The 57671-nt window shown below is 56.7% G+C and carries 51 protein-coding genes (1 of these 51 running past the window's edge); 24 read left to right on the plus strand and 27 right to left on the minus strand.

Features of this window, described 5'->3' with window-relative positions; genetic code table 11:
• Positions 1–63: 63 nt before the first annotated feature.
• The 4 genes from HX884_RS05390 to HX884_RS05405 all read right to left on the minus strand — a co-directional run bounded on the left by HX884_RS05390 (position 64) and on the right by HX884_RS05405 (position 2556).
• On the minus strand, positions 64–963 hold the full coding sequence (locus HX884_RS05390) for a Dyp-type peroxidase (RefSeq protein WP_013098206.1): 900 nt from the start codon (positions 961–963) through the stop codon (positions 64–66).
• A gap of 92 nt (positions 964–1055) precedes the next feature.
• Entirely contained in the window at positions 1056–1631 is a 576-nt protein-coding gene (locus HX884_RS05395) for an RpoE-regulated lipoprotein (protein ID WP_178327804.1), read from the minus strand.
• 63 nt (positions 1632–1694) lie between these two features.
• Positions 1695–2144, minus strand: a complete 450-nt coding sequence (locus tag HX884_RS05400) for a DUF2919 domain-containing protein (RefSeq protein WP_014832841.1) — start codon at positions 2142–2144, stop codon at positions 1695–1697.
• Positions 2131–2556, minus strand: coding sequence for a GNAT family acetyltransferase (locus HX884_RS05405; RefSeq protein ID WP_178327805.1), 426 nt, complete (start codon positions 2554–2556; stop codon positions 2131–2133). Before HX884_RS05405 ends, HX884_RS05400 begins: the two co-directional genes overlap by 14 nt.
• A 212-nt stretch (positions 2557–2768) precedes the next feature.
• On the opposite strand from HX884_RS05405, the gene amiA reads away from it, so the two are divergent.
• Positions 2769–3644, plus strand: coding sequence for an N-acetylmuramoyl-L-alanine amidase AmiA (gene amiA / locus HX884_RS05410; protein ID WP_178327806.1), 876 nt, complete (start codon positions 2769–2771; stop codon positions 3642–3644).
• Positions 3644–4543, plus strand: coding sequence for an oxygen-dependent coproporphyrinogen oxidase (gene hemF / locus HX884_RS05415; protein WP_038420320.1), 900 nt, complete (start codon positions 3644–3646; stop codon positions 4541–4543). Before amiA ends, hemF begins: the two co-directional genes overlap by 1 nt.
• A gap of 79 nt (positions 4544–4622) precedes the next feature.
• On the opposite strand, the gene maeB is transcribed toward hemF, so the two are convergent.
• Entirely contained in the window at positions 4623–6902 is a 2280-nt protein-coding gene (gene maeB, locus HX884_RS05420; RefSeq protein ID WP_062729957.1) for an NADP-dependent oxaloacetate-decarboxylating malate dehydrogenase, read from the minus strand.
• Positions 6903–7148: 246 nt separating this feature from the next.
• Here maeB and tal point away from each other — a divergent pair, with 246 nt between their 5' ends.
• Both tal and tkt read left to right on the plus strand, forming a co-directional pair.
• A complete protein-coding gene (tal, locus tag HX884_RS05425; protein ID WP_178327807.1) occupies positions 7149–8099 on the plus strand; it encodes a transaldolase in 951 nt (316 codons plus the stop codon).
• Positions 8100–8118: 19 nt separating this feature from the next.
• Positions 8119–10107 (plus strand): transketolase, encoded by a 1989-nt coding sequence (gene tkt / locus HX884_RS05430; protein WP_178327808.1) that lies wholly within the window; start codon positions 8119–8121, stop codon positions 10105–10107.
• A 42-nt stretch (positions 10108–10149) separates the two neighbouring features.
• Here tkt and HX884_RS05435 read toward each other — a convergent pair whose 3' ends face one another.
• From HX884_RS05435 to aegA, 3 genes are all read right to left on the minus strand, one after another.
• Positions 10150–11193 carry a DUF1176 domain-containing protein gene (locus HX884_RS05435; RefSeq protein ID WP_178327809.1) on the minus strand — a complete coding sequence of 348 codons (1044 nt, stop codon included), beginning with the start codon at positions 11191–11193 and terminating at the stop codon, positions 10150–10152.
• Between the two features lie 105 nt (positions 11194–11298).
• Entirely contained in the window at positions 11299–11892 is a 594-nt protein-coding gene (nudK, locus tag HX884_RS05440; protein ID WP_023620399.1) for a GDP-mannose pyrophosphatase NudK, read from the minus strand.
• A 67-nt stretch (positions 11893–11959) separates the two neighbouring features.
• Positions 11960–13936, minus strand: a complete 1977-nt coding sequence (aegA, locus tag HX884_RS05445) for a formate-dependent uric acid utilization protein AegA (protein ID WP_178327810.1) — start codon at positions 13934–13936, stop codon at positions 11960–11962.
• A gap of 152 nt (positions 13937–14088) precedes the next feature.
• On the opposite strand from aegA, the gene narQ reads away from it, so the two are divergent.
• Positions 14089–15777 (plus strand): nitrate/nitrite two-component system sensor histidine kinase NarQ, encoded by a 1689-nt coding sequence (narQ, locus tag HX884_RS05450; RefSeq protein WP_178327811.1) that lies wholly within the window; start codon positions 14089–14091, stop codon positions 15775–15777.
• A 146-nt stretch (positions 15778–15923) separates the two neighbouring features.
• Entirely contained in the window at positions 15924–19037 is a 3114-nt protein-coding gene (acrD, locus tag HX884_RS05455) for a multidrug efflux RND transporter permease AcrD (RefSeq protein WP_178327812.1), read from the plus strand.
• Positions 19038–19146: 109 nt separating this feature from the next.
• On the opposite strand, the gene ypfM is transcribed toward acrD, so the two are convergent.
• The gene (gene ypfM, locus HX884_RS05460; RefSeq protein WP_015572204.1) at positions 19147–19206 is read right to left on the minus strand and encodes a protein YpfM; all 60 of its coding nucleotides are present in this window, start codon (positions 19204–19206) and stop codon (positions 19147–19149) included.
• Positions 19207–19593: 387 nt separating this feature from the next.
• Between ypfM and HX884_RS05465 the strand changes: the two genes are divergently transcribed.
• From HX884_RS05465 to HX884_RS05475, 3 genes are read left to right on the plus strand one after another with little or no spacing between them, the layout of a single operon-like run.
• Positions 19594–19944: an ArsC family reductase gene (locus tag HX884_RS05465; RefSeq protein ID WP_178327813.1), complete on the plus strand. Its 351-nt coding sequence runs from the start codon at positions 19594–19596 to the stop codon at positions 19942–19944.
• A 10-nt stretch (positions 19945–19954) separates the two neighbouring features.
• Positions 19955–21082: a succinyl-diaminopimelate desuccinylase gene (gene dapE, locus HX884_RS05470; protein WP_058651783.1), complete on the plus strand. Its 1128-nt coding sequence runs from the start codon at positions 19955–19957 to the stop codon at positions 21080–21082.
• Between the two features lie 24 nt (positions 21083–21106).
• Positions 21107–21301, plus strand: coding sequence for a YpfN family protein (locus tag HX884_RS05475; RefSeq protein ID WP_178327814.1), 195 nt, complete (start codon positions 21107–21109; stop codon positions 21299–21301).
• A 91-nt stretch (positions 21302–21392) separates the two neighbouring features.
• Here the strand turns inward: HX884_RS05475 and ypfH are convergent, their stop codons facing one another.
• The 6 genes from ypfH to dapA form a co-directional block, all read right to left on the minus strand.
• Complete coding sequence (gene ypfH, locus HX884_RS05480; RefSeq protein WP_178327815.1) at positions 21393–22088, minus strand: esterase; 696 nt, start codon at positions 22086–22088, stop codon at positions 21393–21395.
• Between the two features lie 73 nt (positions 22089–22161).
• Positions 22162–24135 carry a tRNA(Met) cytidine acetyltransferase TmcA gene (locus tag HX884_RS05485; RefSeq protein ID WP_178327816.1) on the minus strand — a complete coding sequence of 658 codons (1974 nt, stop codon included), beginning with the start codon at positions 24133–24135 and terminating at the stop codon, positions 22162–22164.
• Positions 24135–25004 carry a neutral zinc metallopeptidase gene (locus HX884_RS05490; RefSeq protein WP_029882266.1) on the minus strand — a complete coding sequence of 290 codons (870 nt, stop codon included), beginning with the start codon at positions 25002–25004 and terminating at the stop codon, positions 24135–24137. Before HX884_RS05490 ends, HX884_RS05485 begins: the two co-directional genes overlap by 1 nt.
• A gap of 119 nt (positions 25005–25123) precedes the next feature.
• Positions 25124–25837, minus strand: coding sequence for a phosphoribosylaminoimidazolesuccinocarboxamide synthase (purC, locus tag HX884_RS05495; protein WP_008501631.1), 714 nt, complete (start codon positions 25835–25837; stop codon positions 25124–25126).
• A gap of 109 nt (positions 25838–25946) precedes the next feature.
• Positions 25947–26981: an outer membrane protein assembly factor BamC gene (gene bamC, locus HX884_RS05500; protein ID WP_013098226.1), complete on the minus strand. Its 1035-nt coding sequence runs from the start codon at positions 26979–26981 to the stop codon at positions 25947–25949.
• 16 nt (positions 26982–26997) lie between these two features.
• Positions 26998–27876 (minus strand): 4-hydroxy-tetrahydrodipicolinate synthase, encoded by an 879-nt coding sequence (dapA, locus tag HX884_RS05505; protein ID WP_178327817.1) that lies wholly within the window; start codon positions 27874–27876, stop codon positions 26998–27000.
• A gap of 145 nt (positions 27877–28021) precedes the next feature.
• On the opposite strand from dapA, the gene HX884_RS05510 reads away from it, so the two are divergent.
• Both HX884_RS05510 and bcp read left to right on the plus strand, forming a co-directional pair.
• The gene (locus HX884_RS05510; protein ID WP_013098228.1) at positions 28022–28591 is read left to right on the plus strand and encodes a glycine cleavage system transcriptional repressor; all 570 of its coding nucleotides are present in this window, start codon (positions 28022–28024) and stop codon (positions 28589–28591) included.
• The gene (gene bcp, locus HX884_RS05515; protein ID WP_013098229.1) at positions 28591–29061 is read left to right on the plus strand and encodes a thioredoxin-dependent thiol peroxidase; all 471 of its coding nucleotides are present in this window, start codon (positions 28591–28593) and stop codon (positions 29059–29061) included. Before HX884_RS05510 ends, bcp begins: the two co-directional genes overlap by 1 nt.
• A 128-nt stretch (positions 29062–29189) precedes the next feature.
• Here the strand turns inward: bcp and HX884_RS05520 are convergent, their stop codons facing one another.
• Positions 29190–30254 carry an AI-2E family transporter gene (locus tag HX884_RS05520; RefSeq protein ID WP_013098230.1) on the minus strand — a complete coding sequence of 355 codons (1065 nt, stop codon included), beginning with the start codon at positions 30252–30254 and terminating at the stop codon, positions 29190–29192.
• A gap of 221 nt (positions 30255–30475) precedes the next feature.
• Here HX884_RS05520 and bepA point away from each other — a divergent pair, with 221 nt between their 5' ends.
• Positions 30476–31939 (plus strand): beta-barrel assembly-enhancing protease, encoded by a 1464-nt coding sequence (bepA, locus tag HX884_RS05525; protein ID WP_013098231.1) that lies wholly within the window; start codon positions 30476–30478, stop codon positions 31937–31939.
• A 13-nt stretch (positions 31940–31952) separates the two neighbouring features.
• Positions 31953–32309, plus strand: coding sequence for an arsenate reductase (glutaredoxin) (arsC, locus tag HX884_RS05530; protein WP_023620395.1), 357 nt, complete (start codon positions 31953–31955; stop codon positions 32307–32309).
• On the opposite strand, the gene HX884_RS05535 is transcribed toward arsC, so the two are convergent.
• A complete protein-coding gene (locus HX884_RS05535; protein ID WP_178327818.1) occupies positions 32306–33130 on the minus strand; it encodes an XRE family transcriptional regulator in 825 nt (274 codons plus the stop codon). The genes arsC and HX884_RS05535 overlap by 4 nt on opposite strands.
• Before the next feature lie 147 nt (positions 33131–33277).
• Between HX884_RS05535 and HX884_RS05540 the strand changes: the two genes are divergently transcribed.
• From HX884_RS05540 to HX884_RS05550, 3 genes are read left to right on the plus strand one after another with little or no spacing between them, the layout of a single operon-like run.
• Complete coding sequence (locus HX884_RS05540; RefSeq protein WP_178327819.1) at positions 33278–34597, plus strand: PTS sugar transporter subunit IIC; 1320 nt, start codon at positions 33278–33280, stop codon at positions 34595–34597.
• Between the two features lie 3 nt (positions 34598–34600).
• Entirely contained in the window at positions 34601–35554 is a 954-nt protein-coding gene (locus HX884_RS05545) for a N(4)-(beta-N-acetylglucosaminyl)-L-asparaginase (protein WP_178327820.1), read from the plus strand.
• Between the two features lie 2 nt (positions 35555–35556).
• Positions 35557–36978, plus strand: coding sequence for a M17 family metallopeptidase (locus tag HX884_RS05550; protein ID WP_178327821.1), 1422 nt, complete (start codon positions 35557–35559; stop codon positions 36976–36978).
• Between the two features lie 76 nt (positions 36979–37054).
• On the opposite strand, the gene HX884_RS05555 is transcribed toward HX884_RS05550, so the two are convergent.
• From HX884_RS05555 to bglK, 5 genes are all read right to left on the minus strand, one after another.
• Positions 37055–37756: a DnaA inactivator Hda gene (locus HX884_RS05555; RefSeq protein WP_211944493.1), complete on the minus strand. Its 702-nt coding sequence runs from the start codon at positions 37754–37756 to the stop codon at positions 37055–37057.
• A gap of 95 nt (positions 37757–37851) precedes the next feature.
• Positions 37852–39141 carry a uracil permease gene (gene uraA / locus HX884_RS05560; RefSeq protein WP_013098238.1) on the minus strand — a complete coding sequence of 430 codons (1290 nt, stop codon included), beginning with the start codon at positions 39139–39141 and terminating at the stop codon, positions 37852–37854.
• 86 nt (positions 39142–39227) lie between these two features.
• On the minus strand, positions 39228–39854 hold the full coding sequence (upp, locus tag HX884_RS05565; protein WP_003860560.1) for a uracil phosphoribosyltransferase: 627 nt from the start codon (positions 39852–39854) through the stop codon (positions 39228–39230).
• Positions 39855–40081: 227 nt separating this feature from the next.
• Positions 40082–41512 (minus strand): 6-phospho-beta-glucosidase, encoded by a 1431-nt coding sequence (locus HX884_RS05570; protein ID WP_047352197.1) that lies wholly within the window; start codon positions 41510–41512, stop codon positions 40082–40084.
• A 10-nt stretch (positions 41513–41522) separates the two neighbouring features.
• Positions 41523–42416 carry a beta-glucoside kinase BglK gene (gene bglK, locus HX884_RS05575; protein ID WP_178327822.1) on the minus strand — a complete coding sequence of 298 codons (894 nt, stop codon included), beginning with the start codon at positions 42414–42416 and terminating at the stop codon, positions 41523–41525.
• Positions 42417–42663: 247 nt separating this feature from the next.
• Here bglK and purM point away from each other — a divergent pair, with 247 nt between their 5' ends.
• From purM to ppx, 4 genes are all read left to right on the plus strand, one after another.
• Positions 42664–43701, plus strand: a complete 1038-nt coding sequence (gene purM / locus HX884_RS05580; protein WP_178327823.1) for a phosphoribosylformylglycinamidine cyclo-ligase — start codon at positions 42664–42666, stop codon at positions 43699–43701.
• A complete protein-coding gene (purN, locus tag HX884_RS05585; protein WP_020689985.1) occupies positions 43698–44339 on the plus strand; it encodes a phosphoribosylglycinamide formyltransferase in 642 nt (213 codons plus the stop codon). The genes purM and purN overlap by 4 nt, the downstream gene beginning before the upstream one ends.
• A 206-nt stretch (positions 44340–44545) precedes the next feature.
• Positions 44546–46606 carry a polyphosphate kinase 1 gene (ppk1, locus tag HX884_RS05590; RefSeq protein WP_013098243.1) on the plus strand — a complete coding sequence of 687 codons (2061 nt, stop codon included), beginning with the start codon at positions 44546–44548 and terminating at the stop codon, positions 46604–46606.
• Between the two features lie 3 nt (positions 46607–46609).
• Positions 46610–48148 carry an exopolyphosphatase gene (gene ppx / locus HX884_RS05595; RefSeq protein ID WP_014832869.1) on the plus strand — a complete coding sequence of 513 codons (1539 nt, stop codon included), beginning with the start codon at positions 46610–46612 and terminating at the stop codon, positions 48146–48148.
• 4 nt (positions 48149–48152) lie between these two features.
• Here ppx and HX884_RS05600 read toward each other — a convergent pair whose 3' ends face one another.
• Positions 48153–50393, minus strand: coding sequence for an EAL domain-containing protein (locus tag HX884_RS05600; RefSeq protein ID WP_178327824.1), 2241 nt, complete (start codon positions 50391–50393; stop codon positions 48153–48155).
• A 369-nt stretch (positions 50394–50762) separates the two neighbouring features.
• Here HX884_RS05600 and HX884_RS05605 point away from each other — a divergent pair, with 369 nt between their 5' ends.
• On the plus strand, positions 50763–50933 hold the full coding sequence (locus HX884_RS05605) for a YfgG family protein (protein ID WP_028027964.1): 171 nt from the start codon (positions 50763–50765) through the stop codon (positions 50931–50933).
• Here HX884_RS05605 and HX884_RS05610 read toward each other — a convergent pair.
• On the minus strand, positions 50930–51820 hold the full coding sequence (locus HX884_RS05610) for a LysR family transcriptional regulator (RefSeq protein WP_047352201.1): 891 nt from the start codon (positions 51818–51820) through the stop codon (positions 50930–50932). The two genes, HX884_RS05605 and HX884_RS05610, sit on opposite strands and share 4 nt — an antisense overlap.
• Before the next feature lie 97 nt (positions 51821–51917).
• On the opposite strand from HX884_RS05610, the gene HX884_RS05615 reads away from it, so the two are divergent.
• From HX884_RS05615 to HX884_RS05625, 3 genes are read left to right on the plus strand one after another with little or no spacing between them, the layout of a single operon-like run.
• Positions 51918–53147: an MFS transporter gene (locus tag HX884_RS05615; protein WP_178327825.1), complete on the plus strand. Its 1230-nt coding sequence runs from the start codon at positions 51918–51920 to the stop codon at positions 53145–53147.
• 49 nt (positions 53148–53196) lie between these two features.
• Entirely contained in the window at positions 53197–53661 is a 465-nt protein-coding gene (locus HX884_RS05620) for a DUF6130 family protein (protein ID WP_014832874.1), read from the plus strand.
• 11 nt (positions 53662–53672) lie between these two features.
• Positions 53673–54416: an alpha/beta fold hydrolase gene (locus tag HX884_RS05625; RefSeq protein WP_047023246.1), complete on the plus strand. Its 744-nt coding sequence runs from the start codon at positions 53673–53675 to the stop codon at positions 54414–54416.
• A gap of 89 nt (positions 54417–54505) precedes the next feature.
• Here the strand turns inward: HX884_RS05625 and iolB are convergent, their stop codons facing one another.
• The 3 genes in view from iolB to iolC are tightly spaced (at most 11 nt apart) and all read right to left on the minus strand, a layout consistent with a single transcriptional unit that may run on beyond the window.
• Positions 54506–55330, minus strand: coding sequence for a 5-deoxy-glucuronate isomerase (iolB, locus tag HX884_RS05630; RefSeq protein ID WP_178327826.1), 825 nt, complete (start codon positions 55328–55330; stop codon positions 54506–54508).
• 9 nt (positions 55331–55339) lie between these two features.
• On the minus strand, positions 55340–56230 hold the full coding sequence (gene iolE / locus HX884_RS05635; protein ID WP_178327827.1) for a myo-inosose-2 dehydratase: 891 nt from the start codon (positions 56228–56230) through the stop codon (positions 55340–55342).
• A gap of 11 nt (positions 56231–56241) precedes the next feature.
• A protein-coding gene (gene iolC, locus HX884_RS05640) for a 5-dehydro-2-deoxygluconokinase (protein WP_062729945.1) crosses the window boundary here: on the minus strand, positions 56242–57671 show its 3' portion. 475 nt of this gene lie beyond the right edge of the window; 1430 of the gene's 1905 nt are visible here — the last part of the coding sequence; its start codon lies beyond the right edge, outside the window; the stop codon is at positions 56242–56244.

Raw genomic sequence — 57671 nt, forward strand, 5'->3', positions numbered from 1 at the left:
ACTTCATCGTGCTTTTCATTTTTCTGGGGAACCCTCAGCCCAAAGGGAGAGGGAGGAAGGGAATTACAGCGCCAGCAGACGCTCAATGGATGGTGCGAAGTAGTAGCCGCCGGTGACCGGTTTGGTGAAGCGCAGCATGGCGTCACGCTTGCCGTCGGTATCGCCGAACATGCTCAGCAGCTGTTGCTCAATATTGTACAGACGCGCGCAGTAGGCGCAGAAATAAAGGCCATGGGTTCCGCTTGCGGTGCCATACGGCAGGCTCTGGCGAACAATCTTCAGCCCTTTACCGTCTTCCTTGAGGTCAACGCGGCTCAGGTGAGAGGTCACCGGGCGTACATCGCCGTCGATCTCTTCGTTGGCCTCTTTGGTACGGCCAATCATCATCTCCTGGTCCTGAACACTCATGCGGTTAAGCTGCTTAAGGTTATGCTCCCAGCGCTGAACAAATACGTAGCTGCCGCCGGCATCCACGCCATCCTTGATGACCGCCACTTCACGGCGCGTCTCTTCACCTGCCGGGTTTTCCGTCCCGTCGACAAAGCCGCTCAGGTCGCGCTCTTCCACCCAGCGGAAACCGTGGACTTCTTCCTGAACGTCAATGCTGTCACCAAACGCCGCTACCGCCGCCTGAGCAACGGAGAAGTTCACGTCGTGGCGCAGAGAGAGAATATGGATCAACACGTCGTACTGGGTTGCCGGTGCCAGGCCTTTGCCGTAAGGGATAAAGTCTTTGAGCTCTTCCGCCCCTTCGCCACCGCTCAGCTGACGCCAGACGTTATTGCCAAAGGCCACCACAGCGCCCAGATGGGCATCCGGGAATTTGGCCTGGAAGGTGGCCAGTTTATCCACAAAGACTTTGCTGGCCGCACGCAGGGCATCCACATCCCCTTTCACATTGGCTTCAATCCAAATCGCCGCGCGGCAATGTTCTGGCAAAATGCCACTCTGAACCTGAGACATCGCTCCTCCTGAAATAAAGATGCCACGACAACGTGGCATTGATGGCGGGTATTATACCCGGATTTCAGCGAGACGGATTGTTCAGGCGCAAATTACTGCTGCCAGATAATTTTGCTCACTTTCCAGTTTTTCAGCGTATCGTCAGACGGCATTAAGCCTTCAGGACCGCTCCAGGTTCCGGTAAAGAGATAGCTGATGTGCTGGCTGTCCGGTGCTTTACATTGCACCGCCACGCCATCGTCTGAAGGCGCGCTGGCGCAATTGCCGAAAGCCTGTTTATAGAGATCGCTAAACGGCGTACCAACCTTTACGCCGCTCGCCGTCGGGATAGCATCGTCCAGCACGGCAATACGGTTTACCGTGCCTTTATCGCCGTTAATCACCAGCGCCAGTTTGTCTCCTTTCAGCGCTTCGAAGTAACGCACGATAGTGCCGTTTTCAGTTTTCATGCCGCTGCGCAGACGATAGTCGCTGCTCAGGGCCGCCTGAAGCGCGTCCTGATCCAGCGCCGTCGCGGCGGTAATGTTGCCCACGCCCTGCTCGGTCACTTCCAGCGAAGAGCCAAACCAGTTCCACGGATAAGCGGCCGACCAGTTAATGGAGGAGAGCGTTGAACAGCTGGTTAACGCCAGCGGGAGAGCGCATAAAAGTAAACGCAGCGATTTCATTGAAACGTCCTTACGTGTTAAATCAACGCTTGTTGGAGTGCAGCATCGGCAAAAAGTGCCGCGTCAATCTGACTCATGCGTAAAACAGGCGCGTAAGCGGGGGTTAGTCAGCAGCCACAGCAGCGCCACGATATCGGCCACCACCAGCGCAATGCCGATGCCCGTAAGCGGTTCACCGTACCACCAGAGCACAGGCTGCCAGCAGAGCAGCGCAATCTGGGCCAGGATCAGCAGCCAGCGAAGCGCACGCCAAAGCCGTGGGATCGCCTGTCGTCGGCCGCTGCACAAAAACGTCACCACCGCCGGTACGCCCGGTAACAGGCCGAGCCAAAAGGCGTCGTGATCGGGATAAAAGAGCGTCAGTAATGTATCGCCCTGCCCGCGGGACGCGGCGGCCATGACAAACAGCACCCAGGTGCGGGCCTGCAGCAGCAGTACGCACCAGAATAAGAAAGGCAGCCTGACACGCCCCTGCGCGTCGTAATCTGCCGGGTGGATCTCAATACTCTTCATCTTCGATCAGACGCTTACCTAAGCTCAGCACGTCAGCGTGTTCATAGCCCAGACGTTCATACATGCCCAGCACCACGTCGTTATCTTCGCGCACCATGATCTGAATTTTCGGGCAACCGCGAGCGATCAGTTTTTTATCAAGACGATTGAGCAGCGCATTGGCAATGCCGCGCCCCCGGTATTCCGGGTGAACGCCCAGATAATAAGCAGAGCCGCGATGGCCGTCGTAACCGCCCATCACCGTGCCCACCACTTCGCCGTTCACTTCCGCCACCAGAAACAGACTGACGTCGTGATTCAGCTTACGCTCAATGTCCATCTCTGGATCGTTCCACGGACGCAGCAAATCGCAGCGCTCCCAAAGGGTGATCACCTCTTCGAAATCTTCCTGGCGAAAAACGCGTATCTCCATGGTATTAACCGCCTTTTCGGGTTTAAAAACAGTGATTATGGCGCGAACAGGGCATTTAGCCAATAACCGGGGAAAATCTCGCCAAAATTTGGCATAATGTCACTTTGTCACGTATTGAAATGAAAAGTAAAACAATTCTCAATAAGGACTGTCGTAACGCTAAACGCGATACGATATAACACCAGGACCGCAATTTTTACTATTCAGGCCGCATGAGCACATTCAAACCATTAAAAGCACTCACATCGCGTCGTCAGGTTCTCAAGGCGGGGCTGGCGGCCTTAACGTTAACGGGCATCGCACAGCAGGTTCAGGCAAAAGAAGAGAGCACGCTTAAAACCAGTAACGGACACAGCAAACCCAAAGCCAAAAAACCAGGCGCGAAGCGTCTGGTCATGCTCGACCCGGGTCACGGCGGCATTGATACCGGCGCCATTGGCAAAAACGGGTCAAAAGAAAAACACGTCGTGCTGGCAATTGCAAAAAATGTGCGATCGATTTTACGCAGCAACGGCATTGACGCCCGCCTGACGCGCACGGGCGACACCTTTATTCCGCTGTATGACCGCGTGGAAATTGCCCATAAGCATGGTGCCGATCTCTTTATGTCCATTCACGCGGATGGCTTTACAAACCCTTCCGCTGCGGGCGCGTCGGTATTTGCCCTCTCCAATCGCGGCGCCAGTAGCGCCATGGCGAAATATCTCTCCGACCGTGAAAACCGTGCGGATGAAGTCGCCGGGAAGAAGGCCACCGATAAAGATCACCTGTTACAGCAGGTGCTGTTCGACCTCGTGCAGACCGATACCATCAAAAACAGTCTGACGCTGGGCTCGCATATCCTCAAACGGATTAAGCCGGTGCACCGTCTGCACAGCAAGAGCACGGAGCAGGCCGCGTTCGTGGTGCTGAAATCACCGTCGATTCCGTCCGTGCTGGTGGAGACCTCTTTCATTACTAACCCGGAAGAAGAGCGTCTGCTTGGTACCGCGGCGTTTCGTCAGAAGATCGCCAATGCCATCGCTTCCGGCATCATCAGTTACTTTAACTGGTTCGATAATCAAAAAGCGCACTCCAGGAAACGTTAATGAAACCGAATGCAAAGCGGGTAAAAACCTTCCTGCTGCAGTTGCAGGATGAGATTTGCCAGAAACTGGCCGCTGCAGACGGCGGTAATTTTCAGGAAGATAACTGGCAGCGCGAGGCCGGCGGTGGCGGGCGTAGCCGTGTGTTGCGAAACGGCGGGATCTTTGAACAGGCAGGCGTCAATTTTTCCCACGTTTACGGGGAAGCCATGCCCGCTTCTGCAACGGCGCATCGTCCTGAACTGGCAGGCCGCAGCTTCCAGGCGATGGGCGTTTCGCTGGTGGTACACCCGCACAACCCGTTTGTGCCAACCAGCCACGCCAACGTGCGTTTTTTCATTGCGGAAAAACCGGGGGCCGATCCGGTCTGGTGGTTTGGGGGCGGTTTCGACATGACCCCCTACTACGGCTTTGAAGAGGATGCCGTGCACTGGCATACGACCGCACGCGATCTCTGCCTGCCGTTTGGCGAAGACGTTTACCCGAAATACAAAAAGTGGTGCGACGACTACTTTTACCTCAAACACCGCGACGAACAGCGCGGTATTGGCGGGCTGTTCTTTGACGATCTGAACACGCCTGATTTTGATACCGCGTTCAGCTTTATGCGTGCGGTGGGCGAAGGCTATACCGACGCTTATCTGCCCATTGTTGAACGGCGTAAAAACACCGACTACGGCGTGCGCGAACGCGAGTTCCAGCTTTACCGTCGCGGGCGCTACGTGGAGTTTAACCTGGTGTGGGATCGCGGGACGCTGTTTGGCCTGCAAACCGGCGGGCGCACGGAGTCGATTCTGATGTCAATGCCGCCGCTGGTGCGCTGGGAGTACTGCTACGAGCCAAAAGAAGGCAGCCCGGAGGCTGCCCTGAGTGAGTTTATTAAGGTTCGGGACTGGGTTTAACTGCCGGATGGCGCTGCGCTTATCCGTCCTGGTCAACCCGTAGGTCGGGTAAGCGAACGCGCCACCCGACAAACATCACTTACAGCGGCTGCGTCTGCGCCTCAACCACCGCCAGCGCCACCATATTCACGATACGGCGTACAGAGGCAATCGGCGTTAACACATGCACCGGTTTTGCCACCCCCATCAGCACCGGCCCCACGGTCACCCCTTCAGAGCTCGAGACGCGCAGCAGGTTGTAGCTGATACGCGCCGCTTCCACGTTTGGCATAATCAGGATATTCGCTGAGCCTTTCAGCGGGCTGTCTGGCATACGTTCATTGCGGATGCTCTCCACCAGCGCGGCGTCGCCGTGCATCTCACCGTCAATCATCAGCTCCGGTGCGCGCTCGCGAACCAGCTCCAGCGTCTGTCGCATTTTGCAGGCCGCCGCAGATTTAGAGGAGCCGAAGTTAGAGTGCGACAGCAGTGCCACCTTCGGTTCGATACCAAAGCGACGCACGGTTTCAGCCGCCATCACGGTGATCTCCGCCAGCTCGTCCGGGGTTGGATCGTCGTTGACGTAGGTATCGGCGATAAAGGTGTTACCGCTTGGCAGCAGCAGCGCGTTCATCGCACCGGCCGTGTGCACCCCGTCGCGATAGCCGAAGATCTCCTGCACCACGCTGAAGTGCTCGTGGTAATCACCGATGGTGCCGCAGATCAGCGCATCCGCCTCGCCGCGATGAACCATGATTGCGCCAATCACCGTGGTGTTGCTGATCACTGCCCGCTGCGCCTGCTCCTGAGTGATCCCGCGACGTTTCATGATCGCGTAGTATTCGCTCCAGTACTCTTTAAAGCGCGGGTCGGATTCATTGTTAACGATCTCAAAATCAATACCCGGTTTGATCTGCAGGCCCAGCTTCTGGATACGCATCTCGATAACGCTCGGGCGGCCAATCAGGATCGGCTTCGCCAGCCCTAAGGTGATCAGCTCCTGCGTGGCATGGAGCACGCGCGCCTCTTCCCCTTCCGCCAGCACCACCCGCTTCGCGTCGGCACGAGCCTGAGAGAAAATCGGCTTCATAAACAGGTTAGTTTTGTAGACAAACTCGGTGAGCTTATCCACGTAAGCATCGAAATCGGTTATCGGGCGCGTCGCCACGCCGGAGTCCATTGCCGCTTTCGCAACCGCTGGCGCGATTTTGACAATCAGACGCGGGTCGAACGGTTTTGGAATGATGTAGTCCGGGCCAAAGCTCAGATCCTGATCGCCATAGGCTGAAGCAACCACTTCGCTCTGCTCGGCGTGTGCCAGTTCCGCAATGGCGTGCACCGCCGCGAGCTTCATCTCTTCGTTAATGGCCGTCGCGCCTACGTCCAGCGCCCCACGGAAGATGAACGGGAAGCAGAGCACGTTGTTCACCTGGTTCGGGTAGTCGGAGCGACCGGTACAGATGATGGCATCTTCACGCACCGCTTTCGCCAGCGGCGGCAGGATTTCCGGCTCGGGGTTCGCCAGCGCCAGAATCATTGGCGCACGCGCCATCTTCTTCACCATCTCCTGGGTCAGCACTTTCGGGCCTGAACAGCCCAGGAAGATATCCGCGCCGTCAATGACATCCTCAAGCGTACGCTTGCCGTCGTCGTCCACCGCGTAGGCTGCTTTGGTTTCCGCCATGTTAGGCTCGCGGTCTTTGTAGATCACGCCTTTGGAGTCGCAGACCACAATGTTGTGTTTCTGCATCCCGAGCGCCACCAGCAGGTTCATACAGGCAATGGCCGCCGCACCCGCGCCGGAGACTACCATGCGCACGTCAGAAAGATTTTTCTCCACCACGCGCAGGCCGTTAAGAATGGCGGCGGTGCTGATAATCGCCGTCCCGTGCTGGTCATCATGGAACACGGGAATGTTCATACGTTCACGCAGTTTCTGCTCAATGTAGAAACATTCCGGCGCTTTGATGTCTTCGAGGTTAATACCGCCAAAGGTCGGCTCCAGCGCCGCCACGACGTTGATGAATTTATCGGGATCGTGTTCGTCCACTTCGATATCAAACACGTCGATACCGGCGAATTTCTTGAACAGAACGCCCTTTCCTTCCATCACAGGCTTACCGGCCAGCGCACCAATGTTGCCCAGGCCCAGCACCGCCGTACCGTTAGAGATCACGGCGACCAGGTTGCCGCGCGCGGTATATTTGTAAGCGGCCAGCGGATCTTTTTCAATTTCGAGACACGGTGCCGCCACGCCCGGCGAGTAGGCCAGCGCCAGGTCGCGCTGGGTTGCCAGCGGTTTTGTCGGGGAGACCTGAATTTTACCCGGGACAGGAAACTCGTGAAAATCGAGGGCACTCTGTTTTAACTGATCGTCCATCTTGTTATTCCTTTTACGTATCGGTCAGATAGTATCGCCGCAGGCTGCGGCATAAACTTTGAAGGCTGCCAAACTCTCACCATCACACATTAAAAATTGTTATCAATTTATAACAGCCATGTTACCCGTCTCAAAAGCAATGCCTCCCCCGTCTGCTATGCTTTTTTGTTAAGTCCATCATGATTTTTCCAGAAGTGTGAACTAACGCACTCGTCTAACGCTTTTATTTTCAAGGAGTCATGACTTATGAACCAACTTGACGGCATCAAACAATTCACTACCGTGGTTGCAGACAGCGGCGATATCGAGTCGATTCGGCACTACCAGCCTGAAGACGCAACCACCAACCCGTCGCTGCTGCTCAAAGCGGCAGGGCTTTCCCATTTTAGTCATCTGATTGATGACGCCATTGCCTATGGCAAACAGCGCGGCAAAACCCAGGAACAACAGGTTGCCGAAGCCAGTGACAAGCTGGCGGTTAATTTCGGTGCGGAAATTCTGAAAAGCATCCCGGGGCGCGTCTCCACCGAAGTCGATGCCCGCCTCTCCTTCGATAAAGAGAAGAGCATCAATAAAGCCCGCCGCCTCGTCGAACTCTACCAGGAGCAGGGGATCGACAAATCACGCATTCTGATTAAGCTCGCCTCCACCTGGGAAGGCATCCGCGCGGCGGAAGTGCTGGAAAAAGAGGGGATCCACTGCAACCTGACGCTGCTGTTCTCGTTTGCACAGGCGCGCGCCTGTGCCGAAGCGGGCGTATTCCTGATCTCACCGTTCGTCGGGCGCATCTACGACTGGTATCAGGCAAAACAGCCGATGGATCCGTACGTGGTAGAAGAAGACCCGGGCGTGAAGTCGGTACGTAATATCTACGACTATTACAAGCAACACCGCTACGAAACCATCGTAATGGGGGCCAGTTTCCGCCGCACCGAGCAGATCCTGGCGCTGGCAGGGTGTGACTGCCTGACCATCTCCCCTGACCTGCTGAAAAAGCTGCAGGACAAAGAAGAGACGGTGATCCGTAAACTGGTGCCGACCTCCACCGTACTGCCCAAACCGAAAGCCATGACCGAAGCGGAATTCCGCTGGGAGCACAATCAGGACCCAATGGCCGTGGAAAAACTGGCGGACGGCATCCGCCAGTTCGCCGTCGACCAGCGCAAACTTGAAGATCTTCTCGCCGCCAAACTTTAACCTTGCCACGGAGTGAACTATGTCCCGTAAAGAGTTAGCCAATGCCATTCGCGCCCTCAGCATGGATGCCGTGCAAAAAGCCAATTCCGGCCACCCTGGCGCACCAATGGGCATGGCAGATATTGCCGAAGTGTTGTGGAATGATTTCCTGAAGCACAACCCTAACGACCCCACCTGGTACGATCGCGACCGTTTTATTCTCTCTAACGGCCACGCGTCGATGCTGCTCTACAGCCTGCTGCATTTGTCCGGCTACGATCTGCCGCTCGAAGAGTTGAAAAACTTCCGCCAGCTGCACTCTAAAACCCCCGGCCACCCGGAGATCGGCTATACGCCAGGGGTGGAAACCACCACCGGGCCGCTGGGACAGGGTTTAGCCAACGCCGTTGGGCTGGCCATCGCGGAACGCACGCTGGGTGCGCAGTTTAACCAGCCGGGGCATGACATCGTCGATCACTACACTTACGTCTTTATGGGTGACGGCTGTCTGATGGAGGGGATCTCCCATGAGGTCTGTTCGCTCGCGGGCACGCTGGGGCTGGGCAAGCTGATTGGCTTCTATGACCACAACGGCATCTCCATAGACGGGGAAACGGAGGGCTGGTTTACCGACGACACGGCAAAACGGTTTGAAGCCTACCGCTGGCATGTGGTGCATGAAATTGACGGCCACGATCCCGAGGCGGTGAAAAAAGCAATTCAGGAAGCGCAAAGCGTGAAGGACAAACCGTCGCTGATTATCTGCCGCACGGTTATCGGCTTTGGTTCGCCGAACAAAGCAGGTAAAGAAGAGGCGCACGGTGCGGCGCTGGGTGATGAGGAAGTGGCGTTGACCCGGCAGAAACTGGGCTGGAAATATCCGCCGTTCGAAATTCCGAAAGAGATTTACCGCGCATGGGATGCCCGTGAAGAGGGTGAAAAGGCCCAGCACGCCTGGAACGAGAAATTTGCCGCCTACAAAAAGGCCTACCCGGAGCTGGCGGCCGAATTCACCCGCCGCATGAGCGGAGGTCTACCGGAGGACTGGGAAGAGAAAACCCAGGCGCTGATTGAAAACCTGCAATCTAACCCGGCCAAAATCGCCACCCGTAAGGCGTCGCAAAACACCCTGAATGCGATTGGCCCAATCCTGCCTGAGCTGCTGGGCGGCTCGGCGGATCTGGCCCCCAGCAACCTGACCATCTGGTCTGGCTCGACATCGCTGAAAGAGGATATCGCCGGAAACTATATTCACTATGGCGTACGCGAGTTCGGCATGACCGCCATTGCCAACGGTATCGCTCATCACGGGGGATTTGTCCCCTACACCGCCACCTTCCTGATGTTTGTGGAATACGCCCGTAACGCCGCACGCATGGCGGCTCTGATGAAAGCGCGGCAGATTATGGTTTACACCCATGACTCCATCGGGCTTGGGGAAGACGGGCCAACCCACCAGGCCGTTGAACAGCTGGCGAGCCTGCGCCTGACGCCAAACTTCAGCACCTGGCGTCCGTGCGATCAGGTCGAGGCCGCGGTGGGCTGGAAGCTGGCAGTAGAGCGCCATAACGGACCGACGGCGCTGATCCTGTCACGTCAGAACCTGGCGCAGATTGAGCGCACGCCGGAGCAGGTGAAAGACATTGCCCGCGGCGGTTACATTCTGAAGGACAGCGGCGGCAAGCCGGATGTGATCCTGATTGCCACCGGTTCCGAGGTGGAGATTACCGTCAAAGCGGCGGAGAAGCTGACTGCCGAAGGTCACGCGGTACGCGTGGTTTCCCTGCCTTCAACCGACATCTTTGACGCGCAGGATGAGGCATATCGTGAATCGGTCCTGCCATCCAGCGTGACGGCCCGCGTGGCGGTTGAGGCGGGTATTGCCGACTACTGGTACAAATATGTCGGGCTGAAAGGGGCCATTGTCGGCATGCGGGGATACGGTGAATCGGCGCCGGCCGACAAGCTGTTCCCGTATTTCGGTTTTACCGTTGAAAACGTCGTTGAGAAGGCGTTAAGCGTGCTTTAGTGGGGCCTGCGTGCCCGGTGACGCTACGCTTACCCGGCAAAACTAGCGTGTGATCCACAACGTGGGCCAGGCATCTGGCCCATTCCAGTTATCGCAGCTGGGCTCCTCGGCATAACGCACCAGACGGAAGCGCTGGCCGTCAAAGCGCCAGCGCGTCTGGATACCGCAGTCGGCAATCCCCCGCCCTAACGCCAGGGTGGTCAACTCACGCGTTTTCTCATCAAAGCGAGCGTTCATTAACTCCATTTCACTGCTGCCGCTGGACGGCGTAAACGGCAGACGCAGCCTGACGCTACGGGAAGAAAACGGTTTTTTACGTGATACCAGCCAGGCCAGATCGACGGTGTTATAGGCCCCCGCTTCGCAACTGACGATAAGCAGCGCTTTGTCATCGGTAAGCGCAGTGACGCGCACTTCCCGACGGTTGGGGTCGAGCGAGCACTGGCTGTTATTCATCCGCCAGGTACCATAATCCAGCAGATCGTTCAGTTCGCTGTGGGAGAGCGGTGTCGGGGTGGGATTCACAACCGCCACCTTTTTCAGGGCCGGTGCGGGCGGCACGCTTAACGGCGGATCGTCACCTTTTTTAATCCAGGCGGTTTCACTGCCGACGCGCTTTTGCTGCGTATCGATAAACAACAGCGCCGCTTTCAGGCCACTGAGGGAGATCGCCTGCTTGCCATCACGCAGGGTTAGCGCTTTCCCTTCCTGGATATGCTTAAGAAATGCAGTGATGGTCGCGGCATCGTCCGTTTTCAGATGCCATGGCGTTAACTGCCAGTGCTGACGTTCCAGCGTCACGGGCACCCCATCCAGCAACAGGCGCGGCGCAATTGCAGGCTCTTTGACGGACGGGTCTGAAAGACCGCCGAGATCAATACGTAACGAGGCATCGGTTTTCGCGCCAGCGCTGCGGCTAAGCGTCATCACCAGACCACGGTGTTCACCGGTGTTGCGTGCCAAGCAAAAATTCTGGTTATTGCAGGTCACCTGCCAGTCTGAGAATGATTGCTGTGCAGGCGCAGCCCACACACGAGGCGCGGGGAGCACACAAATCAGGAAAAAAATAAAAACGCAGTAGCGCATGAATGGCACAATCCCGGAACGAAAACGCTTAACTGGGCAGTATCTTCGTGTTCCCGCCGGGGTTGCTCAATCGGATTTATCGGATAGATTTATCCGAAAAACAAACTACATCCGTTCGAAAGAGGGATCCATCAGCCCGGTTGTTTGTAAATACTGCAGTAATATTACAGCCTTACCATCTTTAATTTCCCCGGAACGGATCATCGCCAGCGCCTGGACAAACGGTATCTCCAGCACCTCGATATCTTCATCTTCCACGCCACCGCCCTGATGGATACGATGCGCATCGCTGTATTCGGCAATAAAGAAATGGACGATTTCCGTCACGCCGCCGGGTGACATAAACAGTTCGAAAACTTTTTTAACCTCACCCACTTCAAAGCCCGTCTCCTCGATGGCTTCTTTGCGGATACACACTTCCGGCTCATCGTCATCCAGCAGACCTGCGCAGGTTTCAATCAGCCGTCCGTCCGGATTGCCATTGACCCACGTCGCCACCCTGAACTGGCGGATCAGCACCACGCTCTGCTTTTCACGGTTATAAAGCAGAATGGTTGCCCCATTGCCGCGGTCGTAAACCTCACGTTTGTGGCGGATCACGTCCCCGTTATTACGCGTTAAATCATAGGTGATGTTACGCAGGACAAAGTAATTATCAGAAAGGATTTTGTCTTTGATAACGTCAATTTTCAGGGTCATACGGGCTCCACGACACAATGAGTCTGCCTATATTACGCCGTGAACCCCGCTTTGTCGCCCACCCGATTTAATGCGTTTTTAACGCGCTGACGCCCAGCCAGTCGAGGATACCCTGCGCAGCATGTCGCCCTTCCGCCATGGCGGTGACCACTAAATCTGCGCCGCGTACGGCGTCACCGCCTGCGAAAATTTGCGGGTTAGAGGTCTGATAGCGATAGCGGCTCTCCACCGAGGCGATAATTCGTCCCCAGCTATCCGTCTCCACGCCCTGCGCCTGCAGCCACGGCATCTCGTGTGGATTGAAACCAAATGCCATGATCACCGCATCCGCAGGCATCACAAATTCGCTCCCCGCTATCGGTACCGGCCGACGACGGCCCTGAGCATCAGGTTCGCCGAGTTCGGTACGCAGCATGCGAATGCCGTTGACCTGTCCGTCAGGTGCCAGAGTTAACTCCACGGGCTGAACGTTAAACTCAAACGCGGCGCCCTCTTCCTTCGCATTCTTCACCTCTTTTTTCGAGCCCGGCATATTGGCTTCATCCCGGCGGTAGGCACAGGTTACCTTTGCCGCACCGTGACGTAACGCGGTGCGGACACAGTCCATGGCGGTATCGCCCCCGCCGAGCACCACCACGTTCAGCCCCCGGGTATCGATAAATGGCTCTTTGGTTGTTGCCTCAAGCCCCATCACGTGGCGGGTGTTTGCCACCAGGAAAGGTAACGCGTCATAGACGCCGGGCGCATCTTCATGTGCGATACCCGCTTTCATGGAACGATAGGTTCCCACACCAATAAACAGTGCATCGTATTCGCGTTGCAGCTGTGACAGCGGCACATCCTGTCCGACGTCACAGTTCAGAACGAACTGGATCCCCATGGCCGTGAATATCTCCCTGCGCCGTGCGAGCAGCGATTTATCGAGCTTAAAGGCCGGGATACCAAACGTCAGCAAGCCGCCAATCTCCGGGTGCCGGTCATAGACCGTGACGCTGACACCGCTGCGCGCCAGCACGTCGGCACAGGCAAGCCCCGCAGGCCCCGCGCCGATCACCGCCACACGTTTATCAACCGGCGTCACGCCGCTCAGATCCGGCTTCCAGCCCATCGCCAGCGCCTGGTCAGAGATATAGCGCTCGATGTTGCCAATGGTCACCGCGCCTGAGATATCACGCACGGTGCAGGCGCCTTCACATAATCGGTCCTGCGGGCAGACGCGGCCGGTAATTTCAGGTAAACAGTTGGTCTGGTGTGAAAGCTCAACCGCCCCGGCGATATCCCCCGCTTTAACGCGTTCAATCCACTGGGGGATATGGTTGTGCAACGGACAGGTCCATTCACAAATGCTGTGTTCGCCGCACTTCAGGCAGCGCGATGCCTCACGCGCGGCCTGCTCTGCCCGAAACGGCAGGTAGATCTCCTGAAAATGGCTGACGCGTGCACTCGCGGCGAGTTTATCCGGCTCCCCGCGTCGCGGTGTGTTTCTCATCTGCTCAAGGCGGGTGTGCGGCAGGTCTGGCCTTACCGCCTCGTCGTGCCAGGGCTGCGCCTCCTGACGGGCGGTGCGCTGGCGGCGGGTTTTCGCCAGTTGATTCAGCACGGCGGGCGTCGCCAGGGTAAGCACCTGTGCCGGACAATTTTCGATGCAGGCCGGGCCCTGTGGGCGCGTGTGGCAAAGATCGCATTTATGCGCCGAGGCTTTTACGTTGCCCTTGTCGAGAGGCGTAACAACGATCTCCATCGTGCCGAACGGACAGGCAACCATGCAGGCTTTACAGCCAATGCATTTTTGTTGATTCACCTGTACGCTGTCATCGCATTTGCTGATGGCCCCGTTAGGGCAGCTCTGCGTGCAGGGCGCATTCTCGCAATGGTGGCAGGTTACAGGCGTGCTCTTCGCGCCAGATTTCAGGACAGTGATGCGGGGATGAAAATGGCGTTCGCTCAGCACGTGTTGTTCATCGTTGTGCGCCATCACGCAGGCCACTTCGCAGGCACGGCACCCTATACACTGCTGGCTGTTGGCCATAATAAAACGATTCATAACGACACCTGTTTTTGGTTCAATAACCTTATTCTTTATAGGAATATTGTATTTACCCACGGCGGCGCTATCAGGCAATGTACAAATGCCCAGGAAGCCGAACTATCTCCAGTGAACCTGTGGCAGATCAATTTTTTTCAGGAAGCTGTTCTGTGACCGTTAAACGACCCGTTTCCGGAAGCCTGGCCCGGGCTTTCATTTCCATTATCGTGCTGTCCGTTCTGACCAGCACCGTCGCGTTGTTCACGCTTGCCAGCAGCCAGCGGGATGCAGAAGCCATCAATATTGCCGGTTCCCTGCGAATGCAGAGCTACCGTCTGGGCTATGAGATGCAACGCAACAGCGACGCCCTGGCGGCGCATCGCGAGAGCTGGCAGCAGACGCTGAGCGCCCCTGCGCTACAGAAGCTGAGCCGCTGGTACGTGCCGGACGATGTTAAGGCGCGCTATCAGCAGCTGCATCTGGCATGGCAGGAGATGGACAACCACATCGCTCGCGGCGATAGCGGGTGGTATCAGGCCCACATTGAAGACTTTGTCGGCCGGATTGACGCCTTTGTGCTCGCCCTTCAGCACTACACCGAACATAAAATCCAGGCGGTGATTCTGATCTCCCTGGCGGGCGGGATGGGCATCCTGATCCTGACGATCTTTACCCTGCGACGCATCCGCCGCCAGGTGGTGTTACCGCTGAATAATCTGGTGGCGGCCAGCGAGCGCATTGAGCGGGGGCAATTCGATACGCCTGCACCGGATACCGCGCTGCCAAACGAGCTGGGCCAACTTTCCCGGGCGTTCAACCACATGTCTGCCGAGCTGCATACGCTGTATCGCTCGCTTGAACACTCCGTAGCGGAAAAGACGCAGCATCTGAATGAGGCGCATCAGCAACTCGAGATGCTGTTTAAATGCTCTCAGGCACTGAATACCGGCCAGATAGACAGCCACTGTTTCCGGCATATTTTGCAGATAGTGCATGAGTACACGCAGATGAACTACCTGGAATTGCGCACCAGCGACGACTGGCGGCTCAGTGAGGGTATCGAATCAAACGGGAGCCCTGTCCAAACGCTGCCCGTGCTGATGCAGGATACCCTGTACGGGGAATTACGCTGGCAAAGCGAGACGGGCCACGTTCCTCTGCCGCTGATGGAAAGCGTGGCGACAATGCTCGGACGCGGACTGTATTTCAACCAGGCGCAAAAGCACTACCAGCAGTTGCTGCTGATGGAAGAACGCGCGACGATCGCCCGCGAGCTGCACGATTCCCTGGCGCAGGTACTGTCGTATTTACGTATTCAGCTGGCGCTACTGAAACGCGCTATCCCGCAGGAAAATGCCCCGGCGCAGACCATTATCACCGACTTTTCCCGCGAGCTTAACAACGCCTGGCATCAATTGCGGGAACTGCTTACCACCTTCCGCCTGACGCTTAACCACGCCAATCTGCCCGCGGCCCTACAGGAGTCACTGGACGGGTTACAGAGCCAGACGCAGGCAAAGCTGCACCTCGACTGCCGCCTCTCCTCGCTGGCGCTGGATGCCCAGAAACAGGTGCATTTGCTGCAGATCGTGCGTGAAGCGGTGTTGAATGCGATGAAGCACGCCCAGGCCAGCGAGATAACCGTCAGCTGCGTGACGTCTGCTGACGGCACCCACAGCGTCAGCATTCGCGATAACGGTATCGGGATTGGCGAAGCCAGCGAGCCGCCGGGACATTACGGGCTGAATATTATGCGCGAACGGGCGGCGAGACTTGGCGGAACGCTGCACTTTTCCCAGCCGCAAAACGGGGGGACGCTGGTGAGCGTGATCTTCCCGACAAACGGGGCCGGGAGGTAAATAACGGTAAAAGGTGAAGCGCAGAGAAAAGCGCATGATAATTTACACTATCTCCTTTATTTCTCCACGTTTGGTCTTCGTCTTGCCGCTAAAGTGATGCGGGCAATAAACAATAATGACGTGCAGCAAAACGAGGTCTCATTTTCATGGCGAATTTTTTTATCGATCGCCCCATTTTTGCCTGGGTACTTGCCATTCTGTTGTGTCTGACAGGTGTCCTGGCCATTACTTCACTTCCTGTTGAGCAATATCCCGACCTGGCACCACCAAACGTGCGCGTCACGGCAAACTACCCCGGAGCTTCAGCACAAACGCTGGAAAATACCGTTACGCAGGTTATCGAGCAGAACATGACGGGTCTGGATAACCTGATGTACATGTCCTCGCAGAGTAGCGCCACGGGCCAGGCGACCGTCACCCTGAGCTTTACCGCCGGTACGGATCCGGACGAAGCCGTACAGCAGGTGCAAAACCAGCTGCAGTCGGCGATGCGTAAACTGCCTCAGGCGGTGCAGAATCAGGGGGTTACCGTACGTAAAACCGGTGACACCAACATCCTGACTATTGCGTTTGTCTCTACCGACGGTTCCATGGATAAGCAGGACATTGCGGACTACGTCGCCAGTAATATTCAGGATCCCCTCAGCCGTATTAACGGCGTCGGTGATATCGATGCTTACGGCTCTCAGTATTCAATGCGTATCTGGCTTGATCCGAATAAGCTGAACAGCTTCCAGATGACGGCAACCGACGTGACGGATGCCATTAAATCCCAGAACGCCCAGATTGCGGTGGGACAATTGGGGGGAACGCCCTCCGTCGATAAACAAGCGTTGAATGCCACCATTAACTCACAGTCGCTGCTTCAGACCCCGGAGCAGTTTCGCAACATTACCCTGCGCGTAAATCAGGATGGTTCAGAGGTCCGCCTGGGCGATGTCGCCACAGTAGAAATGGGGGCAGAGAAATATGATTATCTCAGCCGCTTTAACGGTAATCCGGCCTCCGGTCTGGGGGTTAAACTGGCCTCCGGGGCCAATGAAATGGCCACCGCGCAGCTGGTGCTGGATCGTCTGGATGAGCTGTCGCACTATTTTCCCCACGGGCTGGAATACAAAGTCGCCTACGAAACCACCTCCTTTGTTAAAGCCTCTATTGAAGATGTGGTGAAAACACTGCTGGAAGCGATCGCGCTGGTCTTCCTGGTCATGTACCTGTTCCTGCAAAACTTCCGCGCAACGCTGATCCCGACCATTGCCGTTCCGGTGGTGCTGCTGGGTACCTTCGCCGTGCTTTATGCGTTTGGTTACAGCATTAACACCCTGACGATGTTTGCAATGGTGCTGGCGATTGGCCTGCTGGTGGACGATGCCATCGTGGTGGTCGAAAACGTCGAGCGCATCATGAGCGAGGAAGGGCTTTCCCCGCGTCAGGCCACGCGTAAATCGATGGGACAAATTCAGGGGGCGTTAGTTGGCATCGCGATGGTGCTCCCGGCGGTCTTTATCCCGATGGCGTTTTTCGGCGGCACAACCGGCTCCATTTATCGTCAGTTTTCAATCACCATCGTCTCCGCAATGGTGCTCTCGGTGCTGGTGGCGCTGATCCTCACGCCTGCCCTCTGCGCCACCCTCCTCAAACCGCTACATAAAGGGGAGCAGCACGGTCAGAAGGGCTTCTTTGGCTGGTTTAACCGCATGTTCAACCGCAGTGCTGCGCGTTATGAAACCGCCGTCGGCAAGGTGCTGCACCGCAGCCTGCGCTGGATGATGATTTACGTTGTGCTGTTGGGCGGTATGGTGTGGCTGTTCCTGCATCTGCCGACTTCGTTCCTGCCGCAGGAAGACCGGGGGATGTTCATCACTTCAGTGCAACTCCCGAGCGGGTCAACGCAGCAGCAAACGCTGAAGGTAGTTCAGAAGGTGGAGCAGTACTTCTTTACCAAAGAGAAAGATAACGTGGTGTCGGTCTTCTCCACCGTCGGCTCAGGCCCGGGCGGGAACGGGCAGAACGTTGCACGTATGTTTGTGCGCCTGAAAGACTGGGACGCACGCGATACGAAAACGGGCACCTCGTTTGCCATTATCGAACGCGCGACCAAAGCCTTCTCCCGTATCAAAGAGGCTCGCGTTTTTGCCAGCAGCCCACCGGCCATCAGCGGTCTCGGCAGTTCTGCCGGGTTTGACATGGAGTTGCAGGACCATGCCGGTGCGGGCCACACGGCGCTGATGGCGGCACGCGACAAGCTGTTAGAGCTGGCCGGTAAAGATCCGGGTCTGACCCGCGTCCGTCACAACGGTCTGGATGACAGCCCGCAGCTGCAGGTCGATATTGATCAGCGTAAGGCGCAGGCGCTGGGCGTTTCAATCGACGATATTAACGACACCCTGCAAACGGCGTGGGGTTCAAGCTATGTGAATGACTTTATGGATCGCGGTCGCGTTAAAAAAGTGTATGTGCAATCCGCCGCGCCATACCGCATGCTGCCGGACGATATTAACCGCTGGTATGTCCGCAACAATGCGGGCGGCATGGTGCCGTTCTCCGCCTTCGCCTCCTCGCACTGGGAGAGCGGTTCTCCGCGTCTGGAGTGCTATAACGGCTATTCCGCCGTTGAGATCGTCGGTGAAGCCGCGCCGGGTGTCAGCACCGGTACGGCGATGGACACCATGGAAAAGCTGGTGCAACAGCTGCCCGCTGGCTTTGGTCTGCAGTGGACGGCCATGTCTTATCAGGAGCGGCTCTCCGGGGCGCAGGCTCCCGCGCTTTACGCGCTTTCGCTGCTGGTGGTCTTCCTCTGTCTTGCGGCGCTGTATGAAAGCTGGTCAGTCCCGTTCTCGGTCATGCTGGTGGTGCCGCTTGGCGTGATCGGCGCGCTGCTCGCCACCTGGATGCGCGGTCTGGAGAACGACGTTTACTTCCAGGTGGGGCTGCTCACCGTGATTGGGTTGTCGGCAAAAAACGCCATCCTGATTGTTGAGTTTGCCAATGAGATGAATGCGAAAGGCCATGAGCTGATGGCGTCCACGCTGCATGCCTGCCGTCAGCGCTTACGTCCAATCCTGATGACCTCGCTGGCGTTTGTCTTCGGGGTGTTACCAATGGCAACCAGCTCAGGTGCAGGCTCCAGCAGCCAGCATGCGGTAGGTACAGGCGTCATGGGAGGAATGATTTCAGCCACGATCCTGGCCATTTATTTTGTGCCGCTGTTCTTCGTGCTGGTGCGTCGCCGCTTCCCGCTCAAGGAACGGCCTGAATAAGATAGTGAAAATAAAAAAGGCGGCTCAGTAGGCCGCCTTTTTACTGTGCGATTAATTCACACTATGGTTATTTTACTTATTTAAGTGCTCTTGCAATTCTTACTGAATGTCATTTACGAAGCATGCCTTCGATAAAATCTTTCCAGTTCCCCAGTTCACGTTCAATCATAACAACCTCTCTTATTATTATGCGCATTCTACGAAAACGTATCATCATTGTGAAGACAATTTAACCGATTGCTGTGATTGTACCCCGTCTGCGCGCTGGATTTATGATAAATATGAACGGAGAACCTTAAATTTTGTGTGACGGCCAGCAATATTTTGAAATAACCCTACGCACGGGTGAGTTTTATTTTACCCGCTGAGTTTACAGGCAATTTATACCTGATGGACATCTATGCTTAAATGATGAAAGAATATTCAGCGTACAAGTGTGAGTTGAATTAAAAAGAGGTGTTAATCCGGAGCGTTTCTGAATGTGTTATATTCCGTTTAAGGATATATCTTCGAATTTACTGAACATTTAATGGTCATAAGAACAAAAGGATTCAACATGGTTGTCATGTACGGCATTAAAAATTGTGACACGATCAAAAAAGCCCACCGCTGGCTCGAAGCTAACAACGTCGAGTACCGCTTCCACGATTACCGTGCCGATGGGCTTGATGCAGAATTTCTGCATACCGCCATTAACGAACTGGGGTGGGAAGCGCTGCTGAACACCCGCGGCACGACCTGGCGCAAGCTGGACGAATCACTGCGTGCCAGCATCAAGGATGCCAACAGCGCAGCAAATCTGATGCTTGAAATGCCAGCAATCATCAAACGCCCATTGCTCTGCGCGCCCGGGCAGCCTATGCTGCTGGGTTTCAGTGAAACCCTTTATTCCGACTTTTTTCGTTGAGGTGTAGTTTATGTCATGCCCGGTCATTGAGCTGACTCAGCAGCTTATTCGCCGTCCTTCCCTTAGCCCGGACGACGCAGGTTGTCAGGCATTAATGATTGAGCGCCTGCGTGCCATCGGTTTTACCGTGGAGCGTATGGATTTTGGCGACACCCAGAATTTCTGGGCGTGGCGTGGCCAGGGTGAAACACTGGCCTTTGCCGGGCATACCGACGTGGTTCCCGCAGGTGATGCGGACCGCTGGATCAACCCTCCGTTTGAACCAACCATCCGCGATGGCATGCTCTTTGGCCGCGGCGCCGCAGACATGAAAGGCTCCCTGGCGGCAATGGTTGTGGCGGCTGAGCGCTTTGTCGCCCAGCACCCGAACCATAAAAACCGTCTCGCGTTTCTCATTACCTCTGATGAAGAAGCCAGCGCCCATAACGGCACCGTCAAGGTGGTTGAGGCCCTGATGGCCCGCAACGAGCGTCTGGACTACTGTCTGGTCGGCGAGCCGTCCAGTACCGAGGTGGTGGGCGATGTGGTGAAAAATGGCCGCCGCGGTTCGTTAACCTGTAACCTGACCATTCACGGCGTACAGGGACACGTGGCGTACCCGCATCTGGCCGATAACCCAGTTCACCGCGCAGCGCCGATGCTGAGTGAACTGGTAAGCATTGAGTGGGACAAAGGCAATGAGTACTTCCCGCCAACCAGCATGCAGATTGCGAACGTGAAGGCAGGAACCGGCAGCAACAACGTGATCCCGGGCGATTGTTTCGTTCAGTTTAACTTCCGTTTCAGCACGGAGCTGACCGATGAGATGATCAAAGCGCGCGTTATCGCCCTGCTGGAAAAATATCAGCTGCGTTACACCGTGGACTGGTGGCTTTCCGGCCAGCCGTTCCTGACACAGCGTGGCAAACTGGTGGATGCGGTGGTGAACGCCATCGAGCACTATAATGAAATTAAGCCACAACTGCTGACGACGGGTGGCACCTCAGACGGACGCTTTATCGCCCGCATGGGAGCTCAGGTTGTCGAACTGGGGCCAGTGAACGCGACCATTCATAAAATCAATGAGTGTGTAAATGCCGCGGATTTACAACTGCTGGCCCGTATGTATCAACGTATTATGGAGCAAATCGTCGCCTGACGAGCGCTCTGAGAGGAATAGCGAATGGATTGGCTTGCAAAGTACTGGTGGATTCTGGTGTTAGTGTTTCTGGTAGGCGTATTGCTTAACGTGATTAAAGATCTTAAGCGCGTTGACCATAAAAAATTCCTCGCCAACAAGCCGGATCTTCCGCCTCATCGTGATTTTAACTACAAGTGGGATGACGACGACTGGCCGAAGAAAGACCAGAAGAAGTAATCCCCTCACCCCCAGCCCCTCTCCCCAGAGGGGCGAGGGGTGCCATGTTCCCTCTCCCCTTAGGGGAGAGGGTTAGGGTGAGGGGAAATAATCACATAAACTCAACAATATCATCATCGTCCGGCTTACCGCCCCTGAGCGCTTCATCAAAGTAGTGCTTCGGTACGGTATAGCGCAGATGGTCGAGCGCAAACTGCATGCTGCGATCGTCAATCGCATGGCCCAGATCGTCAACGATATCCAGCGTCACATCCCCGCCTTCCCGGATCAGGGCTTCCTGCGCAGCTACGGCATGCGAAAGCTCAATCACCCGGTCTTCGCCACCGTGGATCAAGTGGATCGTTGTCTGCGTGGTCGCGCTCGTCGGTAGCGTCGCGAAACGGCCGTTAAAGGCAATCACGCGCGAAGCCAGACCCGGCTCTGCTTTCACGCTCTCCAGCGACATAATTGACCCCTGTGAAAAGCCAATCAGCGCGGTCGCGTCGGCACCGACGCCGCTCTGCTGCTGCCAGTAACGCACGGTTTCGATAAAGACCGGCATAATGGCATCAATACGCGCCTGACGGTTCTCTTCCGTCACGCCCTGAACGGAGAACCACTGCCGTCCGTCAGGGCCACACGGCTCCACGCCGCCGATGCTGACAATCAGCGCCTCAGGAAAAACAGGTGCAAACCAGCGACCAATCTCTCCCATATTGACGGCGTTATCGCCAACGCCATGAAACAGTAGCAGTAACTGTTTAGCCGGTTTGTCGGGGCTTTGAACAACAAAATGATCGTGTTTCATGGCGGTCTCCTTAATTGATGACCTGGATTCTACGCCTTGCGGGGGGAATGACCATGCCACTTTACTGAAGAAGTCATTGAAAAAATTGCCATTGCAAAATGTCGCTTTTGAGCTGCTGACTGCGTGCTTTATCAAGACATTCAAGGGCCTGCGCCGTTTCAGCGCGTAATCTTGCCAGCACCGCTTTTCGCCCGGTGAGCGACAGTTCAGCACTGAGCGCAGCGTCCTCTCTTCGTGCCTCAATTTTACCGCGCAGGGCCGGAAGCGGCAGATCCACGGTGAGCAGCAAACGCGTCAATGCGGCAACGGACGTAGCAAAGGGCCGGTGTGCAAAGGCAAAGCCTGCCAGCTCCAGCCAGTCGTCACTATTAAGGGTAGCTTCCCACTCATCTGCCACCGGGATCTTTTCGCCATTCCACAATGATAAGACGCGCGCATCGCGATGCAGGCGCAGCCGGGCCTGTTCACACAGACGATGCCCCGCCTCACTTTGCGGCAATAATGCCATTGCGGTATAGCAGCCGCTGCTGGCTTCGCGGTGGCTGCCTATCCGTACCAGCTCAAAGCCGCACTGCTGCCAGAAATGCCACAGCGCGTCGGTAAAACCAAAGCTCACCGAGAGATAATCCTCCCCGCAGGCCTCGCGGATAAGCGCCCGGCCGATCCCTTCCCGTTGCCGGTGAGGGTGAACAGCGATGCGCGTGATCCGTCGACCTTTCAGCGTTGCTGCCAGAGGCGTGCCACCATGCGCGGCCAGAGACTGCGCGACAAGGTTGCCGCGCGGTCGACGAAAACCCGCCCATACTGCGCGACTTAGCGCCGGGCTTAACCCGCCTTCGTCTACCAGCCACAGCGCGCCCGCAATGACCGGGTCCGTTTGCGCGACGGCAACGTGCTGACCGGGGGCGTCCATCATACGGCGCAGATCCAGCGGCGAGGTACGGTAATGGGCCGCACAAAGCAGCTCGTAGACACTCGCGGCGAGTGCAGGCGTGTGCTCCCATGCGTCGGGGGCCAGAGAGGTCAGTTGCACCTCTCCTTTCGGCTGCTGGTCGATGAGCGTGTCGTCAAACAGCAGCGCGCTGGCGACCACCCGCTCAAGCGGACATCCCGCAGCCCAGCGAACGGGGGTGGATAAGGTATAACGCTGCAGGGCGCTGAACTGCGCGCAGAATTTAAGCAAAAACCCTCTTCCGGTTCCTTCATACCCTTGTACCGTCGTGGTTAACAGTACCCGTGGAAAGCGCGCAACCAGCTTCTCCAGCACAGGGCCGGGTATGGCCGCCGCCTCATCGACAATCAGCCAGTCGGCATGGTGTGAGGAGGCCAGCAGCACATCCGGTGCCATAAAGTGAAAATGTTCACCCGCAAACCGTGCGATGACCTCCGTTGCTCCCTTTGCCGGTGCGGTGACAACTGCTCTGCCCTCAATGCTGTTCAGCAGCATGCCGGCAAGCGCCGATTTTCCCCTCCCGCGCGGGGCGGTAACAGCCGCAACGCCTTTCGGCATTGCACGAAGTGCGTGCAGGATCTCCGCCTGCTCGCGCTGGGGTGCACCGTTAGCGGGTTGCCAGTCAGGGGCATCAGGAAACGGAGGAAGGGTTAACGGCTGGTTTTGCTGCCAGACGATTGCATCGGGATCGTGGGTAATCGTCTGACAAAAGTGGCGAATGAAATTCGGCGTGGGAATGGGTTCCGCGCTGTCGCTCCAGCGCAGGGAATCACTGTCGGGCGTGCCTGCCCACACCGCAAGCGGGGGGGCCAACAGCACCAGCAGGCTCCCGGCACGCAGCGTTCCGCTCAGGGCGGCAAAGGCTGAGACATCAAACCCGGCGCGGGCATCAAAAACAGCATGCCGGAACTCGCGCCCCAGCAGCCCGCTTATCTCCCTGGAAGGGTTTTCATCCAGCCACACCCAATCCCCGGAAAGCGTATCACGCAGCGCCCCGGCCTGCGCCAGGGACCACTGCGCATCACCGCTGAGCACCACCAGCCGACGCTGGCCGGTGCGCTCAAGCTGGCTAATCAGTTGGTCAAACGCCACCATTACATGGCTTTACCGAAGGTATTGCACTGCGCCGGGTCACCGCTGTCAAAACCGCGTTTAAACCAGGTGTAACGTTGTTCTGACGTCCCGTGAGTGAAGCTGTCCGGCACAACCCGGCCCTGGCTCTGCTGCTGGAGACGGTCGTCACCAATGGCCTCTGCGGCATTTAACGCCTCTTCCAGGTCGCCAGATTCCAGCACGCCCTGCTTCTGCATGCTGTTACCCCAGACGCCCGCGAAGCAGTCCGCCTGCAGCTCCATACGCACGGAAAGGCGATTGACCTCCGCCTGCGAGGCGTTTTGCTGAAGCTGGCGAACCTTAGGCTCAATGCCCAGCAATTTTTGCACGTGATGCCCCACTTCATGCGCAATCACGTAGCCCTGAGCAAAATCACCGTCGGCACCGAGTTTGCGTTTCATGTCATCATAAAAAGAGAGATCGATATAGACGGTGCTGTCTGCCGGGCAGTAGAACGGCCCCATCACCGATTGTCCGGTGCCGCAGCCGGTGCGGGTCGCACCACGGTACATCACCAGCTTCGGCTGCTGGTAGCTGCGCCCCATTTTCTCAAACTGCTGGCTCCACGTGTCTTCAGTGGTCGCGAGAATAACGGAGGTAAATTTGGCCGCTTCATCTTCATTTGGGTTGATGGAGCGCTGAGATTGCTGCTGTTGCTGCAGCGGCTGACCGGTCATTAACCCGGTGAGATCGACCCCGTAGTAACCCGCAACCAGCACCACAATCAGCAGAATGATTCCGCCTTTTCCGCTGGGTAAACGGAAGCCGGGGCCACCCATGGAAGGGCCGCCACCGCTATCACCACGTCTGTCTTCTACATTGTCACTTTCACGACGCCCTTGCCAGCGCATAACTACCTCGAACTATTCCATTAATAATAGCTATGATCGTAGGCGGTTAACGGCAAGATTACCATAGGAAACAAAGGTAAGACGCCAAAGGATATGAACATCCTTTGGCGATGAGGGAGTTAGTCGAGCTTAACGCCTAAACGGTGAGCCACTGCTTCGTACGCTTCAATCAGGCCACCCAGGCTCTGACGGAAACGGTCTTTATCCATTTTATCCAGCGTTTCTTTGTCCCACAGACGGCTGCCGTCCGGTGAGAATTCGTCGCCAAGTACCACTTCGCCTTTGAACAGACCGAACTCCAGCTTAAAGTCGACGAGGATCAGGCCAGCATCATCAAACAGTTTTTTCAGCACGTCGTTGGCTTTGTAGGTCAGCTCTTTCATGCGCGCCAGGTTCTCTTTGTTCACCCAGCCGAAGGTTTCACAGTAGGAGTCATTGACCATCGGATCGTGCATGGCGTCGTTTTTCAGGAACAGATCGAACAGCGGTGGATTCAGCTCGATGCCTTCCTCAATGCCCAGACGCTTCACCAGGGAGCCCGCGGCACGGTTACGAATGACGCACTCAACCGGAACCATATCCAGTTTTTTCACCAGACATTCCGTATCGGACAGCAACGCTTCCATCTGAGTCGGGATACCCGCTTCGGCCAGTTTGGTCATAATGAAGTGGTTGAACTTGTTGTTCACCATGCCTTTACGATCGAACTGCTCAATGCGTGCGCCATCCCCTGCTGACGTATCATTGCGGAACTCGAGCACCAACAGATCCGGGTTTTCCGTGCTGTATACGGTCTTCGCTTTGCCACGATACAACTCAGCTTGCTTCTGCATCTTGATTACTCCTGGTGTGATGATTTGTGTTCAAAACTGGGCATATTATGCCACGCACACGTTTGCGTAGCACGAAAATAAAAAGGGCTGGATTCACCAGCCCTCGTATTTATTTGCTGAATGCAGCCTGGAAGACCGCGACCAGCGCATCGTTCTGCGACTGGGTCAGCGTGTGACCTTTCGGATCGATAAACTGCAGGCTACTGCGGTTATCAAGGTCGCCTACCTGAATCTTGTAGTCGCCGGAAGCGAGCTGTGGATCGCGTGCGCCCAGCTCCTGCCATGCGCTGTCGGACAGCGGCTTATACGTTGCGGTTATGCTACCGGTTGAACGCGTGCTGTCGGTCACCTTCATGCCCACTTTCTCCAGCGTCGCTGGCAGGCGCTGCCAGGTCTGGTTGAATGGCGCACGAACAACCAGCATTGGCAGGCCGGTATCATCCGCGCCGCTCTGGACATCAAACGTCATGCCGTTGCGGTTCTGTGAGGCGTTAGCCGCGTCTGTGGCGTTCTTATCCAGGCCCGCAGCAATCACGTTCAGCATTTCAGTGCTGTAACGCTGCATAGAGGCAGCATCCGCCACCGGTTTACCCGCCTGCTCCAGGTTCAACAGCTTAACGGTAACCGCCTGCTGATAGCCCTGCGGTTTAACGGAGACTTGATAACGACCACGGTACTGCTGGTCTTCATCCAGACGGTTCCACTCGATCCAGTCGGTGGTTAACGTCTGGCTGGCGTCATCGCGCTTGTCAATCGTGTAGTTCTTCGACTGAATGACGCTCACCACCTGTGGCCACAGCGTGCTGCCACGTGCGCTTTCCACCATCAGAGACGCGGTATCACCGGTAAACTGGGTGCGCGCCCCGCTCACCAGCGCCAGAGGCTGTGCTGGCGGACGAATATCAAGCGCTTTGCCCACCGGGCCGCTGCCGTTGGTCACGGGGATATTATAATCGCCGTTCTGAATCGGCAGGATCATGCCAGCCGGTGCATGAAGTTCAGCAAGCGGGGTCGCATCCAGATAGGATTCATCACCGCTCACCTGGCGCTTGTAGCGCGAGTCTGAACTACAGGCAGCGAGCAGCATAACAAGCGAAACACTCGCAACCTTCGCCAGGCGCGACTTCTGTACTGAATAAGCCATCAAATCTCCCTAAACTTTACAGCAAACCGGCATGCTTCAGCGCTGCAGTGACGATTTCACGACCGTGGTCGGTAATCGGTGTCATTGGCAGACGCAGCGTATCGGTTGCTACAAGTCCCAACTCCTTACATGCCCATTTCACCGGGATCGGATTGGGTTCGACAAATAATTTATTGTGCAACGGCATCAGACGTTTATTAATGAGACGGGCTTCATCAAAGTGACCTGCCGCCGCCAGCTTGCACATTTCCGCCATATCGCGGGCCGCAACGTTCGACGTTACGGAGATCACGCCATGACCACCGAGCTGCATGAAGTCCAGCGCGGTCGCATCGTCACCGCTCAACAGGATAAAGTCGTCTGAAACCAGCTCTTTGATCTGATGAACGCGGCTTAAGTTCCCTGTCGCCTCTTTAATCCCGATAATATTTTTTACTTTCGAGAGACGACCAACGGTTTCCGGCAGCATATCGCAGCCAGTACGGGACGGCACATTATACAGAATTTGTGGCAAGTCAGTATGTTCAGCGATGGCTTTGAAATGCTGGAACAAACCTTCCTGAGTAGGACGGTTGTAGTAAGGGGTGACCGTCAGACAGCCAACAACGCCGCTGTCGTTAAAACGTTGGGTCAGGCTAATCGCTTCTGCGGTTGCATTCGCGCCCGTTCCCGCGATGACCGGAATACGTCCGTCAGCCAGTTCGAGGGTCAACATCACCACATCGCCGTGCTCTTCGTGGCTCAGCGTTGCAGATTCACCGGTAGTCCCTACCGAAACGATCGCCGAGGTTCCATTGGCGACATGGTAATCAATCAGCTTCTTCATGTTTGACCGGCAGACATTACCTTTTTCATCCATCGGTGTTACAAGCGCGACAATACTTCCCGTGAACATGAGCCATCCTCTGTGCGAACAAGAGCCTCAATGGTACGTTTGGAACTGTAATAAAAGCAAGCGACCTGAGGCCCTCAGGCGGTTGTATGCATGTTTTTTTTATGCTTTCCTTAGGAAGACTTAACCAAGCAAAGGAAGAACAGGTTTGACAACCTCATCACAACATTACCTGGTTATCACTGCGCTGGGTGCTGACAGGCCGGGTATCGTGAACACCATTACCCGCCACGTGAGCAGCTGCGGCTGTAATATCGAGGACAGCCGTCTGGCGATGCTGGGCGAAGAGTTCACGTTTATTATGCTGCTGTCCGGGACATGGAACGCCATCACGCTTATCGAATCTACCCTGCCGCTGAAAGGCGCAGAGCTGGATTTGCTGATCGTGATGAAACGCACCAATGCGCGTCCGCGTCCGGCCATGCCTGCCACCGTCTGGGTACAGGTTGAAGTTCCTGATTCCCCTCATCTGATCGAGCGTTTTACCGCGCTGTTTGACAGCCATCAGATGAACATTGCCGAGCTGGTTTCCCGCACACAACCGGCTGATGAGAGTGCCGTTCCTACCCTCTTTATTCAAATCACCGCCCACAGTCCTGCATCACAGGATGCGTCAAATATCGAGCAAGCGTTCAAAGCCCTCTGTACAGAATTACACGCGCAAGGCAGTATAAGCGTCGTAAATTATTCGCAGCATGAACAGGATGGAGTTGAGTAATGAACCCACTGAAAGCCGGTGACATCGCACCGAAATTTAGCTTACCGGATCAGGATGGTGAGCAAGTAAATTTGACCGACTTCCAGGGACAGCGTGTTCTGGTCTATTTCTACCCGAAAGCCATGACCCCGGGCTGCACCGTGCAGGCCTGCGGCTTACGCGACAACATGGACGAGTTGAAAAAAGCCGGCGTGGAAGTGCTGGGCATCAGCACTGATAAGCCAGAAAAGCTGTCACGATTTGCTGAAAAAGAGCTGCTGAACTTCACGCTGCTTTCCGACGAAGATCATCAGGTCTGTGAGCAGTTCGGCGTCTGGGGCGAGAAGACGTTTATGGGCAAAACCTATGACGGCATTCACCGCATCAGCTTCCTGATTGACGCTGACGGTAAAGTGGAACATGTCTTTGACGACTTCAAAACCAGCAACCACCACGACGTGGTGCTGAACTGGCTGAAACAAAGTGCCTGAAAGTGAGTGTCGGGTGGCGGCTTCGCCTTACCCGACCTACAAGATAAATACAAAACGGCAACCCGGTTGCCGTTTTTAGTGTTTTCCCCCTCTCCCCCGTGAGAGAAGGGCATCAGGCCGCACAAAAACTACTTCTCCTCCACCGCTGGCACATCCGGCCATGCATGGACGACGGCTTTAATCAGCGTCGCCAGCGGAATGGCAAAGAACACGCCCCAGAATCCCCACAGCCCGCCGAAAATCACCACCGATAAGATAATCACCAGCGGATGCAGATTCACCGCTTCTGAGAACAGCACCGGCACCAGCAGGTTGCCATCCAGGGCCTGAATAATCAGGTACACCGCGAAGCAACTCCAGAACTCGGTGCCCAGGCCAAACTGGAACAGCGCGACCCCAACAACCGGAATGGTGACCACAAAAGCGCCAATATACGGAATAAGGACCGACAGCCCCACCAGCACCGCCAGCAGCAGCGAGTAGTTAAGCCCGAAGATCAGGAAGCCAATCCAGGTCGCGACCCCAACCACAATCATCTCCAGCACCTTGCCGCGAATGTAGTTGGTGATCTGCTGGTTCATCTCTTCCCACACCTGCCCGGCCAGCCCGCGATTACGCGGCAGAATACGCCGCACGGCGTTGAGCATCTGGTCTTTGTCCTTCACCAGGAAGAACACCATCAACGGCACCAGCACCAGGTAGACGGCGAGCGTAAGGAGCCCAACCAGCGACGCCAGGGAGTATTTCACCACCGAATCGCCCATGGTCATGATGCGGGCGCGCATGTTTTCGGCCATCGCATCGATGATCCCCGCGTCCATCAGCGCCGGATAACGACGCGGCAGCGTGGCGGCAAAATCAGAAAGCTTATTTAACATGCCGGGCATATCGCGGATCAGGTTGATCCCCTGCTGCCAGGCGACGGGCATGACCACAAACGCCATCAACAGCAGAATGCCAACAAACAGCACCAGCACGATGCTGGTCGCCCAGCGTCGGGAGCAACCGATATTCTCCAGCCGCGCGGTTGGCCACTCCAGCAGATAGGCCAGCACAATGGCCACCAGCAGTGGTGCCAGAAGGCCGCTGAAGAAGAACAAAATACCGAACCCGGCAACCAGAATAACCAGCAAAGCAATGGCTTCCGGGTCGCTAAACCGGCGCCGGTACCACTGCATTAACATTTCGAGCATACAACCCTTCCCTGAATCGAATGACGGGAGTCAGAAGGTGAATTGTATCTAACTGTCACAAAAAAGACTTTCGCTTTTTGTATCGCTGTCACAATCCGCAAAAGCCTGATGAATGGGATTTTCTTCATGCCACAACACGGCTACACTCGCAGGGCAGTGGAGATGAACGATATGCGGGTTCATCGGTCAAATTAGCACATCCAAAATACAGGACAGTGGTTATGTTCAGGCAGTTGAAAAAAACAGTGGTTGCGACACTGATTGCCGCCGTAACGGTCGGTCAGGTGTTGCCAGCTTTCGCTGATTCGTCCGATTCATTGCCGGACATGGGCACCACAGCAGGAAGCACGCTCTCCATTGGTCAGGAGATGCAGATGGGTGATTACTATGTTCGCCAGCTGCGCGGCAGTGCTCCGCTGATCAATGACCCATTGCTGGTGCAGTACATTAATGGTCTGGGGATGCGCCTGGTCGCGCACGCCAACTCGGTAAAAACCCCCTTCCACTTCTATTTAATCAATAACGACGAAATCAACGCCTTCGCCTTCTTTGGCGGTAACGTGGTGCTGCATTCGGCGTTATTCCGTTATTCCGATAACGAAAGCCAGCTGGCGTCGGTCATGGCGCACGAAATTTCCCACGTGACCCAGCGCCATCTGGCCCGTGCGATGGAAGACCAGAAACGCAACGCGCCCCTGACCTGGGTGGGTGCGCTGGGCTCTATTTTGCTGGCGATGGCCAGCCCGCAGGCCGGGATGGCCGCATTAACCGGCACGCTGGCAGGCACGCGCCAGGGGATGATCAGTTTCACCCAGCAAAACGAACAGGAAGCGGACCGCATTGGCATCCAGGTGTTGCAGCGCTCGGGCTTTGACCCACAGGCGATGCCCAGCTTCCTGGAAAAACTGCTCGATCAGGCACGCTACTCGTCACGTCCACCCGAAATCCTGCTCACCCACCCGTTACCGGAAAGCCGTCTGTCCGATGCGCGTAACCGTGCCAATCAGATGCGTCCGGTGGTGGTGCAATCCTCACAGGATTTCTACATGGCGAAAGTGAGAACGCTGGGCATGTACAATTCCGGACGCAACCAGCTCACCAGCGACCTGCTGGATGCCCTGGCAAAAGGCAACGTGCGCGAGAAGAACGCGGCGCAATACGGTCGTGCCCTGCAGGCGATGGAAGCCAGCAAATACGACGAAGCGCGAAAAACGCTGCAACCGTTGCTGGCCGCCGACCCGAATAACCCGTGGTATCTCGACCTCTCCACGGATATCGATCTGGGGCAGAAGAGACCTGCCGATGCGATTAACCGCCTGAAAGGTGCCAAAGAGGTGCGGACCAACCCGGTGCTGCAGCTTAACCTGGCGAACGCTTATCTGCAGGGCGGCCAGCCGGGTGAAGCGGCCACCATTCTGAACCGCTACACCTTCGACAATAAAGACGATCAAAACGGCTGGGATCTGCTCGCTCAGGCAGAAGCCCAGCTGGGCAACCGCGATCAGGAGCTGGCGGCACGCGCCGAAGGGTTTGCCCTGGTGGGGCGTCTGGATCAGGCCATTTCGATGCTCAGCAGCGCCAGTTCGCAGGTCAAACTTGGCAGCCTGCAACAGGCCCGTTACGATGCGCGTATCGATCAGCTGCGCGCGCTACAGCAGCGCTTCAAGCCGTACGAAAAGATGTAAAAAGGAAGAAAATATGACTGACGCGGTAAAAATCTACCATAACCCTCGCTGCTCCAAGAGCCGCGACACCCTCAGCCTGCTGAAATCCAACGGCGTAGAGCCTGAAGTAGTGCTGTATCTGGAGACACCACCAGACGCGCAGACGATCCGCCAGCTCCTGCATATGCTGGGCATGGGCAGTGCACGTGAGCTGATGCGCCAGAAAGAGGATCTCTATAAGTCACTTAACCTGGACGACACGCGTCTCACTGAAGCTGAGCTCGTGCAGGCGATGGTTGACAACCCGAAGCTCATTGAACGCCCAATTGTGGTGGCAAACGGCAAGGCGCGCATTGGGCGTCCGCCGGAAGATGTGCTCGACATTCTTTAAGCCTCGCGCCGCAGCCCTTCCAGAAAGGCCTGCGGCGTACTTTCCCCCAGTTTTTTCTGCGCTTTACCCCGGTTGTAAAACTCGCACAAGGTCATCAATAGCGCCCCCGCCGGTTCCACATTCACCCGCGGAATAATATCGCGTAAGGGCACCATCACCTGAAGTGCACTGCAGGTACGTTGATGTGCCTTAACCGCAATGTCGTTAACAGCCAGCGTCGCCTCAAAACCAAAAGTCTCAACAGATTGTATAGCAGCCGGACACGCCGCCAGCACCTCCTGCGTCCAGGTATTCAGTCGTTGAGGCGACAGTCCCGCATAAAGCCGGGCATAGCACCAGCCGCTCACCGGCTCTCGCGCCCAAAGCAGATGCTGCTCCCCACCGTCGTCCATATGCAGCGACAAAGGCAAATGGTGCAGTTCCAGCGTATGGGGCGTAATACCCGCTTTCAGCGCCTTTTTCCCCTGCAAGGGGGCCCCTTTTTGCTTTGCAGCGGCCGGTTTGAGATAGCGGTTCAGGGTGGCGCGGGAAACAGCGATCCCCAGGACGTCGTTGACCATAAGCAGCAGGTCATCCAACGGCGCACCCAGGATGTCACGCAGGGCATTCACCAGCGCAACCTGCTCTTGTCTCATCGCTTTGTGTATCACTTTTGGCGTCGTATGGTTATCCGACACCTGGTCGCGATTGCGCCAGCGTCTGACGGTAGTGACCGAAATGCCCAGCTCTACGGCCAGCTCTCTGTCGCTCTTCTCAGACTGTTGAAGATAACGGCGGATGCGCGGCGTCGTGGTCGCATTGGCGTGCAGTTTGATTTCCATCGCAACAAACTCCATAACTAATCTTATGAGATTTATAATACACCAGCGATTGCTTTGTGACCGATTTCACCTTTCGCTCGCCGCGCTTCACTGATAATCCCCAGAGATAACATAAACAACACCTCTCAATCTTGTACGGAGTTCACAATGAACAATGTTCTGGGATTTCTTGAAGCAAAACTGATGCCGCTGGCGACCAAAACGGCCCAGCAGCGTCATCTTGGTGCCATTCGCGGTGCCTACGTTTCATTCATGCCGTTTATCATCGTCGGCTCCATCCTGCTGGTGATCTCCTCCTTCCCCAACCAAACCTATCAGCAGTTTATGTCTCAGGCGTTTGGGGAAAGCTGGAGCGCGATTATCGAAATCCCGTTCAACGCGGTGTTCTCGACCATGTCGCTGTTTATCAGCTTCCTGGTCGCCTATCGCCTGGCTGAACACTATGGCGAAGACCGTATCTCCTGCGGCATTCTGGCGCTGGTCGCCTTTCTGATCCTGACCCCCTTTATCAAAGTGGCGGAACAGGGTGGCATCACCGTCATGCCGGTAGAGTGGATTGGCAGTAAAGAGCTATTCGTGGCGATGATTGGCTCTCTGCTTTGGACGGAGCTGTTCTGCTGGCTCAAGCGCAAAAAACTGGTTATCAGAATGCCGGATGGAGTGCCGCCTGCGGTGCAGGAGTCGTTCGCGGCGCTGATCCCTGCCCTGCTGGTGATGATTCTGGTACTGATGATCCGCATCGGCTTTGAAAACACCCATTACAACACCATCCATCAGTTTATTTACGAGGTAGTAGCAACCCCGGTTCGCCACTACGGCACTTCCTATTTTGGCGCGCTGATGACGGTCTTCAGCATCACCATTCTGTGGTCAGTGGGCATTAACTCCGGTTCGATGATCAACGGCATTATTCGCCCGCTGTGGATGGAGAACCAGACCGATAACATCGCCGCCATTCAGGCCGGCGCTACCCCACCGCACATTATCACCGAACAGTTTTTTGACATGATCTGGATGGGCGGCGCAGGGGCCACGCTGTCGCTGGTGATTGCGATGCTGATTTTCGCCCGCAGTAAAAACATGCGCGAAGTGGCACGCCTGGGCGCGGGGGCCTCGGTGTTTAACATCAACGAGCCGATTCTGTTCGGCCTGCCGGTGATCATGAACCCGATCATGCTCATTCCGTTCAATCTGGTGCTGCTGGTGCTGGTCACCGTGCAGTACGTAGCAATGAAAATTGGTGCGGTCGCCGTCACCACCGGGGTGTTTATCCCCTGGACGCTGCCGCCTGTTATCAGCGGTTTTATCGTCACCGGGCATCTCAGCGGCAGCATCATGCAGCTTATCAACCTGCTGATTGGCGCCATGCTGTATCTGCCATTCATGCGTATCGTGGATAAACAGTACCGCGCCGCGGAGATTGCCACCGTGACGCAAACCGACACCACCCTTGCAAAACAGGAGTAAAGCATGTGGGGAATTATCGCCACCTGGCGAATGGCGCTTGAAGGCGTCACCGAGTCGGCCTCTGCGCTGGCAGCAGGGAAACCGGTGGCTGCCGCGGTCGTGGATGCCGTTGCCGCCGTCGAGGACTTCCCGTTCTATAAATCGGTCGGCTACGGCGGGCTACCAACCGAAAATGGCGAGGTGGAACTGGACGCCGCCTACATGGACGGCGACACGCTGGCGTTTGGCGCTGTGGGAAATCTGGTGGATATCGCCAACCCGGTACGCGTGGCGCAGGCGTTAAGCCGCCAGCGCTATAACAGCCTGCTGGTCGGCCAGGGCGCACGCGAGTGGGCATTGAGCCAGGGTTTTGCCGACAAAACGATGCTCACCGACCGGGCCATGCAGCACTACCGCAAGCGCTGCCGGGAGACGCTGGATAAAGGCTTAAGCCCCTACGATGGCCATGACACGGTCGGGATTATCGGTCTCGACAAACAGGGATCCATGAGCGTGGCGACCTCCACCAGCGGCCTGTTTATGAAAAAGCGCGGCCGACTTGGCGATTCGCCGATCATCGGCACCGGCTTCTACTGCGACAGTGAAACCGGTGCCGCCACCGCCACGGGCGTGGGCGAAGATCTGATGAAAGGCTGCACCAGCTACGAAATTGTTCGCCGCATGGCGCAGGGGATGTCTCCGCAGCAGGCGGCAGATTCCGTGGTGTTCGAGCTGGAAGACAGGCTGATGTCGCGCTTTGGCCGCGCGGGGGATCTCTCCGTGGTATGCATGAATAACAAAGGTGAATTTGGCGCCGCCACCAACATTAAAACGTTCTCCTTTGTGGTGGCGACGGCACGCCAGCCGCTGACCGTGTTTCGCGCCGAGCGCCTGCGGGAAAAAACGCACTATCAGGCGGTGGATGATGAATGGATGCAGGCCTATGCCGCACGGATCCGCGCACCGATTGAGGAGTAATGATGATGACGTATCAGCTGATAACCGCCCTTTCTGACGTAAAGCCACACGGCCACCTCATCGCCCGCAGCTCGTCTACGCTGTTACCGGACACGCCACTGATTGCGGAAATGCGCGGGCAAGATGCCGTTGCCGACACCCGTTTTGGCTGTGCGCCTTTTGCACGCATCACGCTGGTGCCAGATGCTCTCTGGCAGGATAGCCTTACCGAAGGATTGCTTACGGCACTCCGTCCGCTGCTGGCCACGCCCGTCAGCACCGACGTGGTCCTGGATGTCACCCACATTGACGACGTTGTGCTGCAACAGGTCCTGCGCTTTCTTTTTAATCAGTCGCACAGGCTTAGCGATCTGCAGTTGAAGAAAGCGGACGATGTCACTTTGCGCGTTGAGCACGTTACCGCCCTCTGCCTGCCAGAACAGCAGGCGCGGCTGGACGTTATCTTCCGCCAGCAGCTCGCCATTGGCCGTGGAATGGTCGCCGCACGCCGTCTGGCCGATATCCCCTCCGACCGCTGCACGCCGCAGTTTATGGTGCAGGAGGCGCAGACGCTGTGCGCGGCCTTCCCTGCCCTGCGCTGTGAAGTGCTGGATGAAAAGCAGATCGTTGAGCAGGGTCTGGGGCTGCTTCACGCCGTTGGCAAAGGCGCCTCCTGCCCGCCACGACTGCTGGCTATTCACTATGACGGTGTTTCTGACGGCCCGGTGCGCTGCTATGTAGGTAAAGGCATTACCTTCGATACCGGCGGCCTGTGGCTCAAGGACGGCGCGGGCATGTACACCATGAAATATGACATGTGCGGGGCAGCGAACGTGCTGGGGCTGATGCTGACCGTTGCAGAGCTGGCGCTCCCCGTGCGCCTCATGGGCGTGCTGGCGCTGGCAGAAAACGCCATCGGCCCGGACGCCATGCAGCCTGGCACGGTAGCCAGAGCCTGCAACGGCACCACGGTCGAAATCAACAATACCGATGCCGAAGGCCGACTGGTGCTGGCAGACGCTATCGCCTGGACCAGCCAGCGCCATTCGCAGGCGCGCTACATTATCGATATGGCAACGCTGACAGGTGCGGTGGTCAAAGCGCTGGGATATGAGCTGAGCGGGTTGATGACCCAGGACGAGCCGCTGCGCCAGGCGCTGACGCAGGCAGGAAAACAGAGCGGAGATGAAGTGTGGTCCTTGCCGTTGGATACGCGGCTGAAAAAGCAGACCGACAGCGCCATCGCCGATCTATGCAATACGCCGCCCAACAATGCGGCGATCAGTGCCTCGGCAGCGTGGCTGCTGCATCACTTCTGCCCGCCGACAATCCCGTGGGCGCATCTGGATATTAGCGGTACGGCGCTGTGGCGTGAGGGTGGCAGAAGCGTGGCCTCAGGGAGGCCGATTCCGCTGCTGGTGGAGCACCTGATGGGGGATCTCTAGCCGGGTGGCGGCTGCGCCTTACCCGGCCTATTCGATCCCGTAGGCCCGGTAAGCGCAGCGCCACCGGGCAAAAAACTCAAAGCTTCAGAATATCTTTCACAAACGGAATGGTGAGCTTGCGCTGGGCGGTAATGGAGGCGCGATCGAGCTGATCGAGCGTATCAAACAGCGTGCGCATCTCGCGATCCAGACGCTTGAGCAGGAAGCGCCCTACGTCTTCCGGCAGTTCAAATCCGCGCAGTCTGGCGCGCAGCTGAAGCGCCTGGAGTTTGTCTTCATCTGACAGCGGTTGCAGTTTGTAGATTTGCCCCCAGTCGAGTCGGGAGGCCAGATCCGGCAGCCCCAGATTCAGCTGGCGCGGCGGACGATCGCCGGTGATCAGCAGCCGGGTTTTGCCCGACTCCAGGATACGGTTATAGAGGTTAAAGATCGCCATTTCCCACGGCTCATCCCCCGCCACGCATTCGATATTATCGATGCAGACCAGGGAGAGATGTTCCATTCCCTCCAGCACGTCAGGCACAAACCAGGTACGTTTATCCAGCGGTACATAGCCTACCGCATCCCCCCGCGCTGAAAGCTCAGCACAGGCGGCATGCAACAGATGACTGCGTCCCGCGCCTTCGCGTGACCAGATATAGATGTATCCGCTGTGATCCTGGCGCAGCACGTTCTGCAGTGCAGCCAGTAAAGAGGGGTTATCACCCGGCCAGAAACTCGCGAAAGTTTCGTCGTCAGGGAGATAGAGTGGCAGAGAGAGCTGTGCCGGTCCGTTCAGAAGTACCTCAACCAGATCTTACATAAAATCGGAACGGAGTTTAGCACGGAACCTGCCAGGAGAGAACCGGGCGGATCGCCCACCCGGTTTTACAATCAGTGTGACGCTTTTTCGCTTTCGTCGGCGTCCAGCACCACCTCTTCAGGGCGGATCACGGAAATCAGCTTGAAAATCAGGCTCAGGCCCACACCAACGATGGTCGCCAGCGCCATGCCTTTCAGCTCGGCCGCGCCGATGTGTACCTTCGCGCCGCTCACGCCGATGATCAGGATAACGGAAGTCAGGATCAGGTTCTGCGCTTTGCTGTAGTCCACTTTGGACTCAATCAGCACGCGAATACCGGATGCGCCAATTACGCCGTACAGCAGCAGAGACACGCCGCCCATCACCGGAACCGGGATGATCTGGATCGCTGCCGCCAGTTTACCCACGCAGGAGAGCAGGATTGCGATGATTGCCGCGCCGCCGATAACCCAGGTGCTGTAAACGCGGGTGATCGCCATGACGCCAATATTCTCACCGTAGGTGGTGTTTGGCGTGGAGCCAAAGAAACCGGAGATGATCGTCGAGAAGCCGTTTGCAAACATCGAACGGTGCAGACCCGGGTCGCGGATCAGGTCACGTTTAACGATGTTCGCCGTCACCACAAGGTGGCCAACGTGTTCAGCAATAACCACCAGCGCGGCAGGCAGAATAGTGAAGATAGCAAACCATTCAAAGCGTGGCGTATAGAAGGTTGGCAGGGCAAACCAGTGCGCCTGAGCAATTGGCGTGGTATCGACAACGCCCATCACGAAGGAGAGTGCATAACCCGCCAGCACGCCGATCAGGATCGGGATAATCGCCATAAAACCGCGGAACAGCACGGAGCCAAATACCGTCACACCCAGCGTCACCAGTGAGATGATGATGGTTTTAGAGTCCGGCGACTGCCCATCAGCAGGCAGCAGGCCAGCCATATTCGCCGCCACGCCTGCCAGCTCCAGACCAATGACGGCAACGATGGCCCCCATCGCCGCCGGTGGGAACATCACATCCAGCCAGCCGGTACCGGCCTTCTTCACAATGAAAGAGACAAGGCAGAACAGCACGCCGCACATGATAAAGCCGCCCAGCGCCACTTCATACCCCAGGGGCAACAGCAGCAACACCGGCGAGATAAAAGCAAAGCTCGACCCCAGATACGCCGGGATTTTGCCTTTACAGATAAAGAGGTACAGCAGCGTCCCGATACCATTGAACAACAGCACGGTAGCCGGGTTAATGTGAAACAGGATTGGCACCAGCACGGTTGCGCCAAACATAGCGAACAGGTGCTGCAAACTAAGCGGGATAGTCTGTAAAAGCGGCGGTCTTTCACTCACCCCGATAGCACGGCGCGTCATAGTGTTTTCCTCTGAGATGGTTAGTTATGTGTGTTTTATTCAAAAAAAAGCCGACTTTCAAAGTCGGCTTATTTATCGTTATTCGATTATTTCGTACCAAAGATCTTATCGCCGGCATCGCCCAGCCCCGGGATGATGTACCCGTGCTCGTTGAGCCCCTGGTCGACAGACGCGGTGTACAGCTCCACATCCGGGTGTGCTTTTTCCAGCGCCGCGATCCCTTCCGGTGCCGCAACCAGCACCAGCACTTTGATGCTGCTGCAGCCTGCTTTTTTCAGCAGGTCGATGGTGGCAATCATTGAGCCGCCGGTCGCCAGCATCGGGTCAACCACCAGCGCCATACGCTCGTCGATGTTAGACACCAGCTTCTGGAAGTACGGAACCGGCTCCAGGGTTTCTTCATTACGGTAGATCCCCACCACGCTGATACGCGCGCTCGGTACGTGCTCCAGCACGCCTTCCATCATGCCAAGACCAGCACGCAGGATTGGCACCACGGTAATTTTCTTACCTTTGATCTGCTCAACCTGCACCGGGCCGTTCCAGCCTTCGATGGTCACTTTTTCCGTTTCGAGGTCAGAGGTCGCTTCGTAGGTCAGCAGGCTGCCGACTTCAGATGCCAGTTCGCGAAAACGCTTCGTGCTGATGTCATGCTCACGCATCAGGCCCAACTTGTGTTTAACGAGTGGGTGTTTCACTTCCACAATCTTCATTCTCTTTCTCCTCTGAGGTGGCGTCCGCAAAAAAATCGCGGGATTATACCGCTTTTTTCGGATTAGGCCATACCCATCTTGCTTGACGTATATCAAGCAAAGTGATTTAGAGACAAAAAAACCGAAGGCGAGACTCCGGCTTGGGTGCGGGATTCTGCCCGGTGGCGCTGCGCTTACGCGGGCCTACGTGTAGTGTAGGTCGGGTAAGCGTAAGCGCCACCCGACAATTACAGGTTGTCGCCGTTGCTCGCAATCACCTGCTTATACCAGTCAAACGACTTTTTCTTGCTGCGGTTCAGCGTGCCGTTCCCTTCGTTGTCTTTATCAACAAAGATAAACCCGTAGCGTTTCTTCATCTCGCCGGTGCCGGCAGAAACGAGATCGATACAGCCCCACGGGGTGTAGCCCATCAGATCCACGCCATCTTCCACCACCGCTTTTTTCATCTCGCGGATGTGCGCCGAGAGATAATCAATGCGGTACTGGTCGTTCACCGTGCCGTCGCTCTCCTGCACGTCAATCGCGCCGAAGCCGTTCTCAACGATGAACAGCGGCAGCTGGTAGTGATCCCAGAACCAGTTCAGGGAGTAGCGCAGGCCAACCGGGTCAATCTGCCAACCCCAGTCAGATTTCTGCACGTACGGGTTGGAGACCAGGCTCTTGCTTTCATCGTAATCCAGTTCCGGGTTATCCGCCGTCGCTTTGGTGGTGAAGGACATGTAATAGCTAAAGCCGATGTAATCCACGCAGCCCTGCGTCAGCGCCGCTTTGTCTTCTTCGGTAATGTCCAGCGTGAAACCACGACGCGCAAAGTAGTTAAGTAGATGCTGCGGATACTTGCCACGCACATGAACGTCGGTGAACCAGTAGCGACGATGCATCGCGTTCATCGCCATCATGATGTCGTCAGGCGCACAGGTCAGCGGATAAATGGGGCACATGGCAATCATGCAGCCGATCTGCAGGGAAGGATTAATCTCGCGCCCGGCTTTTACCGCCAGCGCGCTGGCCACCAGCTCATAGTGCGCGGCCTGGAACATCACCGGCTCACGGTCTTCACCCGGCGCATACTTCAGCCCGGAGTTGGTAAACGGCGCAAAATCTTCGTGGAAGTTAGCCTGGTTGTTGATCTCGTTAAAGGTCATCCAGTACTTCACCTTATGCTGATAGCGCTGGAAAACCGCTTTTGCGAAGCGGACAAAAAAGTCGATCAACTTACGGTTGCGCCAGCCGCCGTACTCGGTGACCAGATGATACGGCATCTCAAAATGCGACAGGGTGATAACCGGTTCGATGCCGTATTTGAGGCACTCATCGAACAGGTCATCGTAGAATTGAAGGCCCGCTTCGTTCGGCTCCAGCTCATCCCCTTTCGGGAAAATACGCGTCCAGGCAATGGAGGTACGGAAGCATTTGAACCCCATCTCCGCAAAGAGTTTGATGTCTTCTTTATAGCGATGGTAAAAATCGATGGCTTCGTGGTTCGGGTAATTTTTTCCTGGCAGCACGCCGTCGGTGATTTCACGCGGCACGCCGTGGGCGCCAGCGGTCATAACATCGGCGACGCTTACGCCTTTACCGCCCTCTTTCCAGCCACCTTCCAACTGGTGCGCGGCCACCGCGCCGCCCCACAGAAAACCTTCTTTAAATCCTGACATACTCTTTCCCTCATTCGATGTTGCTGATTGCTGACGGATACTGCTGTCTGAAGTGGTAAACCGCGCCGACAAGACCGGCCCGGTTGCCGTGGCTGACGACATCGGCGATATCTGCGATGCCAAACCACGCAAGATGGGTGCGAAGCAGATCCATAAACCCGGGCCGCTCCGCGATACCGCCGCCAATGAAGATGGTCTGCGGGTCGAACACATTCGCCAGGTTGTAGAGCCCTGTCGCAATGCCGTTAAGAAAATCATCCACCAGGCGGTGGCATACGGTGTCGCCTGCGTCATAGCCATCAAAAATGGCCTCGCCGGTGACGCTCTCAAGCGTCAGACCGTGAAAGTCGGCATAGCGCTTGCGAAGCGTGCGTAACGTACAGTTTTCATTCATGGAGTGGCGGGCAACACGTCTTGAGTCTGCCCTTTCCGTAAGCATGTAGCCGAACTCTCCGGCGCGAAAACGCGCCCCGTGAACCAGCCTGCCGTTGCAGAAAATTGCCCCGCCGATCCCGGTGCCGATTGTCAGTACCAGAAAGTTATCGATATCCTTCGCCTTGCCCTGCCAGCGCTCCGCCAGCAGCACGCAGTTAGCGTCATTCTCGACGGTAACCGGTAAACCCGTATGCGCCTCAAGCCAGCCTTTCATTGCGAACTGGTCGAAGCGGCGAATGGCCCCGCCCATCTCAATAAAGCCGGTATGCGGATTAACATACCCCGGCGCGCTGATGGCGATCCCCTTAAGCCCGGGATGGGCCGTTACCCAGTTCAGCATCTGCGCAAGAATGGCGTCACCGTCGCTGTTCCTGATGGCGGCCTTATCCGTTTGCAGTAGCTCTCCCTGCGCTGTCGCGATGCCCATTTTTAACGCGGTGCCACCGATATCAAATGCGGCGATGTTCATGGCCTTCATTCCTCCTAAATGAAACTGAAACCGGTTTCATTTCATGATGTTCATTCCCTAAACCGCATGCAAGCAGATCGCCGAAACCGGTTTCATTTTCGTGAACGGAGTCAAGTTTGCGCGCCGCCGGGGGTAGAGCAGAAAAAAAGATCCTCGCGCCGAGAATAGGCTCGCAAACGTTTGCCTGGACTGTTAGAATTGCGCCGATTTTTCTTACTAGCTATGCAATCGCGTGGGGACTTGAGCCGTGACCAACAAAACTTCTCTCAGCTACAAAGATGCCGGTGTTGATATTGACGCAGGTAATGCGCTGGTTGACCGAATCAAAGGTGTGGTGAAAAAAACCCGCCGCCCGGAAGTGATGGGTGGTCTGGGTGGCTTCGGCGCACTGTGCGCGCTGCCGCAAAAATATCGTGAACCTGTTCTGGTCTCGGGTACTGACGGTGTAGGAACAAAACTGCGCCTGGCGATGGATTTAAAACGTCACGACACGATCGGTATCGATCTGGTCGCGATGTGTGTAAACGACCTGGTGGTACAAGGCGCTGAGCCGCTGTTCTTCCTCGACTACTACGCGACAGGCAAACTGGATGTGGATACCGCAGCCAGCGTGATCAACGGTATTGCCGAAGGCTGTCTGCAGTCTGGCTGCGCGCTGGTTGGCGGTGAAACCGCAGAAATGCCTGGCATGTATCACGGCGAAGATTATGACGTCGCAGGCTTCTGCGTGGGTGTGGTAGAAAAATCAGAAATTATCGACGGCAGTAAAGTGGCTGATGGTGATGTGCTGATTGCGCTGGCCTCCAGCGGCCCGCACTCTAACGGCTACTCGCTGGTGCGTAAAATCCTCGAAGTAAGCGGTTGCGACCCACAAACCACCGAACTTGAAGGTAAACCTCTGGCTGACCATCTGCTGGCACCGACCCGCATCTACGTGAAAAACGTGCTGGATCTGATTGAGAACGTTGAGGTTCACGCCATTGCCCACCTGACCGGTGGCGGCTTCTGGGAAAACATTCCGCGCGTACTGCCGGACAACACCCAGGCGGTAATCGACGAATCGTCCTGGCAGTGGCCAGCGGTCTTTAACTGGCTGCAAACCGCGGGCAATGTGAGTTCTCACGAAATGTACCGCACCTTTAACTGTGGCGTAGGTATGGTGATCGCCCTGCCAGCGAGCGAAGCGGATAAAGCCGTTAAGCTGCTGACGGACAAAGGTGAAAACGCGTGGAAAATCGGTATTATCAAAGCTTCCGATTCCGAACAGCGTGTGGTCATTGAATGAAAAACATCGTGGTGCTCATTTCCGGCAACGGAAGCAATTTGCAGGCCATCATTGACGCCTGCAAACAGAAGAAAATCAATGGCACCATTCGGGCAGTATTCAGCAACAAGGCCGACGCGTTCGGCCTTGAGCGCGCCCGGGAAGCAAACATTCCCGCGCATGCGCTGGAGGCCAGTCAGTTCGCCGGCCGTGAAGCGTTTGACCGTGAACTGGTTCAGGAGATTGATGCCTACGCGCCGGACGTTGTGGTGCTGGCGGGGTATATGCGTATCCTGAGCCCGGCCTTTGTCGGGCACTACGCCGGACGTCTGCTGAATATCCACCCTTCGCTTCTGCCGAAATATCCCGGCCTGCACACCCATCGTCAGGTGCTGGAAAACGGCGATGAAGAGCACGGGACCTCGGTGCATTTCGTGACCGATGAGCTGGACGGCGGACCGGTGATCCTGCAGGCGAAAGTCCCGGTCTTTGACGGCGACACCGAAGACGACATCACCGAACGGGTGCAGAGCCAGGAACATGCCATTTATCCACTGGTGGTCAGCTGGTTTGTCGACGGGCGTCTGGCGATGCGCGACGGGGCTGCCTGGCTGGATGGCGTGAAACTGCCCCCGCAGGGTTACGCGGCCGAAGAGTAGTCTGTTCTGTCGGGTGGCGCAGCAGCGCGTACCCGACCAACAAAGCGCATTACCCGATATTCCCTTCTCCAACCTTCTAAAATCTCCAACAAAAAAATAACTGTCATACTTTTCTGGCACTGTTGGACATATCGTGGAAATGCTCGCCATAATAAGGACGAGACGGATTTACCACGTCCTGTGATTGAACTGGAGTGTGAGCTGTAATGGGTCAGGAAAAGTTATATATCGAGAAAGAGCTAAGCTGGTTAGCATTCAACGAACGCGTACTCCAGGAAGCGGCGGACAAAAGCAACCCGCTTATTGAGCGCATGCGTTTTTTGGGCATTTATTCCAACAACCTTGATGAGTTCTACAAGGTTCGCTTTGCCGAGCTGAAACGGCGGATCATCATCAGCGAAGAGCAGGGCTTAAACTCTCACTCTCGCCATCTGTTAGGCAAAATTCAGTCCCGCGTGTTGAAAGCCGATCAGGAATTTGACGGCCTCTATAACGAGTTGCTGCTGGAGATGGCACGCAATCAAATCTTCCTGATTAACGAACGTCAGCTCTCCGTTAACCAACAAAACTGGCTGCGCCACTACTTTAAACAGTATCTGCGCCAGCACATCACCCCTATTCTGATCAACCGCGAAACCGATCTGGTGCAGTTCCTGAAAGATGACTACACCTACCTGGCGGTGGAAATTATTCGCGGTGAATCCATCCGTTACGCGCTGCTGGAGATCCCGTCCGACAAGGTGCCACGTTTTGTGAACCTGCCGCCGGAAACCCCGCGCAGACGCAAACCGATGATCCTGCTGGATAACATCCTGCGCTACTGTCTGGACGATATCTTCAAAGGCTTCTTCGATTACGACGCGTTAAACGCCTACTCGATGAAGATGACCCGTGACGCCGAATATGACCTGGTGCACGAGATGGAAGCCAGCCTGATGGAGCTGATGTCCTCCAGCCTCAAGCAGCGTCTGACGGCCGAACCGGTGCGCTTTGTCTATCAGCGTGATATGCCAGACGCGATGGTGGAAATGCTGCGCGACAAGCTGACTATCTCGCGCTATGACTCCATCGTGCCGGGCGGTCGTTACCATAACTTTAAAGACTTTATTGGCTTCCCGAACGTCGGCAAAGCCAATCTGGTGAATAAACCGCTGCCGCGCCTGCGTCATCTCTGGTTCGATAAGTTCCGTAACGGTTTCGATGCCATCCGCGAACGCGACGTCCTGCTCTACTATCCGTATCACACGTTTGAACACGTGCTGGAGCTGCTGCGTCAGGCCTCCTTTGACCCGAGCGTGCTGGCAATCAAAATCAATATTTACCGCGTGGCGAAAGACTCCCGCATCATCGACGCGATGATCCACGCCGCGCACAACGGCAAAAAAGTAACCGTGGTGGTTGAGCTGCAGGCACGTTTCGACGAAGAGGCCAATATCCATTGGGCGCGCCGTCTGACGGAGGCGGGTGTACACGTTATCTTCTCCGCCCCGGGGCTGAAAATTCACGCCAAGCTGTTCCTTATCTCCCGCAAAGAGGGTGACGACGTGGTGCGCTATGCCCACATCGGTACCGGGAACTTTAACGAGAAAACCGCACGAATTTATACCGACTACTCGCTGCTGACCGCCGACGCGCGCATCACCAACGAGGTGCGCCGGGTGTTCAACTTTATTGAGAACCCGTACCGCCCGGTGAGCTTCGATTATCTGCTGGTGTCACCGCAGAACTCGCGCCGCCTGCTGTACGATATGATCGACAAAGAAATTGCCAACGCCCAGAAAGGCTTGTCGTCCGGCATCACGCTGAAGCTCAACAATCTGGTCGACAAAGGTCTCGTGGACAGACTCTATGCGGCGTCCAGCTCCGGCGTTCCGGTTAACCTGCTGATCCGCGGCATGTGCTCCCTCATCCCGGAACTGGAAGGTATCAGCGATAATATTCGCGTCATCAGCATTGTCGACCGCTACCTGGAGCACGATCGGGTCTATATTTTCGATAATGCGGGAGATAAACAGGTCTATCTCTCTTCGGCAGACTGGATGACGCGCAATATTGATTATCGAATTGAAGTCGCAGCGCCGCTGCTGGATCCGCGCCTGAAACAGCGTATTCTCGACATTATCGAGATTCTGTTTAGTGACACGGTGAAAGCGCGCTATATCGACAAAGAACTCAGTAACCGCTATGTACCGCGCGGCAACCGCCGCAAAGTGCGGTCGCAACTGGCGATTTACGACTATATCAAATCACTCGAGCAACCCGATTAACCTATGCCGATAAATGATAAGACCCCACGACCACAGGAATTCGCCGCGGTCGACCTTGGTTCTAACAGTTTCCACATGGTCATCGCCCGTGAGGTGGATGGCGCGCTGCAGATCATCGGTCGTCTGAAGCAGCGCGTACACCTGGCAGATGGTCTTGATGAACGCAGCATGCTCAGCGAAGAGGCGATGGAGCGCGGCCTGAACTGCCTGTCGCTGTTTGCTGAACGCCTGCAGGGCTTCTCACCCTCCAGCGTCTGCATTGTGGGAACGCATACCCTGCGCCAGGCGCTGAATGCCCCTGAATTCCTCAAGCGTGCGGAAAAAGTGATCCCCTACCCCATTGAGATCATCTCCGGTAACGAAGAGGCGCGTCTGATTTTTATGGGCGTTGAGCACACGCAGCCGGAAAAAGGCCGCAAGCTGGTGATTGATATCGGCGGCGGCTCCACAGAGCTGGTCATTGGTGAAGACTTTGAACCGCGTCTGGTGGAAAGCCGCCGTATGGGCTGCGTCAGTTTTGCGCAGATGTATTTCCCGGGCGGTGCGATTTCGCGGGAAAACTTCCAGCGGGCGCGCATGGCCGCCGTTCAGAAGCTGGAAAATCTGGCCTGGCAGTACCGTATCCAGGGCTGGAACGTCGCGCTGGGGGCCTCGGGCACCATCAAAGCGGCCCATGAAGTGCTGCTGGCGATGGGTGAAAAAGACGGTTTTATCACCCCCGAACGCCTGACGTTGCTGACCGAAGAGGTGCTGAAACATAAAAGTTTCGACGCGTTAAGCCTGCCGGGTCTTTCCGACGAGCGTAAAGCGGTGTTTGTACCGGGGCTGGCTATCCTGTGCGGCGTATTCGATGCGCTGGCAATTAAAGAGCTGCGTCTCTCTGACGGCGCGCTGCGTGAAGGCGTGCTGTATGAGATGGAAGGCCGCTTCCGCCATCAGGATATTCGCAGCCGCACCGCGCAAAGCCTGGCAAACCAGTACAACATCGACCGCGAACAGGCGAAGCGGGTGCTGGAAACGACCGTACAGATGTACGATCAGTGGCAGGAGCAGAATCCGAAGCTTGCCCATCCGCAGCTTGCCGCCCTGCTGAAATGGGCCGCGATGCTGCACGAAGTGGGGCTGAACATTAACCACAGCGGCATGCACCGTCATTCCGCCTACATTCTGCAAAACAGCGATTTGCCGGGCTTCAACCAGGAGCAGCAAACCATGATGGCGACGCTGGTGCGCTATCATCGCAAAGCCATTAAGCTCGACGATCTGCCGCGCTTCACGCTGTTCAAGAAAAAGCAGTTCCTGCCGCTTATTCAGCTGCTGCGTCTGGGCGTGCTGCTGAATAACCAGCGTCAGGCCACTACCACGCCGCCCACGCTGAAACTCAAAACGGATGACCATCACTGGACGCTGAGCTTCCCGCACGACTGGTTTAGCCAGAATGCGCTGGTTCTGCTGGATCTGGAAAAAGAGCAGCAGTACTGGGAAGCGGTCACCGGCTGGCTGCTCAAAATCGAAGAAGAGAGCGCCGACGTCGCGGCGTAACGGCTCAGGCGTCCGCTACGGACGCCTCTGCCTCCAGCAGTGACTCAAGCGCCACCGGCCGACCTATCAGATAGCCCTGCACATAGTCGATACCGAGCGCGTGAACCGCGCTACGTATCTCTTCGGTCTCCACATATTCCGCAACCACCAGCATCTTTTTCATTCGCGCTAAATGGCAAATAGAGGCCACAATCTGGTAATCCAGGCTGTTACTGACGATATTGCGAATAAAGCTGCCGTCAATCTTGAGGATGTCTGCGTCCACGCTTTTCAGCCGCGCATAGCTTGCATAGCCGGTACCAAAATCATCTATCGCAATGCGTACGCCCATTTTTTGTAGCTGCCGGAGGGTATGCATCGCCTGCTCCGCGCTGCCGAAGGTACTGCACTCGGTCACCTCGAAGATCAACTGCCACGCCTCCACGGCGTATTTATTCAGCAGACGGCTCACCTCCAGCGGGAACTGAACCCGACAAACGGTTGAGGGCGCAAGATTAATGGCAAAGCGCTGGCCGGGCAGCCTGTCACGGTGTTCGGCCAGGAAGCGCAGCGTGCGCTCCAGCACCCACAAATCGACCCGCGACGACAGGCCAAACTCCTGAGCGACGGGCAGGAACCGATCGGGAGTAAGTAACGCGCCGTCCGCATCCGGCATCCGCAGCAGCACTTCATGATAGCGATCGCCACGCAGGCCGCGAACGGGTTGCGCCAGCAGGGTGAATTCGTTGTTGTCGAGCGCCTTTTGCAGGCGGCTCATCATCGCGATTTTATCCTTCAGGCTGCGCTGCAGATGGACAGCACCACGCTGCTGAAGGTTTTCCGGGTGGTTGGTTGAGAGCGACAGATCGGCAATAACCCCTAACTCCCCCAGCACCAGATAGAGATGGTTCACGGGTGAGCGCACATAGCAGTAGCTCATGCCCACCTGCGGCTGAAGCGGCATGCCATCCCAGATAAAACGGAACTGTTTGATATGCTCATCCAGCGTCTCGATTCGCTGCTGGTGAGATTCCGCGTTGAGTCGCACTGCCAGATCATACCCGGTAAGGTGATACACCCGCTCATTGGGCTGGAGTGTGCCATTAACCCACTGTGCCAGCTGCTGTTTGTACAAAATTCGCAGCAATACGCCATAATTTCGGCCCAGCACTTCCAGTTCAGGAATACGCAGTAAACAGAGCGCCGACCACGGGTTCCGGGCCAGATCGCGTAACAACGCCCGCAGGTTAGGCATATGGACAACCGGGTCGAGGAGCGCCAGCCTGCGGGAGCGCTTATTCACGGCACGCTGGCGGGTCGACAGCATCGACATATAGACCACCACAAACGAGAAGACCAGGTAGCTGGAAGAGGTGATCGCCAGTTGAATGTCGTAGCCCTGATTCACAGGGATATAACGGTAAAAATAGTGAATAGAGACCAGCAGGACCGGCGTCCAGATGAGGGATGTCAGCCTGTAACCAAAGCGCATCGCGCCCCAGAGCATCACCGGCATCAGGAGCGACAGCGTGTAGTTAGTGGTGAAGATAGAGCTGTTCTCATTCATTGGTATCAGCAGCAACAGCAGCAGCCCGCCCAGTATGATCAACCAGACCAAAAACTCGATGAGCGTCACCTTTTTATCTATCTGCGCGCGGCTCTGAGAAATCAATGTCCTGAAATAACGCGGATGGCGAATCAGCCGGATTATCAGGTAACTCAGCGGTACGCCCGTTAAGCCGCTGACCAGCAGCGCCTGATAGTTGATCAGCGTGTGAATATTAAGCGGGTTCAGCCCCGCCAGGCTCTGGCGACTCTCATACACGCCCAGATAAACCGCAAACTGAAACAGCACCAGAAACAGCGTTGCCGGACATAACACCTGCCAGAAAATGCGCTGCGCCATCAGCCGTATATCGCCGTAAGCCGTCATATTGCGTCTGGGGGCAAAGACGCGATAACCGCCCCAACTCAGCACTAAGGGAATAATAAAATGGAAGATCCCGGCAACGGTTTCAAACAGCCCAACTTGCGGGTAATAGCGAATAAACAGCGACAGCACTATTCCGGGAATAGCCCCAACGCCGAAAAACAGCATTAAGGTGAGCAGGAAAAAGAGCGGCAGATAATAGAGTGCCACTATGCCGTCACCCAGTTGCGTCAGGGTATTGGCCACGCTCAGCACGGGCAGCAACACCACCGGTAAAATAAGCGGCAGCGCCCACCAGCGGTCTTTATTCTGTTTCAGGAAAGCAATAGTGTTCATAGATGCCCGGTTAAACCCCTTTCTCCTGAGGGAAAATGAAGACAGGCATCCGACCTGACGTACGTGCTGCCCGCTAACACACGGGGCAAGCAGTATGGAGGAGGGATTTTAAATACCACTGCGGGGAATCCGTTGACTTAAATCAAACTATTTAATTCAAAATTTCCTTTCCTCTGTTTTTTTCCGGTTAATTTTCTTCGTGTTATCAATATCGTAAATGCAATTATTATTTTTAATAACATCGGTTAATGTATATGTTGACGGTTATTTACACATCGCAGAATTGACCCACCCTTCCCGCTGTGCCTTAATATCCGCGTCGCCCAAAAGGGTATGTCCAGGAAAAACACAGTGAGTCAGGCCACACGTATGCGAAAACGACATCGATTTAACACTCGAATGACCCGCATCATATTGCTAATCAGCTTCCTGTTTTTCTTTGGCCGCTTCGTTTATTCCTCCATTGGTGCCTGGTATCACCATCAGGACAAACTCCAGTCGCAGCAAACCAGCCTGAACGTCGATACTGCCGATCGCTAATCCGCCGGTGGGTTTTGTATTATCCGAATAATGGCCGCGATCCCTTTGCTGAGGATCTTATCCTGACGCATCACAACAGCCAGTTGCCGCCGCAATACGGGTTCAAGCGACATGATTCTTAGCCCTTCGCGGTCAGCGGCATGTTCAACCGCCATTCGCGGTACAATGCTATAACCCAACCCCGCGCGAACCATCCGTTTGATGGCCTCAATGCTGCCAAGCTGCATCACCGGCGCAATCGCTAACCCACATGCAGCAAACCAGCCATCTATCAGCGCGCGGGTGCCACTGCCGGATTCAAAGGCAATCAGCGGCTGAAGGTGCAACGCCTCAGGGGTTAAACGCGAAAATCGCTCCTGCTGCATAAGCGAGGCAATAAAAACAAACTCTTCGTCCATCACCGTCATGACGTCCAGACTTTTACCACTGACCGGCAGGGTCACCAGCCCCAGATCGAGACGGTTTTCTTCTATCGCCCTGACAATGTCGAGGGTGTTGCCCGTGGTTACCCCCACTTTCAGGAGCGGGTAGTCGCTGCGTAGCTGCTGCAACAACGTCGGTAAAAGATGGATACAGGCCGTTGCGCCAGTGCCAAGCGTCACGGTGCCGCTCACGTCGTGGCTGAATTCACTCACGGAACGAACCGCTTCATCTACCGCCTGCTGAATACGCTCTTCGTGGAGCAGCAGAGCCTGTCCGGCAGGTGTAGCCTTGATGCCACGCCCGGTTCGTTCTACCAGCCGCGTTTGCAGAAACTGTTCCAGCTGACGTATTTGCAGACTAACGGCGGGCTGGGAAATACCGAGCAGATCCGCTGCAGCCGAAAAGCTGCCGCGCTGGATCACCAGACGGAAGGTCGCAAGATATCCCAGATTGAGCGTCGTCATGCAAAGTTTCTCTTATACGGGTCATAAAGATACGGCACTGCCAGCACAATACCGCGCCCGTTATGCTCAGGACAACTGAATAACGGAATGAAAACTCATGGAAACACCTGCACTTTCCCGCCGCCTCGCTCTCACCGCCGGATGTAATCAACTTATCAACTGGGGGATCTCTTTTTATATGCCCGGCACTTTTGCCCTCGCCATTATCGCCGACAGGGGATGGACATCGCCCCAGCTCTATCTCGGCCTGACGCTGGCGATGCTGGTGATGGCCGCCGTCTCCCCTTTTGTCGCCCGTCTGCTGGCACGCTTTGGCGGGCAAAACGTGGTAATGAGTGGAACGCTGCTGATCGCCGTAAGCCGCGCGGGGATGGCATACACCCAGACCCTTCCCGGCTGGTACAGCGCCTGGCTGGTGACCGGTATCGGGATGCGCCTGTCGCTCTACGATGCGCTATTCGCCGCGCTGGTAAACCTGTATGGACAGCAGGCGCGAAAAACGATCTCACGCATTACGCTGGCTGGTGGGCTGGCGTCTGCTGTTTTTTGGCCGCTGGGAGACACGCTGCTGAAGGTGATGAGCTGGCAGCATGCGCTGCAAATTTACGCTCTTTTTGGACTGCTGAGCGCGGTATGCATTCGAACCCTCCCCCAACAGCGTCTGGCGATTACCCGCAGCGTAAATGCCCCCATCCCGGCCGGTGAACGGCGTAACGGCTGGCTTTACGCAACGTTTATCGCCCTCATTACGTTTGTCTCTAACGGCACATCCACCCACCTGCCGGAGTTTATCGCCAGCGTCGGCCTGCCGATCGCCCTCGGCATGCTGTGGGGAGTCGGCCAGACGGGGGCGCGCGCAATCGAGGTCATGGCGGGAGCCCGCTCAACCCCACTCTCCCTTACACGCTTTACCGCCCTCGCGATGCCGCTCTGCTTTCTTCTTGGGCTAAGCAGTACCCTGTATGCCTGGTGTGCTGCCGGATTTGTGCTGGGCTATGGCGCCATCAACGGGCTGGTGACAATCGTCAAAGCCACGCTACCGCTGGCGCTGTTCAGCGCTGAAAGCTATGCCCGGCGCACTGGTTTGCTTCTGATCCCCGCACAACTGTTGGCAGCAGCGTCGCCGTTTGTATACGCATGGCTTAACAAAACGCTGGGGATCGCGGGCGCTATGTGGGTGTCTACCGGGTTAACGCTGGTGATTGCCGGGCTGGCGATCGCCATTGTGCGCCGTTCGGGCACGCAGAATGTATCACTCTGTATCGAGAACGCCCCACAGACAAGCCGGTACAAAAAGCCGCCCGCAGCAAACATCTCTGATACATAAAAATGGTCTTCTGTGTTCGTTATCACTATGAACCGATAAGGAGACACAGATGATTCGCCGATATTTATTGCTCCCGGCCCTGGCCGTGGCATCGGTCAGCTCCTGGGGGGCACCACTGGATAATCTCAGCGCCGCCGACGTCAACGGTCCGGCTGCCGTTGCCCCGCTTGAGCAGCCCCAGCCACCCGCCAGGCTGATTGTCGATCCGCCGCTGGCAGGCCCGCTGAGTAAGGGGGCTGTCTTTATTCAGTACCGTGTTGAAAACCTGCGCATAGAACCTGTCTTTGGACCCGATGCGCTGAAAGTCACTCCGCGCATCGGCCATATTCACGTTGTGGTGGATGACGCGCCCTGGCACTGGGCGGACACCAGCGGTGAGCCGGTGATTCTGGTGGGACTGCCCGCCGGAAAACACAAGGTGACCATTATACTGGCCGACCCGACGCATAAGCCTCTCGACCATAAAACCCTTGAATTCACCGTGCCGCCGCATGCGCCGGTCCACCATTTCTGAGGAGGCTGAAGATGAAAACATTATCGATACTGACGGCGGGTCTGCTGGCGATGTCGGCCAGCGCCTTTGCGCAGAGTGAAACCAGCGTGGTGCTGGTGCATGGCGCCTTTGCCGACGGCAGCAGCTGGAACAAGGTGATTTCCCTTTTGCAGAAACGCCACACCGAGGTTATAGCCGTCCAGCTGCCGCTGACCTCACTAAAAGATGATGTAGCAGCCACCCGGCGCGCCATCGCTCGCGCACACGGGGACGTAGTACTGGTAGGTCACTCCTGGGGCGGCACCGTGATTAGCGAGGCCGGCAACGATGCGCGGGTGAAATCGCTGGTGTATGTGGCGGCGTTCGCGCCGGACGCCGGTCAGTCAACGGCAGAGCTGGCGAATAGCTACCCGGCGCCACCGGGGAGCGCGGGTATCGCGAAAACCGCGGACGGCTTTTTATACCTGCCGCCTGCGTCGGTCAGTAAGGACTTCGCACCGGATGTGAAACCGGGTGAACAACAGATCATCGCTGCCACACAGGGGCCAATAAAGGGCGATGCGTTTGGCGAAAAGGTCACTCGCGCGGCGTGGCACACTAAGCCGAGCTGGTATGTGGTAAGCAAGAACGACCGGATGATCAATCCTGAGCTTGAACGCGCGATGGCAAAGGCCATCCACGCGAACACCACCGAGGTCGCGGCAAGCCACGTGTCGATGGTGAGCCAGCCGGAAGCCATTGCCCGCACGATTGAGCAGGCGAGGCAGATGCACTGAAGACAATTCGACCAGCGGCGCTGTGCTTGTGCGAGCCTACGGTTTCGTAGGTCGGGTCAGCGCAGCGCCACCCGACAAGAAAGGCCGCTTCAGCCCCCACTCTCTGCGGGATAATCCCGGTTAATCCACGCGTGGTCCTCTTCCCACGTGAACATCCATTTGCGCACCGGCCCGGCCATCACGTTGAGGTAGTAGCTGTCATACCCCGCCATGGTTGCCATCGGGTGGTAGCCCTTCGGCACCATCACCACGTCACGGTTGTAGACCGCCATGCATTCATCCAGCGTTCTGTCGTCAGTGTAGACCCGCTGCATGCAGAACCCCTGATCCGGGTTGAGGCGATGGTAATAGGTCTCCTCCAGATACGTCTCCTGGGGCGGATTATCCGTGTCGTGCTTATGGCTCGGGTACGAGCTGGTGCAGCCTTCGTTGGTCCAGACCTCCACCACCAGCAGGCTGTCAGCCGGTTTGTCTTCCGGCAGAATGTTGTGCACATAGCGCTGGTTATGGCCTTTGCCGCGCGCTTCAGCGTCGATATCCTGCGGTGCAATCAGCCGCGTCGGCCAGCTACCTTTACCCGGAGCGGCACAAACCGCCAGTTCCAGCTTCGTGAGCGCCTTCACTTGCACCGTCTCCTGCGGGGTAACGTACACCGCCCACGGCTTGATGCGCTCGAACGGGCTCATCCGCTCGCCAATATCGTTAAACTGCGCGGAAGGCGTGCTGATGGAGGCGCGCCCGGCCACCAGCACCAGACAGCGCTCTTCGCTGACGGCGGGCAGCGTCAACTGCTGCCCCTCCTGCAGCTCATAGGCCTCAAAGCCAACATATCCCCACCCGGCGCGTTCCGGCGTGACGGACTGGGTCCGCCCTTCATCGTTCGGCTGTTGCCAGCGTGATAGCAGACGTGACATGTCACCTCCTCAGATAAGCCCGGCGTCGCGCGCCAGACGGCTCAGGTTGTTATACCCCAGACGGGCATAGGTCAGCGGATGGGCAATCGCAGGATCCTGCTCCGCCTCCACCACCAGCCAGCCGTGATAATCCTGCGCTTTCAGCAGTTGCATGATCGGCGGATAATCCACGCAACCGTCGCCCGGCACGGTAAACACGCCGCTCAGCACCGCATCGAGGAAGCTGGTTTTGCGGTTTTTGACATCTGCCAGCACGTCGGCACGCACATCTTTGCAGTGAACGTGGTTGATGCGCGACGCCCAGCGCTGCGCCACCGTCAGCGGATCGGCCCCGGCAAAGGTCAGGTGACCGGTGTCCAGCAGCAACCCGATCTCTTCGCCGGTATGGGTCATCAGGTTGTCCACGTCGTCAGCAGACTCAATCACCGTCCCCATATGGTGGTGATAGGCAATCTGCACCCCCTGCTGCTGAGTGTAGCGGGCAAATTCCGTGAGCTTCTCGCCATACTCCTTCCAGCGTGCCTGCGGGAAGCGCGGGCGCAGATGCACCGGCGTCTGCTGCTCGCCGTGAATGCAGCCGCTCACCTCCGCAAATACCAGCACCTTTGCCCCCAGCTCACGCAGCAGCGTCAGGTGGGACTGCACGGCGGCAATCTCCTCTTCCACGCTGCGCTCCAGCAGGCGGCCGGAGTACCAGCCAGAGACCAGTTGCAGATCGTGGCGCTGCAAAATGGGGCCAAGCAGGCGCGCTTCACGCGGGAATTTGTTGCCCAGTTCGAAACCGGCAAAACCGGCCTCTTTCCCCTCACTCAGACAGGTCTCCAGCGGCGTTTCGGCACCAAGGGAAGGCAGATCGTCGTTAGTCCACGTCAGGGGGTTAATGCCTAATTGCACACTCATTGTCGTCTCCATTATGCGTGTCCGCGCTCGCGCCACCAGGCGATAAGCTGCAGGTAATTGTCCCGGATGCGCGCCACCAGCTGCGCATCGTCGATATCGTGTTTCAGCCATGCGCGGGAAGCTTCGCCAAACAGCGTGCGCCCCACGGCAAATCCTTTCACCAGTTCGTGCCCTGCCGCGGCGTTAAACCCGGCACGCAGCTGCTCGGCCGGCGCATCCAGCCCGAGGATCACCACCCCACGGCAGTGCGGATCCCGACGCTGGATAATCTCGCTCAGTGCCGTCCAGCCATCGGACGTCAGCGGCGGCAATTTCCACCAGTCCGGGTAAATACCCAGGTTGTAGAAGCGGGAGATGGCACGCAGATAAAGTTCATCGCTGCGCGGCATGCTGGCGGGCAATATCACCTCCAGCAGCAGCTCATGCCCGGACTGGCAGCAGGCGTGGTAGACCTCGGCAATTTTCTGCTCCTGCTCCAGGCGCAGGCCGTGGGCATCTTCCGGGTGGAAAAAGACCAGGCACTTCACCACATGCTCCTGCGGCCAGCTGATAAGCTGGGTGCCAATGTTGCCGTGCTCCATCTCCAGCGGACGGGAGCCCGGCAGCTCAATGGGCCGCCCGATCCACCACCCTTCACCGGTAATGGCGTTGAGCGCGTCCTGACCAAACGTACCGTCACACAGCAGGCCCGCTTTGCCTGCCAGCCCGGCACGGCTCGCCGCCTCGCGGCTGGCCTGCAGGATCAGCTGCTTGAGCGCCGGAATACGTTTGAGCGACGCCCCGCACTGCAGCGCCATATCTTCAAGCTGACTGCGGTGATCGAACGCCATTACGCACAATTCCTGCCATTCGCGGCGACGGGTGGTGACCCGGTGCAGATGGTTCAGACGCGGGTCGAGATCCGGGCGTGGAACGAGCGCGGCGCGCGAGAGATAGTCATCCAGCTCAATTTTGCTCGGCATCGCCGGGGCGCAGCCGTGGCGCGAGACCACCAGCGCGCCGCAGGCGTTGGCATAGCGGCACGCCTGCTCCCAGCCCTCGTCGTTCAGGTAGCCGCGCAGCAGGCCAGACATAAAGGCATCGCCCGCGCCGAGGACGTTCAGCACCTCCACGCGCACGCCGGTCACCGTCAGGCCGTCATCCAGACGGGCCGGAATGGCACCGGTATAGACCGAACAGCCAAGCGCGCCGCGTTTGCAGACCAGTGTGGCCTGACTCACGGCACGCACCTGCGCCAGCGCCAGCAGGGTGTCCATGCTGCCGCCCGCAATGTGAAACTCCTCCTCGGTGCCGACAATGACGTCGAAGAGGTGCAGCACCTCCTGAAGTTCACGGGTGACCTGATCGGCCGCGATAAAGCGCGTTTCGCCGTCGCCTAAGGAGGTCAGCCCCCACAGCACCGGGCGGTAATCAATGTCCAGCACCGTGCGCACGCCGTGAC

This window comes from Enterobacter sp. SECR19-1250 (genome assembly GCF_013391025.1).
GTDB lineage: Bacteria > Pseudomonadota > Gammaproteobacteria > Enterobacterales > Enterobacteriaceae > Enterobacter > Enterobacter cloacae.

Coding starts and splice junctions, on each gene's coding strand:
- ppk1 (WP_013098243.1), top strand. CDS start 44,546: ATGGGTCAGGAAAAGTTATATATCGAGAAAGAGCTAAGCTGGTTAGCA.
- aegA (WP_178327810.1), bottom strand. CDS start 13,936: ATGAATCGTTTTATTATGGCCAACAGCCAGCAGTGTATAGGGTGCCGT.
- purC (WP_008501631.1), bottom strand. CDS start 25,837: ATGCAGAAGCAAGCTGAGTTGTATCGTGGCAAAGCGAAGACCGTATAC.
- HX884_RS05535 (WP_178327818.1), bottom strand. CDS start 33,130: ATGGAAATCAAACTGCACGCCAATGCGACCACGACGCCGCGCATCCGC.
- HX884_RS05520 (WP_013098230.1), bottom strand. CDS start 30,254: ATGCTCGAAATGTTAATGCAGTGGTACCGGCGCCGGTTTAGCGACCCG.
- upp (WP_003860560.1), bottom strand. CDS start 39,854: ATGAAGATTGTGGAAGTGAAACACCCACTCGTTAAACACAAGTTGGGC.
- bcp (WP_013098229.1), top strand. CDS start 28,591: ATGAACCCACTGAAAGCCGGTGACATCGCACCGAAATTTAGCTTACCG.
- HX884_RS05435 (WP_178327809.1), bottom strand. CDS start 11,193: ATGCGCTACTGCGTTTTTATTTTTTTCCTGATTTGTGTGCTCCCCGCG.
- tkt (WP_178327808.1), top strand. CDS start 8,119: ATGTCCCGTAAAGAGTTAGCCAATGCCATTCGCGCCCTCAGCATGGAT.
- HX884_RS05570 (WP_047352197.1), bottom strand. CDS start 41,512: ATGTCAGGATTTAAAGAAGGTTTTCTGTGGGGCGGCGCGGTGGCCGCG.
- HX884_RS05405 (WP_178327805.1), bottom strand. CDS start 2,556: ATGGAGATACGCGTTTTTCGCCAGGAAGATTTCGAAGAGGTGATCACC.
- nudK (WP_023620399.1), bottom strand. CDS start 11,892: ATGACCCTGAAAATTGACGTTATCAAAGACAAAATCCTTTCTGATAAT.
- HX884_RS05625 (WP_047023246.1), top strand. CDS start 53,673: ATGAAAACATTATCGATACTGACGGCGGGTCTGCTGGCGATGTCGGCC.
- purN (WP_020689985.1), top strand. CDS start 43,698: ATGAAAAACATCGTGGTGCTCATTTCCGGCAACGGAAGCAATTTGCAG.
- bamC (WP_013098226.1), bottom strand. CDS start 26,981: ATGGCTTATTCAGTACAGAAGTCGCGCCTGGCGAAGGTTGCGAGTGTT.
- ppx (WP_014832869.1), top strand. CDS start 46,610: ATGCCGATAAATGATAAGACCCCACGACCACAGGAATTCGCCGCGGTC.
- HX884_RS05605 (WP_028027964.1), top strand. CDS start 50,763: ATGCGAAAACGACATCGATTTAACACTCGAATGACCCGCATCATATTG.
- HX884_RS05600 (WP_178327824.1), bottom strand. CDS start 50,393: ATGAACACTATTGCTTTCCTGAAACAGAATAAAGACCGCTGGTGGGCG.
- uraA (WP_013098238.1), bottom strand. CDS start 39,141: ATGACGCGCCGTGCTATCGGGGTGAGTGAAAGACCGCCGCTTTTACAG.
- HX884_RS05550 (WP_178327821.1), top strand. CDS start 35,557: ATGATGACGTATCAGCTGATAACCGCCCTTTCTGACGTAAAGCCACAC.
- HX884_RS05610 (WP_047352201.1), bottom strand. CDS start 51,820: ATGACGACGCTCAATCTGGGATATCTTGCGACCTTCCGTCTGGTGATC.
- hemF (WP_038420320.1), top strand. CDS start 3,644: ATGAAACCGAATGCAAAGCGGGTAAAAACCTTCCTGCTGCAGTTGCAG.
- dapE (WP_058651783.1), top strand. CDS start 19,955: ATGTCATGCCCGGTCATTGAGCTGACTCAGCAGCTTATTCGCCGTCCT.
- HX884_RS05390 (WP_013098206.1), bottom strand. CDS start 963: ATGTCTCAGGTTCAGAGTGGCATTTTGCCAGAACATTGCCGCGCGGCG.
- HX884_RS05545 (WP_178327820.1), top strand. CDS start 34,601: ATGTGGGGAATTATCGCCACCTGGCGAATGGCGCTTGAAGGCGTCACC.
- HX884_RS05490 (WP_029882266.1), bottom strand. CDS start 25,004: ATGCGCTGGCAAGGGCGTCGTGAAAGTGACAATGTAGAAGACAGACGT.
- tal (WP_178327807.1), top strand. CDS start 7,149: ATGAACCAACTTGACGGCATCAAACAATTCACTACCGTGGTTGCAGAC.
- maeB (WP_062729957.1), bottom strand. CDS start 6,902: ATGGACGATCAGTTAAAACAGAGTGCCCTCGATTTTCACGAGTTTCCT.
- amiA (WP_178327806.1), top strand. CDS start 2,769: ATGAGCACATTCAAACCATTAAAAGCACTCACATCGCGTCGTCAGGTT.
- iolB (WP_178327826.1), bottom strand. CDS start 55,330: ATGTCACGTCTGCTATCACGCTGGCAACAGCCGAACGATGAAGGGCGG.
- dapA (WP_178327817.1), bottom strand. CDS start 27,876: ATGTTCACGGGAAGTATTGTCGCGCTTGTAACACCGATGGATGAAAAA.
- HX884_RS05475 (WP_178327814.1), top strand. CDS start 21,107: ATGGATTGGCTTGCAAAGTACTGGTGGATTCTGGTGTTAGTGTTTCTG.
- HX884_RS05395 (WP_178327804.1), bottom strand. CDS start 1,631: ATGAAATCGCTGCGTTTACTTTTATGCGCTCTCCCGCTGGCGTTAACC.
- HX884_RS05400 (WP_014832841.1), bottom strand. CDS start 2,144: ATGAAGAGTATTGAGATCCACCCGGCAGATTACGACGCGCAGGGGCGT.
- iolE (WP_178327827.1), bottom strand. CDS start 56,230: ATGAGTGTGCAATTAGGCATTAACCCCCTGACGTGGACTAACGACGAT.
- bepA (WP_013098231.1), top strand. CDS start 30,476: ATGTTCAGGCAGTTGAAAAAAACAGTGGTTGCGACACTGATTGCCGCC.
- HX884_RS05465 (WP_178327813.1), top strand. CDS start 19,594: ATGGTTGTCATGTACGGCATTAAAAATTGTGACACGATCAAAAAAGCC.
- HX884_RS05485 (WP_178327816.1), bottom strand. CDS start 24,135: ATGGTGGCGTTTGACCAACTGATTAGCCAGCTTGAGCGCACCGGCCAG.
- HX884_RS05540 (WP_178327819.1), top strand. CDS start 33,278: ATGAACAATGTTCTGGGATTTCTTGAAGCAAAACTGATGCCGCTGGCG.
- bglK (WP_178327822.1), bottom strand. CDS start 42,416: ATGAACATCGCCGCATTTGATATCGGTGGCACCGCGTTAAAAATGGGC.
- ypfH (WP_178327815.1), bottom strand. CDS start 22,088: ATGAAACACGATCATTTTGTTGTTCAAAGCCCCGACAAACCGGCTAAA.
- HX884_RS05620 (WP_014832874.1), top strand. CDS start 53,197: ATGATTCGCCGATATTTATTGCTCCCGGCCCTGGCCGTGGCATCGGTC.
- arsC (WP_023620395.1), top strand. CDS start 31,953: ATGACTGACGCGGTAAAAATCTACCATAACCCTCGCTGCTCCAAGAGC.
- acrD (WP_178327812.1), top strand. CDS start 15,924: ATGGCGAATTTTTTTATCGATCGCCCCATTTTTGCCTGGGTACTTGCC.
- HX884_RS05615 (WP_178327825.1), top strand. CDS start 51,918: ATGGAAACACCTGCACTTTCCCGCCGCCTCGCTCTCACCGCCGGATGT.